This window comes from Brevundimonas sp. (genome assembly GCF_046299535.1).
In the GTDB taxonomy this organism is placed as follows: Bacteria; Pseudomonadota; Alphaproteobacteria; order Caulobacterales; family Caulobacteraceae; genus Brevundimonas.
On sequence record NZ_JBKBIB010000018.1, the window covers coordinates 1 to 42013 of the forward strand.

General features: G+C 67.4%; 39 protein-coding genes, 3 tRNA genes and 1 riboswitch. Of the genes, 17 read left to right on the forward strand and 25 right to left on the reverse strand.

Annotated elements, in window-relative coordinates; all coding sequences use genetic code 11:
• The coding region (locus ACK4FB_RS13415) for a transglycosylase domain-containing protein (protein WP_409753223.1) at nucleotides 1-1130 on the reverse strand (1130 nt) is incomplete at its 3' end.
• A 177-nt stretch (nucleotides 1131-1307) separates the two neighbouring features.
• Between ACK4FB_RS13415 and ACK4FB_RS13420 the strand changes: the two genes are divergently transcribed.
• The 3 genes from ACK4FB_RS13420 to ACK4FB_RS13430 all read left to right on the forward strand — a co-directional run bounded on the left by ACK4FB_RS13420 (nucleotide 1308) and on the right by ACK4FB_RS13430 (nucleotide 3238).
• The gene (locus ACK4FB_RS13420) at nucleotides 1308-2003 is read left to right on the forward strand and encodes a hypothetical protein (RefSeq protein ID WP_409753226.1); all 696 of its coding nucleotides are present in this window, start codon (nucleotides 1308-1310) and stop codon (nucleotides 2001-2003) included.
• A 170-nt stretch (nucleotides 2004-2173) separates the two neighbouring features.
• A complete protein-coding gene (locus ACK4FB_RS13425; protein ID WP_409753229.1) occupies nucleotides 2174-2593 on the forward strand; it encodes a hypothetical protein in 420 nt (139 codons plus the stop codon).
• A gap of 24 nt (nucleotides 2594-2617) precedes the next feature.
• Nucleotides 2618-3238: a hypothetical protein gene (locus tag ACK4FB_RS13430; protein WP_409753232.1), complete on the forward strand. Its 621-nt coding sequence runs from the start codon at nucleotides 2618-2620 to the stop codon at nucleotides 3236-3238.
• Here the strand turns inward: ACK4FB_RS13430 and ACK4FB_RS13435 are convergent.
• Nucleotides 3235-4473 carry an N-acetylmuramoyl-L-alanine amidase gene (locus ACK4FB_RS13435; RefSeq protein WP_409753234.1) on the reverse strand — a complete coding sequence of 413 codons (1239 nt, stop codon included), beginning with the start codon at nucleotides 4471-4473 and terminating at the stop codon, nucleotides 3235-3237. The genes ACK4FB_RS13430 and ACK4FB_RS13435 overlap by 4 nt on opposite strands.
• Before the next feature lie 442 nt (nucleotides 4474-4915).
• Here ACK4FB_RS13435 and ACK4FB_RS13440 point away from each other — a divergent pair, with 442 nt between their 5' ends.
• The 3 genes from ACK4FB_RS13440 to ACK4FB_RS13450 are packed head-to-tail and all read left to right on the forward strand — an operon-like array spanning nucleotide 4916 to nucleotide 9745.
• Nucleotides 4916-7426, forward strand: coding sequence for an Rne/Rng family ribonuclease (locus ACK4FB_RS13440; protein ID WP_409753237.1), 2511 nt, complete (start codon nucleotides 4916-4918; stop codon nucleotides 7424-7426).
• Nucleotides 7427-7481: 55 nt separating this feature from the next.
• A complete protein-coding gene (locus ACK4FB_RS13445) occupies nucleotides 7482-8930 on the forward strand; it encodes a M48 family metalloprotease (RefSeq protein WP_409753240.1) in 1449 nt (482 codons plus the stop codon).
• Nucleotides 8931-8947: 17 nt separating this feature from the next.
• Nucleotides 8948-9745 carry a thioredoxin domain-containing protein gene (locus tag ACK4FB_RS13450; protein WP_409753243.1) on the forward strand — a complete coding sequence of 266 codons (798 nt, stop codon included), beginning with the start codon at nucleotides 8948-8950 and terminating at the stop codon, nucleotides 9743-9745.
• A gap of 73 nt (nucleotides 9746-9818) precedes the next feature.
• Here ACK4FB_RS13450 and ACK4FB_RS13455 read toward each other — a convergent pair whose 3' ends face one another.
• From ACK4FB_RS13455 to petA, 3 genes are read right to left on the reverse strand one after another with little or no spacing between them, the layout of a single operon-like run.
• On the reverse strand, nucleotides 9819-10700 hold the full coding sequence (locus ACK4FB_RS13455) for a cytochrome c1 (protein ID WP_409753246.1): 882 nt from the start codon (nucleotides 10698-10700) through the stop codon (nucleotides 9819-9821).
• Nucleotides 10701-10705: 5 nt separating this feature from the next.
• The gene (locus ACK4FB_RS13460) at nucleotides 10706-12007 is read right to left on the reverse strand and encodes a cytochrome b (RefSeq protein ID WP_409753249.1); all 1302 of its coding nucleotides are present in this window, start codon (nucleotides 12005-12007) and stop codon (nucleotides 10706-10708) included.
• Between the two features lie 20 nt (nucleotides 12008-12027).
• Nucleotides 12028-12570 (reverse strand): ubiquinol-cytochrome c reductase iron-sulfur subunit, encoded by a 543-nt coding sequence (gene petA / locus ACK4FB_RS13465; RefSeq protein WP_409753252.1) that lies wholly within the window; start codon nucleotides 12568-12570, stop codon nucleotides 12028-12030.
• Nucleotides 12571-12764: 194 nt separating this feature from the next.
• Between petA and ACK4FB_RS13470 the strand changes: the two genes are divergently transcribed.
• Nucleotides 12765-13217 carry a tRNA (cytidine(34)-2'-O)-methyltransferase gene (locus ACK4FB_RS13470; protein ID WP_409753255.1) on the forward strand — a complete coding sequence of 151 codons (453 nt, stop codon included), beginning with the start codon at nucleotides 12765-12767 and terminating at the stop codon, nucleotides 13215-13217.
• Nucleotides 13218-13265: 48 nt separating this feature from the next.
• Here the strand turns inward: ACK4FB_RS13470 and ACK4FB_RS13475 are convergent, their stop codons facing one another.
• Complete coding sequence (locus tag ACK4FB_RS13475; protein ID WP_409753258.1) at nucleotides 13266-14561, reverse strand: class I SAM-dependent methyltransferase; 1296 nt, start codon at nucleotides 14559-14561, stop codon at nucleotides 13266-13268.
• Between the two features lie 229 nt (nucleotides 14562-14790).
• On the opposite strand from ACK4FB_RS13475, the gene ACK4FB_RS13480 reads away from it, so the two are divergent.
• From ACK4FB_RS13480 to sseA, 3 genes are read left to right on the forward strand one after another with little or no spacing between them, the layout of a single operon-like run.
• The gene (locus ACK4FB_RS13480) at nucleotides 14791-16245 is read left to right on the forward strand and encodes a cryptochrome/photolyase family protein (protein WP_409753261.1); all 1455 of its coding nucleotides are present in this window, start codon (nucleotides 14791-14793) and stop codon (nucleotides 16243-16245) included.
• A gap of 11 nt (nucleotides 16246-16256) precedes the next feature.
• Nucleotides 16257-17474 carry a class I SAM-dependent methyltransferase gene (locus tag ACK4FB_RS13485; protein ID WP_409753264.1) on the forward strand — a complete coding sequence of 406 codons (1218 nt, stop codon included), beginning with the start codon at nucleotides 16257-16259 and terminating at the stop codon, nucleotides 17472-17474.
• A gap of 4 nt (nucleotides 17475-17478) precedes the next feature.
• Entirely contained in the window at nucleotides 17479-18306 is an 828-nt protein-coding gene (sseA, locus tag ACK4FB_RS13490) for a 3-mercaptopyruvate sulfurtransferase (RefSeq protein ID WP_409753267.1), read from the forward strand.
• Nucleotides 18307-18325: 19 nt separating this feature from the next.
• Here sseA and ACK4FB_RS13495 read toward each other — a convergent pair whose 3' ends face one another.
• Nucleotides 18326-19378, reverse strand: coding sequence for an amino acid ABC transporter substrate-binding protein (locus ACK4FB_RS13495; RefSeq protein ID WP_409753270.1), 1053 nt, complete (start codon nucleotides 19376-19378; stop codon nucleotides 18326-18328).
• A 140-nt stretch (nucleotides 19379-19518) separates the two neighbouring features.
• Here ACK4FB_RS13495 and metC point away from each other — a divergent pair, with 140 nt between their 5' ends.
• The gene (metC, locus tag ACK4FB_RS13500) at nucleotides 19519-20700 is read left to right on the forward strand and encodes a cystathionine beta-lyase (RefSeq protein WP_409753273.1); all 1182 of its coding nucleotides are present in this window, start codon (nucleotides 19519-19521) and stop codon (nucleotides 20698-20700) included.
• Here the strand turns inward: metC and ACK4FB_RS13505 are convergent.
• Nucleotides 20681-21799: a hypothetical protein gene (locus ACK4FB_RS13505; protein WP_409753276.1), complete on the reverse strand. Its 1119-nt coding sequence runs from the start codon at nucleotides 21797-21799 to the stop codon at nucleotides 20681-20683. The two genes, metC and ACK4FB_RS13505, sit on opposite strands and share 20 nt — an antisense overlap.
• Nucleotides 21800-21942: 143 nt before the next feature.
• On the opposite strand from ACK4FB_RS13505, the gene ACK4FB_RS13510 reads away from it, so the two are divergent.
• The gene (locus tag ACK4FB_RS13510; RefSeq protein ID WP_409753279.1) at nucleotides 21943-22929 is read left to right on the forward strand and encodes a GSCFA domain-containing protein; all 987 of its coding nucleotides are present in this window, start codon (nucleotides 21943-21945) and stop codon (nucleotides 22927-22929) included.
• Nucleotides 22930-22937: 8 nt separating this feature from the next.
• Here ACK4FB_RS13510 and ACK4FB_RS13515 read toward each other — a convergent pair.
• From ACK4FB_RS13515 to ACK4FB_RS13525, 3 genes are all read right to left on the reverse strand, one after another.
• Nucleotides 22938-23014 (reverse strand) — tRNA-Arg (locus ACK4FB_RS13515).
• A 93-nt stretch (nucleotides 23015-23107) separates the two neighbouring features.
• Nucleotides 23108-23413: an ETC complex I subunit gene (locus ACK4FB_RS13520; RefSeq protein ID WP_409753282.1), complete on the reverse strand. Its 306-nt coding sequence runs from the start codon at nucleotides 23411-23413 to the stop codon at nucleotides 23108-23110.
• A 70-nt stretch (nucleotides 23414-23483) separates the two neighbouring features.
• Complete coding sequence (locus tag ACK4FB_RS13525; RefSeq protein ID WP_409753285.1) at nucleotides 23484-24689, reverse strand: potassium/proton antiporter; 1206 nt, start codon at nucleotides 24687-24689, stop codon at nucleotides 23484-23486.
• 99 nt (nucleotides 24690-24788) lie between these two features.
• A riboswitch (yybP-ykoY riboswitch) is annotated at nucleotides 24789-24950 on the forward strand.
• Between the two features lie 4 nt (nucleotides 24951-24954).
• Between ACK4FB_RS13525 and ACK4FB_RS13530 the strand changes: the two genes are divergently transcribed.
• Nucleotides 24955-25527: a manganese efflux pump MntP family protein gene (locus ACK4FB_RS13530; protein ID WP_409753288.1), complete on the forward strand. Its 573-nt coding sequence runs from the start codon at nucleotides 24955-24957 to the stop codon at nucleotides 25525-25527.
• Nucleotides 25528-25619: 92 nt separating this feature from the next.
• On the opposite strand, the gene ACK4FB_RS13535 is transcribed toward ACK4FB_RS13530, so the two are convergent.
• The 7 genes from ACK4FB_RS13535 to ACK4FB_RS13565 all read right to left on the reverse strand — a co-directional run bounded on the left by ACK4FB_RS13535 (nucleotide 25620) and on the right by ACK4FB_RS13565 (nucleotide 29873).
• The gene (locus tag ACK4FB_RS13535) at nucleotides 25620-25793 is read right to left on the reverse strand and encodes a hypothetical protein (protein WP_409753291.1); all 174 of its coding nucleotides are present in this window, start codon (nucleotides 25791-25793) and stop codon (nucleotides 25620-25622) included.
• A 132-nt stretch (nucleotides 25794-25925) separates the two neighbouring features.
• Nucleotides 25926-26002 (reverse strand) — tRNA-Pro (locus ACK4FB_RS13540).
• A 69-nt stretch (nucleotides 26003-26071) separates the two neighbouring features.
• Nucleotides 26072-26548: a DUF192 domain-containing protein gene (locus ACK4FB_RS13545; RefSeq protein ID WP_409753294.1), complete on the reverse strand. Its 477-nt coding sequence runs from the start codon at nucleotides 26546-26548 to the stop codon at nucleotides 26072-26074.
• A 78-nt stretch (nucleotides 26549-26626) separates the two neighbouring features.
• Nucleotides 26627-27208 (reverse strand): cold-shock protein, encoded by a 582-nt coding sequence (locus ACK4FB_RS13550; RefSeq protein ID WP_409753297.1) that lies wholly within the window; start codon nucleotides 27206-27208, stop codon nucleotides 26627-26629.
• Between the two features lie 172 nt (nucleotides 27209-27380).
• Nucleotides 27381-27455: transfer RNA gene (locus ACK4FB_RS13555), tRNA-Glu, on the reverse strand.
• 57 nt (nucleotides 27456-27512) lie between these two features.
• Nucleotides 27513-29336 carry a single-stranded-DNA-specific exonuclease RecJ gene (recJ, locus tag ACK4FB_RS13560; protein WP_409753300.1) on the reverse strand — a complete coding sequence of 608 codons (1824 nt, stop codon included), beginning with the start codon at nucleotides 29334-29336 and terminating at the stop codon, nucleotides 27513-27515.
• A gap of 75 nt (nucleotides 29337-29411) precedes the next feature.
• Complete coding sequence (locus ACK4FB_RS13565; RefSeq protein WP_409753303.1) at nucleotides 29412-29873, reverse strand: hypothetical protein; 462 nt, start codon at nucleotides 29871-29873, stop codon at nucleotides 29412-29414.
• Between the two features lie 63 nt (nucleotides 29874-29936).
• Between ACK4FB_RS13565 and phaC the strand changes: the two genes are divergently transcribed.
• Together phaC and ACK4FB_RS13575 are read left to right on the forward strand one after the other, a co-directional pair.
• A complete protein-coding gene (gene phaC / locus ACK4FB_RS13570) occupies nucleotides 29937-31886 on the forward strand; it encodes a class I poly(R)-hydroxyalkanoic acid synthase (protein WP_409753335.1) in 1950 nt (649 codons plus the stop codon).
• A complete protein-coding gene (locus tag ACK4FB_RS13575; protein WP_409753306.1) occupies nucleotides 31883-32272 on the forward strand; it encodes a hypothetical protein in 390 nt (129 codons plus the stop codon). Before phaC ends, ACK4FB_RS13575 begins: the two co-directional genes overlap by 4 nt.
• Here ACK4FB_RS13575 and ACK4FB_RS13580 read toward each other — a convergent pair.
• The gene (locus ACK4FB_RS13580; RefSeq protein ID WP_409753309.1) at nucleotides 32256-34319 is read right to left on the reverse strand and encodes a ComEC/Rec2 family competence protein; all 2064 of its coding nucleotides are present in this window, start codon (nucleotides 34317-34319) and stop codon (nucleotides 32256-32258) included. The two genes, ACK4FB_RS13575 and ACK4FB_RS13580, sit on opposite strands and share 17 nt — an antisense overlap.
• A gap of 91 nt (nucleotides 34320-34410) precedes the next feature.
• Here ACK4FB_RS13580 and gltX point away from each other — a divergent pair, with 91 nt between their 5' ends.
• Together gltX and gltA are read left to right on the forward strand one after the other, a co-directional pair.
• Nucleotides 34411-35823, forward strand: a complete 1413-nt coding sequence (gene gltX, locus ACK4FB_RS13585; protein ID WP_409753311.1) for a glutamate--tRNA ligase — start codon at nucleotides 34411-34413, stop codon at nucleotides 35821-35823.
• Between the two features lie 66 nt (nucleotides 35824-35889).
• Entirely contained in the window at nucleotides 35890-37191 is a 1302-nt protein-coding gene (gltA, locus tag ACK4FB_RS13590; protein WP_409753314.1) for a citrate synthase, read from the forward strand.
• A gap of 77 nt (nucleotides 37192-37268) precedes the next feature.
• Here the strand turns inward: gltA and ACK4FB_RS13595 are convergent, their stop codons facing one another.
• The 6 genes from ACK4FB_RS13595 to lpxD all read right to left on the reverse strand — a co-directional run.
• The gene (locus tag ACK4FB_RS13595; protein ID WP_409753317.1) at nucleotides 37269-37946 is read right to left on the reverse strand and encodes a basic secretory protein-like protein; all 678 of its coding nucleotides are present in this window, start codon (nucleotides 37944-37946) and stop codon (nucleotides 37269-37271) included.
• A 75-nt stretch (nucleotides 37947-38021) separates the two neighbouring features.
• Nucleotides 38022-39191, reverse strand: coding sequence for a lipid-A-disaccharide synthase (lpxB, locus tag ACK4FB_RS13600; protein ID WP_409753320.1), 1170 nt, complete (start codon nucleotides 39189-39191; stop codon nucleotides 38022-38024).
• On the reverse strand, nucleotides 39188-40021 hold the full coding sequence (gene lpxI, locus ACK4FB_RS13605; protein WP_409753323.1) for a UDP-2,3-diacylglucosamine diphosphatase: 834 nt from the start codon (nucleotides 40019-40021) through the stop codon (nucleotides 39188-39190). The genes lpxB and lpxI overlap by 4 nt, the downstream gene beginning before the upstream one ends.
• The gene (gene lpxA, locus ACK4FB_RS13610; RefSeq protein WP_409753326.1) at nucleotides 40018-40803 is read right to left on the reverse strand and encodes an acyl-ACP--UDP-N-acetylglucosamine O-acyltransferase; all 786 of its coding nucleotides are present in this window, start codon (nucleotides 40801-40803) and stop codon (nucleotides 40018-40020) included. Before lpxA ends, lpxI begins: the two co-directional genes overlap by 4 nt.
• Entirely contained in the window at nucleotides 40800-41279 is a 480-nt protein-coding gene (gene fabZ, locus ACK4FB_RS13615; protein WP_409753329.1) for a 3-hydroxyacyl-ACP dehydratase FabZ, read from the reverse strand. The genes lpxA and fabZ overlap by 4 nt, the downstream gene beginning before the upstream one ends.
• On the reverse strand, nucleotides 41272-42013 hold a 742-nt coding region (lpxD, locus tag ACK4FB_RS13620), incomplete at its 5' end, for a UDP-3-O-(3-hydroxymyristoyl)glucosamine N-acyltransferase (protein ID WP_409753332.1). The genes fabZ and lpxD, both read right to left, overlap by 8 nt.

The window sequence follows — 42013 nt, forward strand, 5'->3', positions numbered from 1 at the left end:
ACGCGCACCGTATTGCCGTTGACGCTTTCGATCACGGCGGCCCGCCATTCCCGGCGCTCGGGCGGAGCGGATCGCTCCTGGGCGCGGTCCTGCCAGCCCTCGGCGATATCCACATTGCCCCAGGCGCCGCGCCAGCCGTGGCGGCGATCGTAGTCTTCCAGTCCCTGCATCAGCGCGGTGCGGGCGGCGGACTGCAACGACGGATCCAGCGTGGTGCGCATGTAGTAGCCGCCGGCGTTGATGTCCTCGCCGAACATGCTCAGGGCCCGGCGGCGGGCTTCCTCGACGAAGAAGTCGGCGTCCTGGTACTGGGCGCGGCGGGGGGCGTCCTGGGTCACAAGGGGACGCTGGACGGCGGCCCGGTACTGCTCGTCGCTGATGAAGCGGTTCGAGCGCATGGCGCCCAGGACCCAGTTGCGGCGCGCCTGGGCGGCCTCGGGACGGCGCAGGGGGTGATAGTTGTTCGGCCCCTTGGGCAAGGCGGCCAGGAAGGCGGCTTCATCCACTGTCAGCTGGTCCAGCGACTTGCCGAAATAGTTGAACGCCGCCGAGGCCACGCCGTAGGAGCGATAGCCCAGGAAAATCTCGTTCAGATAGAGTTCGAGAATCTGTTCCTTGGACAGGGTCGCCTCGAGGCGGCTGGCCAGAATCGCTTCGCGCAGCTTGCGGCCGATGGTGCTCTCGTTGGTCAGCAGGACGTTCTTGGCCACCTGCTGGGTAATGGTCGAGCCGCCCTCGAGCCGGCGCCCCTGCACCGCGTTCAGCACATTCTTGAACATGGCGCGGCTGACGCCGCCCACATCAATGCCGCCGTGCTGGAAGAAGTTGGAGTCCTCGGCCGCCAGGAACGCCTGCACCACGGGGGCCGGAATCTGGTCGTAGGTCACATAGATCCGGCGTTCCTGGGAAAACTCCCCGATCAGGGTGCCGTCGCCCGCATAGACGCGCGTGGCCGTGGCCGGACGGTATTCCGCCAGATCGCCCGCGTCGGGCAGATCATGGAACAGCCATGCAGCATAAATGGCCAGCAGAACGCCCGCCAGGGCGATGGCGCCCAGCAGGCCGATGCCTGCCAGAACGAACCAGCGTTCGCCGATCGTCTTCACGCGGAACTCCGAAAATCGCCCCATGCGGCCGGTCTTAGCCCGCGTCCGCCGAGCGCGCCAGTGCCTGATGAAGCGCGATGAAAAACCGGGATCACCCACGTTCACAACTCGTCACCTGTTCGTGAGACGCCACAAGCGGGAATGATCTCGAGGTATTCTCCGGGCGTTCACCTGGTCGCAGAGGAAAGGAGAAGTGTTTCCTTGAGCGGTGACGTCACCGAGGTAGAGGGCATAACGATTGTCGGCCAGCGCCGGAGCGAGCCTGGCCAATCCTTCCCGTCGCAACCGCCGCCGTTTGTCCCGCCCATTTTCGACGAAATCGAACCCGTACCACCTGAAGATCCAGGCCCTTGCGACACTCCGGAAACACGAAGGGAATGGAACGCGGACGCGGCGGCGGCCAAGACGGCCAAGGAATTTGTTGATCACGCCGCAGCGAGAAATCCATCAGAAACTTTGAACCACAGAGAATGGGGCGCGGCTCTTTTTGAAATGCCCGATGGTACTATTGTGAGGGGTACGATTACCCACAGCCAGTACACATTCCAGAATCCAGGTCCCAGCGGCCGGGTCAGCGTGCCGATAGATTGGACTGCACCTGCGGGCGGCGTCCTGATCGGCATGATCCACAGTCATAATGCTGGGAGCCATTTGCCATCAGGCTCGTCTCCCGACGAGTTTGATCTGGCGAACTTGGCGTATATTCGCGATCTTCGGACCTTTCTGGGCCTAAACCCTGACGATGCGCGCATCTATATTGTCGCCCTGACGACAGGCCCGGCCGGACATGAGTCCTACGCAAAGATCACCGTCTATGATCACACCAATCAAGAAGCCGCGATACAAGATGAAGAGGGGCCGGAAGTGAATCCCGACGCTCAGCCATGCCCACTGTAGTCCTCGCTTTCTCGGTTGCGACTTTGGCGCTAACGGGTCAGTCTTCGAGCAGGAGTGCTGTGGATTCCTATCGCGAGGATATTCCAGAAAACGCCCGCGTCGCTGCGGTCTATTCGCTTTCGTGGCCTGTCCCGCGCTCTGACTCTGTTCCGCCTCCGGGCGACGCTCGGATGGTGTTCTTTTCCGTTCCAGATGCCACCGCAAACGCGGAGGATGGGACTCGCCAGCCTGTCCAGCAGAAATGGTATGCGTTCCTTGACAGTACAGAGGTCGATGGCGCGGTCACGCGCTCATGGCTGAGCGGCGATGAATGCCCCAACCTCTACGCCTCGCTGGACTGGCTTTCGGAAATCGTCATTCCCTCGATCCATACCGGGGTGCGAACCCTGCCAGCCCCCATCTGGACTCCGCGCACGCCGCCGCCCAGACCCACACATGGCCCCGTTCACAGGGTCGAGGGTCAGGGATGGGCGCCCGATTTCGACCTCGCCACGGTGAGCATGTCGAGCACGTCCGGCTTTCTGGCGCAGTGGGGCGAAGCCACGACAACAATGCTTGAGCACTGCTGGCGCGAAGACAGACCCTTCTGAAACCCGGCGCCGCAGCTCCAACTCATGACAACGGACGACGCCGGTGAGGTTCGAAGACATGACTTTGATCGCACAGCCCCCGGAATCCGGATCCTTGCCCTGATTGTTCTTGGTTCTATCGTTCTTACGCCGAGAACGGCCCAGTCTCAGGTTCCTGACCACATTCTGGATCACGCCAGAGCCGTCACCGTCAACGAGCGCATCCCGACAACCTTCTACGCCACAGAGCAGCGCGGCTCATGGACCCTCAACGCCATCTACCATCAACCGTCGGACCAGAGCGCGGCTGAAGACGCCTACTGGATCATCCGCCGAACGTCCGGGCGCGCCGATACGCCCTCGGATCATGTGACGTGGGCCGACAGTCGCTCCTGTCCGGCGCTCCACGGCGCCTTGTGGTGGATGTCACGGCTGGAGCCCCCCGCCGTGGACATCCTCGGCCTGACGCCCCGGCAACCCGCCGTCGGAGGGCCTCCGGCCATTATGCGCGCCGATGCGCCGATCTACACGATCTGGGGGCTGGGTCATCAGGCCGACAACAGTCCCGCCTGGGTGCGGATGCGGTCGAACAGCGGATTGCTGGGCGAATGGGGCGACGCGACCGAGAGCAACCTGCGGGAGTGCTGGAGCGAGGACGCGCCTTAGCGTGCCCCGCCCGCCTGTCCGCCGCTCGCCACCATCAGGCCGGCGTCCGGCTGGCTGAAATAGCGGTCGATGCCCTGGGCCGTGGCGCGCATAAGGCGGGTGCGGCCGCGTTCGTCGGTCAGCAGCTGCTCGTCGTCCGGGTTGGTCATGAAGCCCATCTCCAGCAGCAGGGCCGGTACGTCTGGCGCCAGCAGGACCTCGAAATTGGCGTCCCGGTGGCTGCGGTTCAGCATCGGGTGGCCCGAGGCCTCCAGATGGGTCAGCACAACCCGCGCCGCCTGGGCGGACCGGTTCTGGGTGGCGCGCTGGGTCATGTCCAGCAGGATGCGGTCCACGGTGGGGTCGCGGCCCGGCAGGTGAAGCTCCGCGTGCCAGCCGTCGCGGCTGGTGGCCTGACGCACGGCGCGCACAGCGCCCTGTTCGGACAGGGTGTACACGCTGGCGCCGCGCGTGGTGCGGTCATGCCCGGCGTCGGCGTGCAGGGAGATGAAAAGGTCGGCCCCGGCCTCGCGGGCCATGGCGACCCGGCGCGAGCGGGTTACATAGACGTCCGCATCGCGGGTCAGCAGGACCCGATAACCGCCGATGCGTTCCAGCTCGGTCTTGAGGGCCCGGGCGGCCTGAAGGGTCACGGCGCTCTCATTGACGCGCCCGCCCCGGGTGCCGGGGTCATGACCGCCATGACCCGCGTCGATGACGATGAGCGGGGGCTCGCGCCGCTGGGGGACGGATGCTGTCCGGGGCGGGTTGCGCTCCGGCCGGGCGGCCACGACGGCGTCGGTGGCCTTCAGGTCGATGACATAGCGATAGTGGGTCACCCCGTCGCCGGGCGGCAGCAGGAACCGGCGCTCCACCTCGGCGCCGCCGGCCAGATCCAGCCGCAGCTCTGCGCCGCCGCCCGAGCCCTGCATTTCATAGGCCCGCACCAGGCCGAGGCCGCGACCGCTGGCTCCCTGCCCGGCCGAGACGCCCGACAGGCTGAGCACCACGCGCCCCGCCTCGCCGCTTTCCCGGATGCTTCCGCGTGCGGTGCGATCCATATCCACCACGATGCGGGTCCGTTCCGCGTCGCCGCCGAAGCGCACCTGCAGCACATCGCCCTGGGCGTTCAGCGCCAGACCGGCGCCGGCGGCCAGGACAGCCGCTGCGAAAACGATCACGGCGGCCAGAATCAACAGGCCGCGCGGAGTCGCGCGGCGTTTGCCGTCATCAGGAAGCTGAACCGACCGCGACATGCGCGAAACACCCAACAGAACTGAACCAGTCTTCACCCTGCCACATCGTGGTGATCAACGGGTTAAGCACCGGACGCTTTTCATTCCGGCCGCCAGTCACTATGCTGTGTCGTGATCATCGGCCGCGAAGGCGCGCGGATGGTCGCCATTCCGCCTTATCCGACGGGTTTTCCGGACCAATCCGGCGACTCGCTCACCAGAGGCCCTCACGCGCAGATGATGCGCGTCATGGCCTCAGGAACCGATAACACCATGGGCTCAACGCCTTGCGCCTCCATCCAGCCTGAAGCCGCCGTCGACGCCCTGTGCGTCCGCGTTCGCTCGGCCCTCGCCACCGGCGAGCGGATGGGGTTCGGCGTGACGCCCCTCACAACATACCGGCGAGCCGCTCGCGCCTTCCTGATCGAAGGCAGAGGTCCGGCGCGCCCTGGAGAGACCCTTAATGTCGAAGACAATGCTGATCGATGCGGCGCACGCGGAAGAAACGCGCGTCGCCATCGTGGACGGCCGCCAGGTCGAGGAATTTGATTTTGAATCCAAGGCGCGGCGGCAGCTGCGCGGCAATATCTATCTGGCCAAGGTCACCCGCGTAGAGCCCAGCCTGCAGGCGGCCTTCGTGGAATACGGCGGCAATCGCCACGGCTTCCTAGCCTTCAACGAAATCCACCCGGATTATTACCAGATCCCGGTCGCCGACCGCGAAGCCATCATGGCCGAGACCGACGATGACGGCGACGAGCATCTGGAGCGTGAAAGCGCCGACGATGAATCCGAGGGCGGTCCCGCCGAGGAAGAGCGCCTGAAACGTCGCTTGATGCGGCGCTACAAGATCCAGGACGTGATCAAGCGCCGCCAGATCCTGCTGGTGCAGGTGGTCAAGGACGAGCGCGGGGCCAAGGGCGCGGCCCTGACCACATGGCTGTCGCTGGCCGGGCGCTACTGCGTGCTGATGCCCAACACGGGCAAGGGCGGCGGCATTTCCCGCAAGATCACCCAGGCCACGGACCGCAAGCGCCTGAAGGCGGCCGCGGCGGCCCTGGATGTGCCCAAGGGCATGGGCCTGATCATCCGCACGGCCGGCGCCAAGCGGACCAAGGCCGAGATCAAGCGGGACTACGAATATCTGCTGCGCCTGTGGGAGACGATCCGCGAGACGACGCTGAACTCCAACGCGCCGTCGCTGATCTATGAAGAAGAGAACCTGGTCCGCCGCGCGGTGCGCGACATGTTCGACAAGGATTTCGACGGCATCCAGGTCGAGGGCGAGGAAGGCTGGCGCGAGGCGCGGGACTTCATGCGCGTGCTGATGCCGTCCCAGGCCAGGAAGGTGCACCTGTACAAGGGCTCCAAACCCCTGTTCGCCGCCCACGGCATCGAGGACATCCTGCACCAGATCCACCAGCCGGTGGTGCCGCTGAAGTCCGGCGGCTATCTGGTCATCAACCAGACCGAGGCCCTGGTGGCCGTCGATGTCAACTCGGGGCGCGCCACCAAGGAGCGCAACGTCGAGCAGACCGCCTACAAGACCAACATGGAGGCGGCTGTCGAGACGGCGCGCCAGCTGCGTCTGCGCGACCTGGCCGGGCTGGTGGTCATCGACTTCATCGACATGGATGAGGCCAAGAACAATCGCGCGGTCGAGAAGGTCCTGAAAGACGCCCTGTCCACGGATCGCGCGCGCGTCCAGATGGGCAAGATTTCCGGCTTCGGCCTGATGGAGATCAGCCGCCAGCGTCGCCGCATCGGCGTGCTGGAAGGCGCGACCGAGGTCTGTCCGCACTGTCAGGGCGCCGGGCGCATCCGGTCGGTGGAATCCGCCGCGCTGATGGCCCTGCGTCTGGTGGACATCGAGGCGGGCAAGGGCGGCGCCGGGGCGATCAACCTGCGCCTGTGCACGGCCGTGGCGCTGTACGTTCTGAACCACAAGCGCGCCTATCTGAGCCGGCTGGAGGAACAGCGCGGCCTGTTCGTCAACGTCATCGTCGACGACAGCCTGGCCCAGAGCGAGCACGTCATCGAGCGTACCGAGACCAACGAGGACTTCGAGCCGCCGTTCCAGGACACGGCCCTGCCCGCGCCCCTGCATGACGACTTCGACGATTCGGCCTTCGACGACGAAGACGCCGACGACGATGAGGACGAAGACGAGGACGGGGACGACGCGGCGCAGCAGCCGCGCGACCGGTCCGAGCGCGAAGACGGGGAAACCGCCGAAGCCTCTGAAGGCGACGGGCGTGGCCGTCGTCGCCGGCGTCGCCGTCGCGGCGGTCGTGGCGAACAGGACGAGGCCCGCGACGAGGTTCGCGTCGAGGATGCCGACGATTCGACCGACGATGACGGCAGCCGCCGTCGCCGCAGGGGCCGTCGCGGCGGCCGGCGCGCCCGTGAGGACGGTGATCGCGACGCCTACACCTGGGTGCGGGGCCGGACCCCGTCGCTGCAGGATCCCTATGTCTGGTTCAACCCGCTGGACCTCATGGAGGGCGGGCGCCCCGAGCGCGCAGAACGCAGGCCCAAGCCGGATCAGGGCGAGCTGACCCACGACGTGAAGGTCCAGACCCGCGCCACCTCGGAAGGCATGACGCCGCCCGAAGTCGCGCTGGACACGCCTGTCACGCGCCCGGTCGCCGAAACGGTTGCGCCCGCACCCACCGAGCAGCCCAAACGCCGCCGCGTGCGACGCAAGCCCGCGGCCGATGTCGCGGCGGAACCGGTCGCTGAACAGCCTGCGGATCTTCCCGAGCCCGCCCCTGTTGAGCCGGAGGCCTCGTCCGGGCCCTCCCCTGCTCCGTCTCCCGAACAACTCGTCGAGACCGATACGCCCCAGCCGGCGCCGGTCGCATACGAGCCGGCGCCCAGGCCTGAAGTGGACATCGCCGCAGTGATCGAGGCGGATCCGGCGCAGATCGTCACGCCCCCAGCCAAGCCGAAACGTGGATGGTGGCGTCGGTGATCATCCGGCGCTAGATTGAAGGGACGGGGGTGGGCGTCAGTCGAGGAGTTCGAACATGGCCTGGCCCCGTCGCTTTCTTTCCGGCGTCGTCGCCGCGTCCGCATTGGCGACCACGATGCTGGCCGCCGCTGCGCCGGCCTCGGCCCAGTCCATTATTCGCGACACCGAGGTCGAGGCGATCATTCGCGAGTGGTCCGACCCGGTGCTGGACGCCATGGGTCTGCAGCCTGACGACGTCACCATCCTGCTGATCAACGACCCGACCCTGAACGCCTTCGCCACGCGCGGGCAGATCATGGGCTTTCACACCGGCCTGATCCTGGAGACCGACAATCCCGGACAGCTTCTGGGCGTGATCGCCCACGAGGCCGGCCACATCAAGAACCGCCACACCCTGCGGGACGGCGCTTCCGACGCCGGCATGCAGCCTTTCCTGGTGTCCATGGCCCTCGGGGCGCTGGCCATTGCGGCCGGTGCGCCGGATGCGGGGGCGGCCCTGCTGGGAAGCTCGGGCTATTTCGGCACCATCGGCGCCCTTCAGTACATGCAGAGCCAGGAGGGTGAAGCCGACCTGACGGGCGCGCAGGCGCTGGATCGCGCCGGGCTGTCCGCACGAGGTCTGGTGGAGTTTTTCGAGGAATTCCGCGCCCAGGAAGTGTTCTCGGACGCCCGCCGCTACCCCTATTTCCGCAGCCACCCGCTGTCATCGCGCCGGATCGAGAACCTGCGACGGCCAGTGGAGCGTCTGCGCAATTACGACACGCCGGATCCCGAACACTGGGCCGACCAGCACGCCCTGATGCTGGCCAAGATCGCCGCCTTCCTGAATTCGCCCACCCAGACGTTCCGGACCTATCGCGAAAGCGATACGTCCCTGCCCGCCCGATACGCCAGGGCCATCGCCTGGTATCGGCAGGGGGAAACCCGGCGTGCGGTGGACGCGGTCGACCTCCTCATCGAGGAAGACCCTGAAAACCCGTACTACTGGGAATTGAAGGGGCAGATCCTGTTCGAGGCGGGGTCGCCCGCCGACGCCGTGCCTGCTCATGAGCGGGCCGTGCAGCTGATGCCCGAGGACGCGCCCCTGCTGCGCATCAATCTGGCCCACGCTCTCATCGAGACCAATGACGAGACGGTTCTGGACCGGGCGATCCTGGAGTTGCGTCGCGCCACCGTGGATGAACCGAACAATCCGATGGCCTGGCGGCTCATGTCGCAGGCGTACGCCACGCTGGGCATGGAAGGCGAAGCACGGCTGGCCTCCGCCGAGTTTCACTATTCGGTCGGCCAGCGACGCCAGGCGACGCAGTTCGCCCTGCGGGCCCGTGACATGCTCGACCCCGGCTCGGTGGAATGGCGCAGGTCGGTGGACATCGTGCTCGCCTCCGGCGCCACGCCGGAAGATCTTGAAGACCTCGATCGCCGCCAGAGCGAGCGGCCAAGGTCCCTTTACGAAGAAGTGACGACGCGGCGCCTGTCGCACGCGCCCTCGCATCAGCACTGAGCTTTCCAGGAGACTTCATGACCGACAACGCCGACCGGCCGGCCGGGCGCCCCGCCAACCGTTCAACCTGGCTTCGCGACCCGCGACTGGGCGCCGTCGCCCTGGGCGTCTCGGTGCTGGCTCTGGGCGTCGCAGCGGCGCCCCTGCTGACCGGCGGCGATTTCGACGGGCGGGTGCGGGCCTATCTGCTCAATCATCCGGAAGTGCTGGAAGAGATGCTCCAGGCCCGTCAGATGCAGCAGCAGGCCGCCGGCACGGAGGCCATCAACGCGGCGGTCGCTGCGGACCCCGCGCTTCTGACTCACGACCCCCGCGACCCGGCGTTCGGGCCTGCGGCTGAGGCGGCGGCCGTGACGGTGATCCAGTATTTCGACTACCGCTGTCCCGGCTGCAAATCGGTGGCCCCGGGATTCCTGGCTGTGATGGAAGCCAACCCGGATGTCCGTTTCATTTTCAAGGAATGGCCCATTCTGGACCGCCCGGGGGACGAAACCTCCAACTACGCCGCGCGCGCCGCCCTCGCCGCCCACGCCCAGGGCCGCTACCTAGCGGTTCATCAGGCCCTCATGGCCGAGCCGGCGCTGGACCAGGCGGGCGTGGACGCTGTGCTGGAGATGGCCGGCGTAGACATGACCGCCGCGCGCGCAGCGATCGCGTCAGGCGCGACGGACCAGCACGTGGCCGATATCCATGACGCGGCCCGGCGCATCAACCTTCAGGGCACGCCCACCTTCCTCGTCAACGGACGCGCCACGGACAGCATCGATCCCCGCGCCGTTGCTGAAGCCATCGCAGCAGCTCGCCAACAAGGCTGAGCCGTTCCGCTCAGTAAAAAAAAAGGCCCGCGAAGCGATTCGCGGGCCTTTTGTCTGGATAATGCGCCTCGCCTCAGTGAGAGACGCCGCGCCAGATACGGCGATAGCTGGCGTAGGTCAGGCCCGCGAACAGCAGCAGGTAGATCATCACGGCCAGGCCGGTGCGCTTGCGCTCCACCGCACGGGGGTCGGACGCCCAGGCGATGAAGGCCGACACGTCCCGCGACATCTGGTCCACCGTGGCTTCGGTGCCGTCGTCGTAGGTCACCTGGCCGGCCCGCAGCGGATTGGGCATGGCGATAAAGCCGCCGTAGGGGACATGCTCAGGGTCGCCGTCCCAGAACGGCGTCATGTCGCCGGCCATATAGGGGTTGTAGTACTGGCCCGCCGCCATGCGCAGACCCTCGGGCGGATCCACATAGCCGGACAGCAGCGAATAGATGTAGTTCGCGCCGTCGTGACGGGCCTTGGCCATGACCGACAGGTCCGGCGGGAAGGCGCCGCCGTTGGCCGCGGCCGCGGCCGTGGCGTTCGGATAGGGCTCGGGGAACCGGTCCGCCGGCGTGCCCGGGCGGAAGAGTTCCTCACCGGTCTCCGAGTCGATGTCGGCGATCTCGAACTCTGCGGCGAGAGCCCGCACGAAGCGATTGTTGTTGGGGTTGCTCTCGTGCGGATCCCAGAACGGACCGCCCTCCTCCGCCAGATTGCGGAACGACAGCAGGTTCATGCCGTGGCAGGCGGCGCAGACCTCGCGGAACACCTTGTAGCCCCGCTGAAGCTGGCCCTGGTCGAACGTTCCGAAGGGCCCCTCGAAGCTGAAGTTTCCGGAGCGCGGGTGCTTGGCCTCACCCGCGGCGAGCGCGGGCGAAGCGGCGGTCAGGCCCAGGGCGGCGACGGCGGCCACGAGGGCGGCCTTCATGGCCAGACGGGGGGCTTTGGCGACAGGACGCGTCATCGCGCTCAACCCTTCTTCTCGATGGCGGCCTCGGGGGCCAGGACGGGTTCGGAAATGGAGCTGGGCACCGGCAGCGGCTTCTCTTTCAGCGCGACGAAGGGCATGGCGAGGAAGAAAGCGAAGTAATACAGGGTCGCGAAACGCCCCAGCCAGAGGAAGCTGTTCAGGTCGCCGTCATAGACGGTGAAGGTGGAGAAATTCCCGATCACATGGGCGTCCGGCAGTTCAGCGCCGCACCAGCCCAGGATGAACCCGTTCACGACGAACAGGACGAACATGACCTTCATGATCGGGCGATAGCGCATGGAGCGGATGCGGGACCGATCCAGCCACGGCAGGACGAACAGGATGCCGATGGAGCCGAACATGGCCACCACGCCGCCGAACTTGTCCGGGATGGCGCGCAGGATCGCGTAGAACGGCAGCAGATACCATTCCGGCACGATGTGGGTGGGGGTCACCAGCGGGTTGGCCGGGATGAAGTTGTCCGCGTGGCCCAGGGCGTTCGGATTGAAGAACACAAAATAGGCGAACAGCAGCAGGAACAGGATGATCGCGAAGCCGTCCTTCACCGTGTAGTACGGGTGGAAGGGCAAGGTGTCCTTGGCCTGGCGCTCCTTGGGGATCAGGATTCCCACCGGGTTGTTCTGCCCGGCGTGGTGCAGGGCCCACAGGTGCAGAACCACGCAGCCGGCGATCAGGAACGGCAGCAGATAGTGCAGCGAGAAGAAGCGGTTGAGCGTGGCGTTGTCGATGGCCGGGCCGCCTTGCAGCCAGGTCAGGATCGGACCGCCGACCACCGGGATCGAACCGATCAGATTGGTGATCACCACCGCGCCGTGGAACGACATCTGGCCCCAGGGCAGCACATAGCCCAGGAAGGCGGTGCCGATCAGCAGGAAGAAGATCAGACACCCGACGATCCAGATCATCTCGCGCGGCGCCTTGTACGAGCCGTAGTACAGGCCGCGCAGCATGTGGATGTAGGCCGCGATGAAGAACATCGAGGCGCCGTTGGCGTGCACATAGCGGATCAGCCAGCCGCCGTTCACGTCGCGCATGATGCGCTCGACGGACTCGAAGGCCATTTCGGTGTTGGGTACATAGTGCATGGCCAGCACCACGCCGGTGACGATCTGGATCCCCAGACACAGCATCAGGATGCCGCCGAAGGTCCACCAGTAGTTGAGGTTCCTGGGGGTCGGCAGGCTCATGTAGTCCGCGCCGAAACGGATGATCGGCAGACGGCTGTCCATCCAGCGCTCGAAAGCGGTCTTGGGGACGTAGGTGGATTCGTGGTCGCTCATGATCTCTCTTACGTCCGCGCTCAGCCGATCCGGATCCGGGTGTCGCTCAGATATTCATAATCCGGCACCACCAGATTGGCGGGGGCCGGTCCGCGGCGGATGCGGCCCGACGTGTCATAGTGCGACCCATGGCAGGGGCAGAACCAGCCGCCGTAGTCGCCGGTGCCGAAAGTGGGCACGCAGCCAAGGTGCGTGCAGGAGCCGACCAGCACCAGATACTGCTCGTGGCCTTCCACGACGCGCTCGGCGTCGGTCTGGGGGTCGGGCAGGCTGGCGCTGTCCTCGGCGCGGGCGCGCTGGACCTCGGCCGGCGTGCGGTACCGCACGAACACCGGCTTGCCCTGCCACTTGATGACCACCTGCTGGCCTTCCTGAACCTTGGTCAGGTCGAACTCGATGGACGCCAGGGCCAGGGTGTCGGCCGCCGGGTTCATCTGGTTGATCAAGGGCCAGACAGCGGCCACGCCGGCGCCGGCTGCAGCAGCCCCCGCGGCGATATGAATGAAATCACGACGAGTGGCGTCTTGCCCTTCGCCTTCAGGATGCACGACCGATTCGGCCAATGTCTCACCTCTGCAGAACCCAGCGCCGAACCGGAACGGAACGACAATGTGGTGCGTAACCCCAGCGGGACTGTTCAGTCCATGCCCCGGCCCGGGTTTGCGGCGGTTCGCCGCAAGTCGCTGACGCTTCCGTGCGAAGCATTCGCAATTCAGGCCGCGACAAGGCCCCGCCCCGCGCGTATGAGGGCCTTAGAATGCGTCTCGCCCTTTTTCAACCTGACATTCCCCAGAACGTGGGCGCCTGCATCCGATTGTCGGCCTGTTTCGGCGCGCCCCTGGATGTGATCCGCCCTACGGGCTTCGCTCTGGACGACAGATCCATGAAGCGGGCGGCTCTGGATTACGGGCCGCTGTCGCACATGACGGTGCATGACGATTGGGACGCCTACTGCGCAGCCGGTCACCCCGGCCGCCTGATTCTTTTCACGACGAGGGCGTCCGAGAGCCTCACCGGCTTCGCCTTCCGGCCCGATGACCGCCTGCTGTTCGGGCGTGAGACGGCGGGCGCGCCCGATCACGTGCATGAGGCTGCTGATGCGCGCCTTTTCATACCCATTCGCCCCGAGACCCGATCGCTGAACCTCGCAACCTCGGCCGCCATCGCCCTTTTCGAGGCCCTGAGACAGACGGGCGAACTTGAACCGTGACGCGGGAACAGGGGCTGCGCGCCCATGTTCCCGCGCCTGCCCCGACATCTAGGGCTTGCGGATAATCCAGGACGGATGCTGGAACAGCTTGTCCTCGGCCTTTTTCGGTCGGTGGACGTGCAGGTCCAGACCGTGCTGCTGCGCGAAGGCGTCGACCTCCTTGATGACCAGGGCGTAACGCTCACTGTAGTCATCACCAGAGAATATGCCGCCGCTTTTCAGCTTCGGCCACCAATCCTGAATCGTCTGGCCGCCATTTTGCCCGGTGTGGGCGTAGCCGTCGATGTAAATGAAGTCAAAATAGTCATCAGGGAAAAGATCCAGCGCCTCATCAAACTTCAATTTGATGATGCTGTTTTTCTCCTTGTAGGGCGCCAATCGCCGAAGGACGCCCTTGTACTGCTTGACGTCGTGACCGCGATCGCCGGCCCACATGTCAATGCTGTAGAAGTGTTCAAATCGACCGGTCGCCAGCAGACGCTGGGAGAACGACCCGGACGCCACACCCAGTTCCACGCCGATGGAGCCAGGCCGCGTGAAACGCGCCACGTCTTCCCGCCTGGTCAGGCCGGGGAGCTGGCTGAAATCCAGCACCTCGGCGCCGGAGGTGACCGAGGGGACGGCGGCGGCGGCGGCGGTGGAATTCCCCAGCGCCTTCGCGTCCTTGATGCGGATCATGGCTTCGTAGCCGCTGAAGGCTTCGAACTCGTAGGATTCCGGGGGCAGCTTTTCCGCAAGGGCGAGCGCCTCGCCCTGCTTCCACCCCGGGTACGACAGAAGCTCGTCAAACAGAATGACGCTTCCTTCCACCAGTCGAGGTTTGCACAGCTCCAGAATCGTGCGGCAGGGAGAAACCGTGTCCGTATCAATATTGATGAAGGCGATGGGGCCCGGATTCTGTTCAAGGAACTTGGGAAGCGTGTCGTCGATCCAGCCCTTGATCAGGCGCACATTCTCTCTCACTTCGGGCATGACGCCCTTCAGGGAAAAGGTGCCGGGGCGGCCCGAAGCGCCGACCCATCGTTCGGACAGACCCTCAAAGGAATCAAAACCGAACAGCAACCGGTCGTCTCCGGTCGTTTTCAGGATGTCGGCGAAAAGATTGATGCTCGTGCCGGAGCGAACCCCGAACTCCAGGATCATGCCTTCAGCGGGGATATTCTTGATGGAATAGCTGTGAAGAACGCTCTTGTTCCGAAAGAGCATCGCGGTGTGCAGATGGCTTTCGATAAAGTCGGCCGATGTCTGCCTGGCGCGCTCGTTCAGGAGATCCACCGTGGGATGCTTCTTGGCGGCGGCGATTTTCGCGGCCCTCTTGCGAGCCTCGGTCTTCAGGTCAGCCAAGTTCCACCTCTTCAATAAATCACGGCGCGCCCAGGCTGGCGTACGCCCTTTCCCGGATAAGCCGTCCAAACCCGGCCGGTCAAGGCCGTTGCGGGCCGTCGGGGCCGCTGCTGGAGGGCTCCACACCCCGGGCGCAAACGACTACTGAAGGTTGCGTCCGCCGGCGACGACTGACGTATCTGGGGACGCCTTCCCGCCGCACGTCCGACCACGAACCCTTCAGGTGAATATGAGTTCCTCCAGGTCCCGCCCCGTTATCGTCTGGTTCCGGCGTGATCTGAGGATCGCCGACAATCCAGCCCTGACCGAGGTGGCGGCGACCGGCGCGCCGGTGATCCCTCTCTATATCCACGACCCGGCGCTGGACGGCCGCCCCATGGGAGCGGCGTCCGGATGGTGGCTGGACAAGTCCCTGCGCGCCCTCGCGACCGAGCTTGAGGAACGTGGCGCGCCCTTGCTGCTGCGGTCCGGCGACCCGGAAGCCACGTTGCGGGTGGTGATCAATGAGACGGGCGCGGACGCCGTCCTGATGAACCGCATGTTCGAGCCGGCCGCCTGGGAACGGGACGCCGAAATCGCCCATGGCCTGAAGGCGGACGGCGTGGCCTGCCGGGGCTTCAACGGCACGATGCTCGCCCGGCCCGGTTCGGTCCGCACAGGTCAGGATGCGCCGTACAGGGTATTCACCCCATTCCTGAAGGCGCTGCTGGACAAGGCGGAGGAGCCCGCGCCCCGGGACGGACCGCGTACGCTGGACGGGGTCGCAGGGCTGACAGGCGAAGCTGTCGACGACTGGGGATTGCACCCCCTCCGGCCTGACTGGTCCACGGGATTCGACTGGACGCCGGGAGAGTCAGGCGCACGCGAAGCCCTGTCACGTTTTTTGGCCGGCCCCCTCACGGTCTATGGCGAGGGACGGGACATACCGGGAGAGGACGGAACCAGCCGTCTGTCCCCTCACCTGCATTTCGGGGAGATCAGTCCCTGGCGGGCCATACGCGCGGCGCGTCAGGCGGCGAAAGACGGCCGGGTCCCGGGAAAACAGGCCGAAAAGTTCGTCAGCGAAGTGGGCTGGCGCGAGTTCTCAACGCACCTGCTGCATCATTTCCCCTACATGGCCGAGCGCGCGTTCCGGCCCGAGTTCGAGGCCATGGCCTGGCGCGATGACGGCGAAGGTCTGGAGGCCTGGAAGCGCGGCATGACCGGCTACCCCGTCGTGGACGCCGGCATGCGTCAGCTGTGGGCCACGGGCTGGATGCACAACCGGGTGCGGATGATCGTCGCCTCGTTCCTCGTCAAGGATCTGCTGGTCGACTGGCGCGAGGGCGAGGCCTGGTTCTGGGACACCCTTGTGGACGCCGACATGGGCGCCAACATCCAGAACTGGCAATGGGTCGCCGGATCGGGTGCGGACGCCGCCCCGTATTTCCGCATCTTCAATCCCGTGACCCAGGGCGAGAAATTCGACGGGGAGGGAAAATATGTCCGACGTTGGGTTCCGGAACTGGCGGGTCTGTCGGACCGGTGGATCCACGCGCCCTGGACCGCGCCCACAGAGGTTCTGGCCGCCGCGGGAATCCGGCTGGGGCGTGACTATCCGGCCCCGATCGTGGACCATGCCATGGGGCGAAAACGCGCCCTGGATGCTCTGGAGCAGATCAAGTCCGCACGGGACAAGGACTGAGGGAGGTTCTCATGACCGCTGTGACGCCTGATATCGCCGCCATCGCCGCGCGCACGCCGACCGGTTTTGGCATTCTTCTGAGGGTGCTGGCCGCTAATTGGGCCATCGGGCGACTGACGGTCCGCCTCCCCAACGGCGCGGTCCATGAACTCAAGGGCAAGCAGACCGGGCCGGCTGCGACCCTGATCGTCAAGGACTACGGTTTCGCCAGGCGCGTTCTTGCTTCGGGCGACATCGGATTCGCCGAGGCCTATATGGCCGACGAATGGGACACGCCCCACCTGGCCGGCCTGCTTGAGGTGCTGGTGCGCAATTACGAGGGCATCCAGCGGCTGTTCGACGGCAATGTGATCATGCGGGGGCTTCACTGGGCGCGGCACAGGCTGAACCGAAACAGCCGCGAGGGGGCGCGCAAGAACATTCACGCCCACTATGACTTGGGCAATGCCTTCTACGAGACCTGGCTGGACCGGACCATGACCTACTCCTCGGCGGTCTTCGAGACGCCGGGCGAGGCGCTGGAGATCGCCCAGACCCGCAAGTACGCGCGCCTGGCGCAGGCCATGGACCTCAGGGCGGGCCACAAGGTTCTGGAGATCGGATGCGGCTGGGGCGGCTTCGCGGAATATGCGGCCCGCGAAGTGGGCGCCCATGTCACCGGCGTCACCATCTCCGCCGAACAGCACGCCTACGCCACGCGCCGGCTGGCCCAGGCCGGTCTGTCCGACCAGACCGACATCCAGATGATCGACTACCGCGATGTTCAGGGCCGGTTCGACCGGGTCGCGTCCATCGAGATGTTCGAGGCGGTGGGGCAGGAATACTGGCCGACCTATTTCGACAAGATCCATCAGGTGCTGACGCCCGGCGGCCGGGCCGCCCTGCAGATCATCACCATGGATGACGCCCTGTTCGGCGGCTACGACAAGCGCACGGATTTCATCCAGAAGTACATCTTCCCGGGCGGCATGCTGCCCAGCGAAGCGGTGTTGCAGCCGATCGTGGAGCGCGCGGGTCTGGCGTGGAACAGCGTCGAGCGGTTCGGACACTGCTACGCCGACACCCTGAAGCGCTGGGACGACCGGTTCATGAGCGCGTGGGACCAGATCCAGCGCATGGGCTTCGACGACCGGTTCCGTCGGCTCTGGCGCTTCTACCTGGCCTACTGCGAGGCCGGTTTCCGCGCCGACCGCATCAATGTGATCCAGTTGGCGCTGGCCCGAAGCTGACGTTATGACCGCTCCCCTTCTGGCGACGGCGGCGTTGGCCGCAATCCGGGATGCGCGCGACATACGGATCGTGGACGCCAGCTGGCGCATGGACGGGAGCCGGCCGGGCGAGGATGAACCGCGCATCCCCGGCGCGGTGCGATTCGACATCGACGCGGTGGCCGATCCGGCCAGCCCCCTGCCCCACATGCTGCCCACGCCCGAGGCGTTCGCGGCGGCGGTCGGCGCCATGGGAATCGGTCAGGACGACCACATCGTGGTCTATGACGAGCGCGGCCTGTTTTCTGCGGCGCGGGTCTGGTGGACGTTCCGGACAATGGGCGCGCGCCGGGTGCAGGTGCTGGACGGCGGGCTGCCGAAGTGGCTGGCCGAAGGTCGCCCGGTGCAGACCGGATCCGCCACTCCGTCGCCGCCCGCCGCTTTCCGGACGGACTTTCATGCCGGCAGGGTCGCCGACCTGATCCAGGTCCGCCGCGCCCTGGGCGACCCCGCTGCTCTCGTCATCGACGCCCGACCGGCCGAGCGCTTTTCCGGACGGGCGCCCGAACCCCGCGCGGGTCTTCGCAGCGGTCACATGCCCGGAGCGATCAATGTCCCCTTCAGCGACCTGTTGACCTCCAGCGGCGGCTTGCGGGGCCCGGAAGACCTGACCGCCCTCTTCGAGCGCGCCGGCATGACCCCGGCCCGGGACATCATCACCACGTGCGGGTCAGGTGTGACGGCCGCCATCCTCAGCCTCGCCCTCGCGGTGCTCGGCCGTGACAGCGCGGTCTATGACGGGTCGTGGGCGGAATGGGGCGCCCGTCCGGATATGCCTGTCGAAGGCGCATAGGGAGTCCGTCAGGGGCCGGTCAGCGCACCGGCAAACCGTACATCAGGCCGCGCGGATCGGCGTCCCAGCGCGCGTTCAGACCCCGCGCCAGATTCAGCGACGAGCGCGTTCCCAGATTACGCTCGAAAACCTCGCCATAGTTGCCGACGCCGTCCACCGCGTCGCGCGCCCAGGTGTCGGACAGCCCCATCATCGCACCGAACCCGCCCTCGACACCCAGCAGGCGACGCACCTGCGGATCGCTGGAGCTGGCCGCCATGTCGTCCACGTTTTCCTGGGTCACACCCAGTTCCTCGGCCAGAATCAGGGCGTTCAGGGTCCAGCGCACGATGTCGGACCACTGGTCATCGCCCCTGCGCACCACAGGTCCCAGCGGCTCCTTGGAAATCACATCGGGCAGGATCGCGTGGGCCTGGGGATTGCCCAGCATGGTGCGGGCGGCGGCCAGGGACGAGACATCGCCGGTGAAGGCGTCGCAATCCTCCCGGGCGTAGGCTTCGCGCGCCGCCTCCTCATTGTCGGCCATGACAGCCTCGTGGCGCAGGCCCCGCACCTGGAAATAATCCGCCAGGTTCAAGGCCGTCGTCGAATTGGACTGCACGCAGATACGCGCGCCGTCCAGCTCGGCCGCGCTCGTCAGGTTCAGCGAACGGCGGACAAGGAAACCCTGGCCGTCATAGTAGTTGATGCCGACGAACTCCAGGCGCTCTCCGGCGTCTCGGCCCATGGTCCATGAGGTGTTGCGCCACAGAACGTCGATGCGGCCTTCCGCAAGGGCTTCGAACCGGTCGCCGATGGCCAGCGGCACGAAGCGCACCGCATTCGGGTCACCCAGAACCGCCGCCGCCGTCGCCCGGCAGAAATCGACGTCAAAACCGCGCCATTGCCCGCGATTGTCTGTGTAGGCGAAGCCCACGAGCCCCTGATGAACGCCGCAGTTGAGCCGTCCCCGCGCGCGCACGGCCGCGAGGGTTTCACTGGGTTCGGCCGCGTCCTGCGCAATCAGGGGCTGGTCCGGCGCGTCGTCCGCGACCACGCGTCGGTCGTCGCCGCAGGCCGCCAGAAACAGCATCCCCGCCAACACCCCGGCACCGGCACAACCACGCGCGAACATTATCCTCGCCTTCATCGGAATCCCGCCTTTGGTGTTAGAAGCCTTTGGGTCGGCTCCGCAACCCGCCGACCTCGCTTTGATGGATTATCCTGCCCGCGATGCCCCAGCCGCCGTCCGACCGCACCCGCCTGATCCGTTCGGCCACCCGCAAGCCGACCGAGGGTCGCCGTCCGGTCAATCCTCCCATCGAGCGGGCGTCGACCCTGCTGAACGCCCGCGCCGCCAGTCTGCGCGACCCGTCGCTCGGACCCGTGTACGGCATCGACGGCATGACGGTTCAGCGAGAGCTGCGCGCGCTGCTCGCCGAGATGGAGGGCGGTGCGGACGCGTGGCTGACGCCCACCGGGCTGGCGGCCGTCACCATTCCCGTCCTGGCCCTGACCCGTCCGGGCGATACGGTGCTGGCCACAGACGCCGTCTACGGCCCCACGCGCCGGTTTCTGGATCGCCACATGGTGGCGCGGGGCGTCTCCATTCGCTATCACCCGGCCGACGCCCCCGCCGACCGGATCATCGCGGCCATGGACGGCGTCAGGCTGCTCGTGATGGAATCCCCCGCCTCGCTGACCTTCGAGATGGTCGACGTGGCCGCCGTCACCGCCGCCGCGCGGGACAAGGGCGTGCTGACCGTCATGGACAACACCTGGGCCGCTGGTCTGGCCTTCCGGCCGCTGGCGCACGGGGTGGACGTCAGCGTCCAGGCGATCAGCAAATATGCGGCCGGCCACTCCGACCTGCTGATGGGCGCAATCGCCGTCGCCGACGCGCAGGTCGGCAGGGCGATCTTCAACACCATCGAGGATCTGGGCTGGCACACGGCTCCGGACGAGGCGTGGCTGGCCCTGCGCGGCCTGCGCACCCTGCCCCTGCGCATGGCCGAGCACGCCCGTTCGGCCCTGCAGGTGGCCGAGTGGCTGCAATCGCGTCACGAGGTGGCCCGCGTTCTGTATCCGCCCCTGCCCGGCTCGGTCGGTCATGACCTCTGGGCCCGGGACTATGCGGGCGCGGCGGGTCTGATGGGCGTCGTGCTGAGGGGCGGAACGGAGGCGGAGGCCGAAGCCGTGCTGGACGCCCTCACCCTGTTCGGCCTGGGCTACTCCTGGGGCGGCTTCGAAAGCCTGGCGACCCACGAGACCGGCCAGATGGCGCTGCGGCGCCACCCGGCGACGCTTGAAGGCCCGCTGGTCCGCCTGCACATCGGCCTGGAGGACCCCGCCGATCTGATCGCCGATCTGGATCAGGCCCTGGCCACGTGGGGTGTCAGATCATCCCCTGCATGAACCGGACGCCGACCTTTTCTGCATAGGTTTTGACCAGCTCCGCGGCGGCCAGAACGTCGGGGTCATCCGACTTGCGCGCGGCGGTGAAGGGCCGCCCCGCATCAGCGATCGGATGGCCGAACAGAGAGTTGGCGTACTGCACCTGGGCCAGGACCCGATAGTTCTCCTCCGGGTGCACGCCCTTGTGCAGGGCGCTGGTGTCCACCAGGAACAGGGTGCCCGACGGGCCCGTGATGCGCTCTTCCTGATCCAGCAGGCCGTGTTCGGCCACCTTCTCGTCGGTGTGGCGACCGTCAGCCCACAGGGCGTCGGGGCGGTCGCGGTGGGTGCCCTGGATCATGGCGTGCGGGCCGTCGTTGGGGCCCACATCGGTCAGGTACATGAACAGCTTCACGAAGCCGAGGCGGTACATGTCGTGGTGATAAAGCTGCGCCGTGTCGGACAGGTCCTTCGCGCTGACCGGCACATTGGAGTTCACGAAGGCCACCGGCACGTCGAAGATCGGCGGCACGCCCATGTACTGATGCACGATGGTCAGCAGCAGCGGATCGGCCGCCACCTCGTACATCTCGCCGAAGCTGGTGACCCACGAGAAGTTGGACTTGATCTGGGGCGGCGCCTCGGGCGAGCCCTTCAGGATGTTGGTCAGCTTGTCGCCGTGGATCGCCTCCATCCGCGTCAGCACCTTGTTGCGAAGGCTCTCGACCAGCGCCGGCGGGAGGGAGAATTTCGCCTTCCACATGCCGGTCTTCTGCAGCGAGCGGACCGCGCCGCGAATGGTGTTGGGCTGGTCCGCCACGTCAAACATGCTGCGGGCCAGATTGTACTTCTCGGACGGCACGTGGTCGGCGATCACCGAACTGAACACCTGATGGCTCTTTGATCGGGTTTCGGTGAAGGTCTGGCGCAGCAGCAGGTATTCGTCGTTGGTGTTGGTGCGCTTGCGGGCATAGCCGGCATAGGCGTCGGCCATCTTGCGCACGGCATAGTTGGGGGGCAGGTACTCGCCCAGATTGCGGTTCAGCTCCGCTGCGGCCAGGCCCTCGACCTGAACCGAATAGTTGCGCGCCTGAACCAGAATCCTGTCGCCGAACGCCATGGGGTTTCCCTGCACTGAAAGATCAGCGGAAAGCTCTATGCCCAAGCCGATTAGCGGGCAAGGCGCGTGACTGTACAGACAAAGTCGCCTTGGCCTCATGTCGCCCCTGCATTACCCTCCATGCCTGACCTCAGGAGACAGATATGGCGGACGACAACAGCGGCGAGCTGATCCCGGCGGAGGCTCCCCTCCAGAAATATGTGGTGAAGGAGGCCGCCAATCCGCGCTGGAGCTCTCACTTCAAGAACAAGATGATCACCGTGGCCCGCAAGCCGCTGTTCGGGCCTGAGGACAAGATATTCACTATCGGCAGTTGCTTTGCCGAGCGCATCCGCTCGTTTCTCACCGCAGAAGGCTTCAAGGTCGGCCCGCCCACGGATCACATTGCGATGGCGCCGGACCGCTACAATATCGACCGGCTGCCGCGCTACCCGCATCTGGACTACTACAATACCTTCACCATCCGGCAGGAGTTCGAGCGCCACATCGGGGAGTGGGCCCAGGACCCCGACGACTACTGGACCATCAAGGATCCCCTGTGGGAGGGCGAGGTCGCCTATCAGGACCCCTATCGCCGAGCCACGTTCGGTCGCACGCCCGAGGACTTGCTCGAGGCGGTGCGCCATACGGACGACGCCATTGACCGGGGCATCCGCGAGGCGGACGTCTTCTTCATGACCATGGGCATGGCGGAGGTGTTTCGAAACAAGCAGAGCGGCAAGATCGCCTGCCAGAAGCCGGGCTACGCCAAGGGCGGCGGTGAGGAGCAGACCGAGTTCCACATGTCCTCATACGAGGAAAACTACGCCAACCTGCGGCGTATTGTGGAGATCATCACCCAGGTACGCCCGGAGGCGCGCATCGTCTTCACCGTCTCGCCTGTGCCGCTGGCCCGCACCTTCTCGGACAACGACATTGTCGCGGCCAACACCGAGGGGAAGAGCATCCTGCGCGCCGCCATCGGCGCCATCGCGCGGGACTTCGACGCCGTCACCTATTTCCCGTCCTATGAACTGGTCATGGCCAACTCGCCTTTCAGCTGGCGCGAGGACGACGGACGCCATGTGGACAACTGGATCGTCTCCAGGATCGTGAAGACCTTCAAGGCGGCCCACTGCACAACCGGGTAGTGATGGTCTGGCGCGCCCGGCAGGACTCGAACCTGCAACCGTCCGCTTAGAAGGCGGATGCTCTATCCGGTTGAGCTACGGGCGCCGTCAGGCAAGCGGCTCAAGTAGCGCGAAGCGCGATAGCCGCAACGAAAAATCTCGGCTCAAGTAGCGCGAAGCGCGGTAGCCGCAAACATAATCAGTGGGTCCAGGGCTGCCTGCGGCCCGGGGCGAAGTTATCGGCGTAGGCCTTCAGGATCACCGGGGCCGCCCGGGGCTCGTGCAGTCGGAACGGAATGCCGTGCCGCTCTGCGTAGGCCACCGCCTCCTCCGCCGTATCGAAAGTCAGGCGCACCTGGCCGTTCATGTCGGTGGACGAAGTCCAGCCCATCAGCGGGTCGTTGGTGCGCGCCGCCGCCGGCTCGAACTCCAGGATCCAGTCGCGGGTCCTGGCCTTGCCGGACTGCATGGCGGTCTTGGCGGGACGATAGATGCGCGCGAGCATGGCGGGCCCTGAAGAATCCAGTGTCAGAAGCGGCCCAGATAGCGCGCGTCGGCCCACGGGTCCAGCATGCTCAGGCCGGCAGGGGCTTCGCCGCGTTCACGCCCAGCTTGCGCGCCACCCAGCCCAGGGTCGGTCCCTGCACCAGGCTGGACACGATCACCACGAAGAAGACGATGTTGAAGATGGTCTGTGATCCGGGCACGCCCGCCACGATGGGAAAGGTCGCCAGCACGATGGGCACCGCGCCGCGCAGCCCGGCCCATGAGACGAACAGCTTGGCCCGCCAGTCGAACCGCCGGAACGGCGCCAGGCAGATGAACACGCTGATCGGGCGAGCCACCAGCATCAGAACCGCCGTGATGGCCAGGCCGGGCGCAGCCACTCCGCCCAGCTGGCTCGGGAACACCAGCAGCCCCAGGGTCAGGAACATAACCACCTGGGCCAGCCAGGCCAGGCCGTCCTGGAACACCCCGATGGTGCGCCGCGCCTGATACTCGCGATTCCCCGCCACGATCCCCGCGATATAGGCGGCCAGAAACCCGTTCCCGCCCAGCACGGCTGTGAGGCCGTAGCTCAGCAGCGCGGCGCCGATGGACACCACCAGCGACATGCCGCTGGTGCGCAGCCGCATACGCTTGATCAGCGACGGCAGCGCATAGCCGACCGTTACGCCCAGCACCGCGCCCAGGCCCATCTGGATCATGAACTGGGGCACGAAGGGCAACAGGGACGCATCGGGCGCCGCCACCAGAACCAGCGCCGCCCCCACCAGGAAGATCGCCATGGGATCGTTGGAGCCCGACTCCAGTTCGATCAGGCCCGTGAGGTCCTGTCGCAAATCGCCCCCGCCCTGTCCCCGCATGATGGCGAACACCGCCGCCGCGTCGGTGGACGCCACGACCGCGCCCAGCAGGAACCCCTGGGTCACCGTGAACCCCAACAGGAACACCGCCGCCAGGCTGACGATGCCCGCGCTGATCATCACCCCGATGGTGGACAGCATCAGCGCCGGTCCCGCCGACGGGCGCACCAGCTTCCAGCTGGTGTCCAGTCCGCCCGAGAACAGGATGAAGACCAGGCACGCCACCCCGATCACCTGGGCGAAGGCGTAATCCGAGAAAACGATTCCGAACGGTCCCTCCGAACCCGCGATCATGCCTAGGGCCAGGAATCCGATCATGGCCGGCAGTCCGAACCGGCTGGACAGGCTTCCGGCCAGCACCGTGGACAGCAACAGCACCGCGACCGCGAGGAAGGCGTAGTCGATGGGGTTCATGGGTGTCTTTAGGAGCCGAGGAATCGCCCAAAAGCAACACCGCCTGCGGTGCCCCGCCGCTTGAATGGCCGCTATTGAGCCTGTAGGCAGGCGCTCCCGTTGGGGAGTAGCCGCCGGCCGCCTTGAAGGCCGGGACCGCGTCAACACATTCGCGCTTCGGCGCGTGGCGCGGTCAGCGGATGTCATCCGCCTGGCGAGACCAGCGCGTCCCACCGTCTCGCCGGCGGCGTGGGATGCGCGTCTCGTCGTCCGGCGGAGTGAGCCCATGACCCCCGGCGCCATCGCCATCCTGTCGCTCAGCATGTCGACGGACGCCTTCGCCGCGGCCGTGGGGCGCGGCGCCGCGCACCGCCCATCGCTGGCCCCAGCGCTGCGGGACGGGCTGACTTTCTGGATCATCGAGGCCATGACCCCGGTGATCGGCTGGAGCCTTGGCCTGATCGCCGCAGAAGTCGTCCAGCAGTACGATCACTGGATCGCCTTCGTCCTGCTGGCCGGGGTCGGGGCGCACATGGCCTGGCATGGCCTCGCCAATCGTCATGCGGTTCAGCCGGCCGCGCCGGTGCGAAGGGGGCTGATCCCCCTGATCGCCGTGGCGCTGGGGACCAGCATCGACGCCGCGGCCGTGGGCGTGGGGCTGGCCTTTATCGGCGTGAACATCTGGGTCATCGCCCTTTGCATCGGCCTGACCACCTTCACCCTGACGACCCTGGGCATGCTCATCGGCGCCCGCGTCGGCGCCCGTTTCGGAAAATACGCCGAGATCCTGGGGGGTCTGGCCCTCATCGCCATCGGCACGCTGATCCTGGCTGAACACATGGGATGGATGGGGGGCTGAGGAACAATCGGAGCGGCGGGCCGGGTCAAGCTCCGCGAAAAAGCCCCGCCGGCCGAACCGGCGGGGCCTCATTAATTCACGACGCTGGAGATTTAGTCGGCCGTGCCGAACCCGTCGGGGCCGCCCGCACCCTGTGAGCCTTCGCCGCCCGTGGCGGGCGACCCGGGCTCCTGACCCGGCTGATCGTCGGCCGGACTCTGGCCGGGCGTGCCGCCCTGGCCCGGCTGGCTTTGGTCGTTGTCTTGTTCGATGGGTTGATCGGTCATGGTGTGCTCCACTTGTTGCCTCGACCAACCGTGGAGAGAGCCGCTTGTTCCCAGCGACCTCACCGGCAGAACACGATCCGACGACAACGGGCGGTAAACCAACCCGCAAGCCTTGCTCGAACGGGGAAACGCTGGTCGGAGCGGCAGGATTCGAACCTGCGACCCTCTGCTCCCAAAGCAGATGCGCTACCAGGCTGCGCTACGCTCCGATCAGGCGGGGCTTATAGGCATGGCCGGGGGCGGGCCGCAATCGCCCGTCTGCAATCCCGTGCGATCCGTCAGTCCGCGTTGTTGAAGAACGGATGGCGGACGACGTCGCCCGGTTCGGCGCCGATTTCCTGGGTGCGACCCGCCCGGACTTCCAGCACCCCCTTCGCGGCGCCGTAGGAGGGCACCACCTGGCGCGAGAAGGGCGTTGTGTGCCGCGCGATAGAGACGATGCGGCCCTGATCGTCGATGTAGACGATGTCCAGCGAACTGGGCGTGTTCTCCATCCAGAAGCCGCGCTCGGCCATGTCCGGAAACTGGAACAGCATGCCCCGGTCGTCGGCCAGCGGCTCGCGGAACATCAGGCCCCGGGCGCGCGTCTCGTCGGTATCGGCGATCTCGACCCAGAAGGCGTGCTCCCCGCTGTCCGTGATCACGGTCAGGGCCTCCAGCGGATTGCCCGCCTCGTCGCGCGGCACGGCCTGGGCGCAGGCGGTCGCCGACATGGCCAGCGCCAGGACGGCGGTCAGAAACAGGCGGCGGTGCATGGACGGTATCCCGGGGATGGCGCGATCGACGCCCGCATTACGCCTTAGCCGCGCGCGGAAATAAACCCGAAATGCGGCCTATTCGCCCTGTTCGATCTCGGCCACCACAAGCCCCTTGGGGCCCCGGGCGAAGCGCACACGCACCGTGTGCCCCGGCAGCAGGTCGTCGAGCCCGCACCGGCGCAGGGTTTCAATGTGGATGAAGATGTCGTCCTGGTCGCCCTCGCGCACCACGAAGCCGTAGCCCTTGGCGCGATTGAACCATTTGACCGTCGCCGGCTCCATGGGCCCGTCAGCCTGGATGGCGGGCCGCGGCGGGCGGCGGGCGAACGCTTCCAGATTGCTGGCGGAACGCCGCAGGGCGTCATAGCCCGGCGACTGCTCCGGATCCGGCTCGGCCAGATGGAATATCTGGGTGGCCTGCCAACCCTTGGGCCGTCGCACGGCGTCGCAGGTGATGGCGGCTCCCTCGGCGGCGTCATCGCAGCCATGGTCCCGCAGGCTGGAGACATGCAGGAGGACATCCTTCATGCCGGTGAGCGACGGGTCGTCAGGCACGATGAAGCCATATCCCTTCGCGGGGTCAAACCATTTGACATGACCGGACATGCGGACCGTTTCGGCCGACGTCAGATCCTCATCCACTTCGTACGCTGACATGCTCCCCCCGCCTGCGACCCTCACGTGCAGACCAGACATGCTTAACACGGTTCGATGAACGTGGGAGGGGCAGAAACGACAATTTCGCGCTCAAGGCGAGAAATGCCTGCAATACGCGTGCTGATTCGTCCCGAACGGGGTTTGTGGACCTACGATTTCGGGGGAGCCCGCGTGGCAGTCCCTAGGGGAATCGAACCCCTCTTTCTAGGTTGAAAACCTAGCGTCCTAACCGATAGACGAAGGGACCGCTGCGCGAGAGCCGGCGATATAGCGGCCCCTTCCCACCGTTGCAAGTCGCGTCCGACTAAAAATCGTCGGTCGTTTCGCGTCGTGGGTCGTGGGCGTCCTCAATCTCGAATTGGACCCCCCGGCGGCCGTTCCAGTCATCCGCCTTCAGACGACCGACCACGCTGATCCCCGTCGCGCCCGACAGCAACGCCCGGCCCAGCGGCAGGTCCGCACAACGCCAGGCGATGGCCTTGACCGAGGCGCCGTCCGCCGCCGTCAACCGGCACCGCACATGGCCGCCGTTCATGGCCACGGGCTCGCGTGCGGTCACCCGGTCCAGGGCGAACAGCGGCTCCGGGTTGGCGGGACCATAAGGCGCCAGACGCTCGAAATCCTCGAACAGGCTGCGGCTGGCCGCCCGGCAGTCGAGCAGCGCGTCCACATCCACCACGTCCAGAACCTCGGCCGCCGCCTGCTGGTCGGCCAGCGCCGCCTCCAGAAAGGCGCGTGCGTCCTCGATGCGGTCGCCCGCCACCGTCAGCCCGGCCGCCATGGCGTGCCCGCCGCCCGCCATCAGATGTCCGGCCTCCCAGGCCGCCTGCACGGCGCGGCCAAGGTTCACGCCCGGCTGCGACCGTCCCGAGCCCTTGCCAACGCCCGTGGCCGGATCGACCCCGATGACGACGACCGGCTTGCGCCAGCGTTCGCGCAGCCGCCCGGCCACGATGCCCACCACGCCCGGATGCCAGTCCTCGCCCTCCACCACGATGATGGCGCGATCCAGCGCGTCGGGGCCCCGGCTCTCCACCTTGCGCACCGCCGCCTCGGTCACCTCGCGCTCCACCTCGCGGCGGGACTGGTTCAGGGCGTCCAGCTCGGCGGCGATGCTCGCAGCCTCGGCCGGGTCGTCAGTGGACAGCAGCCGGGCGCCCAGATCGGCACGGCCGATGCGCCCGCCCGCATTGATTCGCGGTCCCAGAATGAAGCCCGCATGGCTGGCCTTGGCCGGGCCCGGCTCCATGCCCGCCACGGCCAGCAGCGCCGCCAGCCCGGGATTGCGCCACTCCGACATGACCTTCAGTCCCAGCGCCGCCAGCGCCCGGTTGAAGCCGGTCAGGGCCGTCACGTCGCAGATGGCCCCCAGCGCCGCCAGATCCAGCCACTGCCGCAGGTCCGGCTCGGCCCGTTCGGCGAACAGCCCCCGCGCCCGCGCCGCCCGGTTCAGGGCGGCCAGCAGCACGAACACCACCCCCGCCGCCGCCAGATTGCCCTGACCGGAATTGCAGCCCGGCCGGTTCGGATTGACCACCGCCTCGCACGCGGGCGGCTGCTCGCGCATCAGGTGGTGATCGACCACCACCACCTTCAGGCCGATGGACGCCGCGTGGGCCACGGCTTCCACCGCCGCCGCGCCGCAATCCACGGTGATAACCAGATCCGCCCCGCTCGCCTTGAGCGTCTCGAACGCCTTCGGGCTGGGGCCGTACCCCTCGGTCAGGCGGTCGGGCACATAGATGGGCAGGTCCGCGCCCATGGCCCGGAACCACCGCACCAGCAGCGCCGCGCTGGAGGCGCCGTCCACGTCATAGTCCGCGAACACATGGATGTTCCGCCCCGCTGTCAGGGCGTCCAGAATCACGCCGGCGGCGCGATCCATGTCCAGAAAGCTGGATGGATCAGGAAACAGGGCCCGCAATGTGGGAGCGAGAAAATTCTCGCTCTGGTCCGCCGTGACGCCGCGCGCCGCCAGCGCCCGGGCCAGCGGCTCGGCCAGTCCCAGCCCCTGCATATGGGCGCGCACGGTCGCCCCGTCGGCGGGCCGCTGACGCCACGCACGGCCGGACAGGGAGCGCGACACGCCCAGAAAGTTCACCGCCGTCGCCGCGCCGCCGTCAGCCATTGAGCATACGCCTCGTCATTTCCGTGCAGTCTGGACGACAGGGTCGCCGGATTCGGTCGCAGGCGCGAAATCGCCCTATCGGCGCGGATCGATGGGCGGCGGCGGTTCGGACCGCTCGCGCAGGGACCGGGCGAAGGCTTCCACCTCCGCGGCCGTCCGCGCCGCGCCCACGCTCATGCGCGCGCCCTCCACCCTGCGGCGGACCTCGACCGCATAAGCCTCCGGATCGTCGGTCAGGGTCCAGTCGATGGCCGCCACGGTGCTGCCCAGCGTCACGCCGGTCTGGTTCAGCCCGGCCACCCGCACGGCGATGTCCGCCGATCGCGGCACATCCGTGGGCGCGGCGGGAAAGTCGGCCCAGCGCGGATATTCGCTATTGGCGTCCACCAGCGCCTGGATGCGGTCCGACAGTGGCGATTGCGGATCGGTCCCCTTGTTGAACGGCGCGGCGCATGCGCCGGTCAGCAGCATTGCGCCCATCACCGCGGCCAGGGCCGCATTTTTCATCGCCGATGCGTTCATCTTGAGCCCGGTCATATGCCATCATGGGCCGACGAGGAAGGGCGACGCCGCCTTGTATCGATCCAGCAGGAGCCGTTCATGGCCACGCCGCCGAAAAAGCCCGCGACCCGCAGCACAAAAAAGGCTGCGCCGAAGAAGGCCGCACCGCGCGCTGCGGCCACACCGAAGGCTGAGAAGGCTGCGCCCGGGCCGACGCCGGAACGCGAGCCCGCCGCCCCCCCGCCTCCGTCCCAGCCGGACGCCTTCGACCCCTTCGCCATCGGCGCAGACCAGCGGCGCATGCTGGAAACCCTGTCCCTGAACATCGCCAGAGCGGCCATGACGGCGCAGACGGCCCTGGCCGAGGCGGCGCTCAGCAGGGCCGATCGCCCGGCGGCCCTGTCGGCCGATCCGCTCAATGTCGGCCCCGCCATGACCTCGGTCATGACCAGCCTGGCTTCCCGCCCCGAACGCCTCTTCCAGGCCCAGGCCGATCTGTTCGGCCGCTACATGACCCTTTGGACCGACACCGCCCGGCGCGCCGCCGGCGAGGATGTCCCCGTCACCGCCGCCCCCGACAAGCGGTTCAAGGACCCGGCCTGGGCCGAGAACCCGCTGTTCGACGTGATGCGCCAGTCCTATCTGGTCACCGCCGACTGGATGAACAGCCTCATCTCCAGCGCCGAGGACGTCGACCCCCGCACCCGGCGCCGCGCCGAGTTCTTCACCAAGCTGCTGACCGACGCCTTCTCCCCGTCCAACTTCCTGGCGTCCAACCCTGCCGCGCTGAAAGCCCTGGCCGAAACCAGCGGCGAGAGTCTGGTCAAGGGCATGCAGAACTTCGCCGCCGATCTGGAGCGCGGGCGCGGCAAGCTGGCCATCAGCCAGGCGGACTACGGCAAGTTCCGCGTGGGCGAGAACGTGGCCACCAGCCCCGGTCAGGTGGTCTGGCGCGACGAACTGTTCGAACTGATCCAGTACGACGCCGCGACGGACAAACAGCGCGCCATTCCCCTGCTGATCTTCCCGCCGTGGATCAACAAATTCTACATCCTGGACCTGCAGCCCGCGAATTCCATGATCCGCTGGCTGTCGGAACAGGGCTTCACCGTCTTCGTCTGCTCATGGGTCAATCCCGAGGCCGACAAGGCCGCCTTCGGCTTCGACGACTATCTGGAAAAGGGCATCTACCGCGCCACCTCGAAGGTGATGGAGCAGTGCGGCACGGATCGGCTGAACACCGTGGGCTACTGCATCGGCGGCACCCTCATGGGCGCGGCCATGGCGCACATGGCCGACAAGGGGGACGAGCGGGTGGGCGCCTGCACCTTCTTCGCCGCCCAGCATGATTTCGAGGAAGCCGGCGACCTCCTGCTGTTCACCGACGACCACTGGCTGGACGAGATCGAGGGCATGATGGACCAGGCCGGCGGGGTCCTGCCGGGCAGCGCCATGGCCGACACCTTCAACGCCCTGCGCGCCAATGACCTGATCTGGTCTTTCTTCGTCAGCAATTATCTGATGGGCAAGGACCCGCCGTCCTTCGACCTGCTGTTCTGGAACGCCGACCAGACCCGCATGCCCAAGGCGCTGCACATGGCCTATCTGCGCCAGATGTACGGCCAGAACGCCCTGGCCAGGGGCGAATTCGAGATCGGCGGCGTCCGCGTGGACCTGTCGAAGGTCAGGACGCCCATCTACGCCCAGGCCAGCCGCGAGGACCACATCGCGCCCATGAACTCGGTCTATCGCTCCACGAAGCTGTTCGGCGGGCCGGTGACCTATACGCTGGCGGGCTCGGGCCATATCGCGGGCGTGGTCAACCACCCCGCGGCGGCCAAGTACCAGCACTGGACCAACGACGCCCTGCCCGAAACGCTCGCCGAATGGCAGGCGGGCGCGCAGCAGCACCCCGGCTCATGGTGGCCGCACTGGGCCGCATGGTTGCATGCGCGGTCGGGCGACTGGATCGACGCCCGTGATCCGAAGAAAGGGGCGCTGAAGCCCGTCGAGCCGGCGCCCGGTTCCTATGTGAAGGTGAAGTCTTGAAGCGTATCGACCCCAACCTGCTGCTGGCTGTGACCACCCTGTTCGCCCTTGCCCTGCTGGTCATGAGCGCCACCCTTTTCGGCCCGGCCGATCCGCCGTGGCGCTATGTGGCCACCGCGGCCGTGGTGACCGTGGCCTTCCTGGCCCTGCAGCCGGTCGTTCCGCGCTTCATGAAGATGAAGAAGGGGCCCCTGGTCACCGCCGAGGCGCCCTCATCAGCGGTCTGGGCGGCCATCTATCCGGGCCTGATCATCCTGTCCGCGGCCCTGCCTCCGCTGTTTCCGGGCGTCAGCTTTGGCCTGGCCGTGGTCATCGCGGCGGTGTTCTTCGGCTCCACCGTCGAGTCCGCCATCATGAGCCTGCGGGGCGTCAAGGCCGGGGGCTGACCGGGGACCAGGGCCGGTCCCCGCGCTCGTCCAGCGTCCAGACGGCCCGCCAGCCGGACGGCGCATCCGGCGCCCGCCACAGCTCCGCCGCACCGCCCCGGGCGAAGTCCACGCCGTCCAGCACCAGCCGCCCGCCGCATCCTTCCGGCAACCGAACCACCTCGGCCCGCACCGCCACCACCTCCGCCGAGGCGCACAGCTGGTCCAGCTGATCCATGTCCGGCGCCCGCGTACCCCACCACAGGGCCAGCGGCCCCTGCGCCTCCGGCCGCCGGGAAGACCGGGTGGCGATCCAGCCCTCGTCCGGCGGAACCAGCGCCACGCCGCGCCGCTGGGACCACAGCTCGGCGGGGAACAGCCGCACCCCGGGGCGCAGCAACACCGCCTCGCCGCCCTGCCGCACCGCCGCGGTGGTCGCTGCGTCACCGATCCACAGATCCGGCGCCGGGGGCCGGGGCCAGATCAGCACAGCGGCGAAGAAGGGAACCCCCAACCACCGCCCATGCCCTTTCCACAGGCACAGCCACAACAGCCCCAGGAAGGCGATGGGCAGGGCGATGGTGGGCGCGCTCGGCACCGCCCGCACCGCGCCGGGCAAACCTGACGTCCAGCCCCCGATGGCCAGCATCACCTCGACCGCCCACCCCGCGACCCACAGGAACGGCGCGCCCAGGCCCAGCGGCTCCAGCGCCGCGCCCAGGGCCAGCATGGGCATCAGGATGAAGCCGGTGATCGGCGCCGTCGATACGTTGGCGATCAACCCGTAGATCGCCGTGCGGTTGAAATGCTGCATGGCGAACGGCCCGATGGCCATGCCCGCCACGATGCTGGCCGCGCAGACCGCCCCCACATAGCCGATGAATTTCTGAATGGTGACGATGATCCAGGGCGCCGCGATCTCCCGGATCCGTCCCCGCCAGCTTTCGGCCAGGGCCACCAGGGCGGCGGTGGCGGCGAAGGACATCTGGAATCCCGGCTGCACGATGGTCTCGGGCCTCAGGGTCAGCACCACGAAGGCCGCCACGGCCAGGGCGTTCATGCTGATCGCTCTTCGGTCCAGCAGGATGGCGATGAAGGCCACAGCCGCCGTGGTGAAGGCGCGCTCCGCCGGGGGAGGCCCGCCTGACACAAGCAGATAGGCGCCGCACGCGATCAGGCCGGCCACCGCCGCCACCTTCTTGCCGGACACCCTGAGCGCCAGCCACGGCCAGGCGGCGATCATCAGCCTCACGCCGAAAAAGACGAACCCGCCCACGATGGCCATGTGCATCCCGGAAATGGCCAGCACATGGGCCATGCCGGAATCGCGCATGGCCGACAGCTCGTCCTCGCTCAGCCATGTGCGGTGCCCCGTCACCATGGCCGCCGCCACCCCGCCGCGCCGCTCGCCCAGCCGCTCCACCAGCCGTGTGGCCAGTTCGAACCGCGCGCCGTTGAGCGCCATCTGCCGCTTCAGACCGACCGGCGGCTCGGGCAGCACCGCGGGCCGCGCGTCCCCCAGCCCGAACGCCACTCCGCCGATGCCGCGAAAGAACGACACCTTCCCGAAGTCGTACGAGCCGGGGCTGGCCGGCGGCGGCGGCGGATTGAGGATGGCGAACACCCTCAGGGGCGTTCCCGGCGCCGGCGGGGCGCCGCGCACCGTCACCCTCAACCTGAGAGGCGTGTCTTCGGGGGCCAGATCGCGGATTCGCACAGGGGCCAGGATCACCCGCGATCCCCGCGCCCCGGGGCTCTCCACATCCACCACCCACCCCTCGATCACGGTGGGTTCGGACAGGGCCGGGGCGATGGGCGCCGCCACCCGTTCGGTGCGCGCCTTGGCCGCCGTCAGCCCCAGCGCCAGACAGGCGATCAGCATCAGCGGCACGGTCAGACCCCTGCCCGCCCCCCGACGCCGCGCCACGATCCACGTCGCGGACGCCACGCCCGCGAACAGCGCCAGCGGCCATATCGGGGGCTCTGCGGGCAAGGCGAAATAAGCCGCGCATCCCCCGCCGAAGGCCACGGGCGCCCACAGCCGCCAGCGGTCCCGTTGGGCCTGCACCGCATCCGCGGTCCAATCAATGACGCGCGCGCGTATGGGCTTGGCCGCTTCCGGCGTTATAAGAGCGGCCCCATCAGACACCGCCCCGGACATGACTGAACCTTCCCCCGTCGTCACACGCTTCGCCCCCTCGCCTACAGGCTACCTCCATATCGGCGGGGCGAGAACAGCGTTATTCAATTGGCTGTTCGCCCGTCGTCACGGCGGCAAATTCCTCGTGCGTGTCGAGGACACCGACCGCGAGCGCTCCACCGACGATGCGGTGAAGGCCATCTTCGACGGCATGGCCTGGCTGGAGCTGTTCGCGGACGAGGAACCGGTGTTCCAGCACAGCCGCGCCGACCGGCACCGCGAGGTGGTCGACCAACTGCTGGAAAGCGGCCACGCCTACCGCGACTTTCTGACCGCCGAGGAAACCGGCGCCCTGCGCGATCAGGCCAAGGCCGAGGGCCGCACCTTCGAATCCCCCTGGCGCGACCGCGAACCGACCGTGGATGACCTGTCCAAACCCCACACCGTGCGCTTCCGCCGGCCGGGACAGATGGAAGTCATCGTGGAGGACGCGGTGCAGGGTCGCGTGCGCTGGGACTCGGCCTCGCTGGACGATCTGGTGCTGCTGCGCTCGGACGGCGCGCCCACCTACAATCTGGCCGTGGTGGCCGATGACCACGACATGGGCGTCACCCACGTCATCCGCGGCGACGACCACCTGAACAACGCCGCTCGTCAATCATTGATATATGACGCCCTCGGCTGGGACCGGCCTGTGTTCGCCCACATCCCGCTGATCCACGGCCCCGACGGCGCCAAGCTGTCCAAGCGCCACGGCGCCCAGGCTGTGCACGAATACGCCGAGATGGGCTATCTGCCTGAAGCCATGCGTAACTATCTGGCCCGGCTGGGCTGGAGCCACGGCGACGACGAGTTGTTCAGCGACGAACAGGCCGTCGCCTGGTTCGACCTGTCGGGCGTGGGCAAGGCGCCCGCCCGTCTGGACTTCGACAAGCTGGCCCACGTCAATTCCCACTGGATCCGTCTGGCCGACGATGAACGGCTGGCCAAGCTGGTGCTGGACCAGCACCTGAAGAACGGGCACCGCCTGGCCGAGGGCGACGAACAGCGTCTGCTTCAGGCCATGCCCTTCGTGAAGGACCGGGCGAAAACGGTCATCGAACTGGCCGCCCAGACGGCTTTCGTGCTCCAGCGCCGTCCGCTTCACCTGAACGACAAGATCAAGGCGTCCCTGATCGACGAGACCGGCGAGCGCATGGCCCGCCTGCTGGAGCGCCTGCGCCTGTTCCAGAGTTGGGACGTCTTCGCCCTGGAGGCCGAGCTCAAGGCTTTCGCGGAGGATGAGGGCGTGGGCTTCGGCAAGATCGGTCCGCCCCTGCGCGGGGCCCTTACCGCAGGGTCAAGTTCGCCCGATCTGGCCAGAACTTTGTCTTCACTTGGGCGAGAAGAAAGCCTCGGACGCTTGGAGGATGCCCTTTCAGTCGCTAAGTGAACGCCACAACAATGAACCCGCGCCGCCGCCTCCCCGCGTCGGCGTCCAGAAAAGAACGGGGTGCATATGACCGAACAAGCCAAACCCGCCGGCACGGCGACTGTGACCATCGGCGACAAATCCGTCGAACTGCCGGTTCTGGGCGGCTCCACCGGGCCGGATGTCGTCGATATCCGCAAGCTGTACGGCGCCACCGGCGCCTTCACCTACGATCCGGGTTTCACCTCCACGGCGTCCTGTGAATCCAGCCTGACCTACATCGACGGCGACGAAGGCGTGCTGCTGCACCGCGGCTATCCCATCGACCAGCTGGCGGAAAAGTCGAACTTCGTCGAGGTCTGCCACCTGCTGCTGCACGGCGAGCTCCCCACGGCGGCCCAGTACGAGTCGTTCGAAAACAGCGTCACCATGCACACCATGCTGCATTCGCAGTTCGACCGCTTCTTCGAGGGCTTCCGCCGCGACGCGCACCCCATGGCCATCATGGTCGGCACCGTCGGCGCCCTGTCGGCCTTCTATCACGACAGCCTGGACATCCATGATCCGGTCCAACGCAACATCTCGGCCATCCGCCTGATCGCCAAGATGCCGACCATCGCCGCGCGGGCCTACAAGTACCACATCGGCCAGCCCTTCGTGTCGCCGCGCAACGACCTCAGCTACGCCGAGAACTTCCTGCGCATGTGCTTCGCCGTGCCGGCCGAGGACTATCACGTGGACCCGGCGCTGGTGCGCGCCATGGACCGCATCTTCATCCTGCACGCCGACCACGAGCAGAACGCCTCCACCTCCACCGTCCGCCTGGCCGGCTCGTCGGGCGCCAACCCGTTCGCGTGCATCGCCGCGGGCATCGCCTGCCTCTGGGGCCCGTCGCACGGCGGCGCCAACGAGGAGGCGCTGAACATGCTCAAGGAGATCGGCACCCCGGACAAGATCCCGGAGTTCATCGCCGGCGTGAAGGACAAGAAGTACAAGCTGATGGGCTTCGGCCACCGCGTGTACAAGAACTACGACCCGCGCGCGAAGGTCATGCAGCAGTCGGCCTATGAAGTGCTGGCCGCCACCGGCCGCGAGAACGACCCGCTGTTCCAGGTGGCCAAGGAACTGGAGGCCGTCGCCCTCAAGGACGACTACTTCGCCGAGCGCAAGCTGTTCCCGAACGTGGACTTCTATTCCGGCATCACCCTGTCGGCCATGGGCTTCCCCACCACCATGTTCACCGTCCTGTTCGCCCTGGCCCGCACCGTCGGCTGGATCGCCCAGTGGCAGGAGATGATGGAGGATCCGTCGCAGAAGATCGGCCGTCCCCGTCAGCTCTACACCGGCCCCACCGAGCGGGACTACATCACCATCGACCAGCGCGGCTGATCGAACTCATATCGCCGAAACGCAAAACGCCGGGGCCCCGTGGCTCCGGCGTTTTTCATTGCGCGACCTCGCGAGCGTCACAACGCCGGATCGGCTGCATACGCCGCCCAAAGCTCCGGGAGGCCTCGTCCGGTGATGTCCCGCCAGTCGCTCTCCGAATAGGTCCCCGCCCTCAGACGGCTGTCGAGGGTGCGAACGATCCCCGCGTGCCCATGCGCCTCAAGCCACAGCAGGAACCGGGCGGCCCCGCGATAGCCGTCCTGCAGCGACTGGTCCGGGCTGAATGGCGGCAGCGCCCAGCCGCCCGCCGCGTTGTCTACCCCGTACACATGCCGAACATAGTCCGCGATGCCTTCGGTCAACCATCCCGGCGCCCCCCGGTCGCCATAGGCCTGGACCAGGTGCATGACCTCGTGGGTCACAACATCGGTGTCGTGGGGGTGCTCGGCGAAATGGGCTGAATTGTACATGACCACATCGCCCCCGGCGCCCGCCACGGCCGGCAGGTCGGGATCCATGATGAAGGTCACCCGCGTGGGCGCCTCGGGATTGAACGTCGCCACCAGTTGCGGATAGACGGCGAAGAAAGTCTCCACCATGCGGTCCGCCACCGCCTGATCGGTCGTGCCCGTGTCGTCGCGGAAATCCAGCGTGTAGCCGCCGCGTTCGTAGACCCTGCTCTCGGCCGCCGCCGCAGGTGCGGCGATCATGGCGGGGACCACGAGGGCGGCGATCATGGCGAAGGCGGTTTTCATCGCTGGGGCTCCGATATTTATGCGATCATTCGCACACAAGCTGGCGACCTGATCAACAGGGACGCCGCCTTCCGTTCAGCCGCCCGCCTTCTCCACGATCACCCTCAACACCGCGTCCGCCGCCAGCTGCGACGGGTCCGCGCCGCCGCGGCCCATCAGGTCCAGCGCCCCGGTCTGGCGGCGCGCCTGATCAGCTGCGGCCTCGCGGTCGATCAGGAGCCGCCCTGCCGCGGCGGCTAGCGTGTCCGGCGTCGCGTCGCCCTGAAGAAACTCCGGCGCGATGGCCTCATCCGCCGCCACATTGAACAGCGTGACGTATTTCGTGGTGGCGATGCGCTTGATCAGGGCCCAGGTGAGGCCGTCCATGCGATAGGCGATGACCATGGGCGCCCCCGCCAGCGCCAGTTCGGTGGACACCGTGCCGCTGGTGGCCAGGGCCGCGTCGGCGGCGACCATGGCGTCGTATTTCTCCGCCTCGTCCACCAGATGCGCGCGGAACGGCCAGGCCGCCACCCGCGACGTCACATCCGCCGCCACCGTGCCCGCCGCCGCCACGACCACCTCCAGCGCCGGGACCTCGCCCTTCAGCCGCTTCACCGCCGCCTCATAAACGGGCGTCATCCGCGCCACCTCGCCCGGCCGGCTGCCCGGCAGGATCAGCAACAGCGGCGCGTCCGGCGCAATGCCCCGCCGCGACCGGAACGCCGCCCCGTCGGCGCCCGCCATGTCCACATGCAGGGCCGATGAGCCCACCACCGTGACCGGCAGGCCTTCCTTCTCGAACCACGGCGCGTCGAAGCCGTACAGCGCCAGCAGATGATCCACCGCCCGCGCCAGCGTCTTCGCCCGCCCCGGCCGCGAGGCCCAGACCTGCGGTCCCACATATTTGATCAGGGGCGTAGCGGGCGACGCCGCCCGGATCGCCTTCGCCACCCGGATGGTGAAACCCCAGCTGTCGATCAGCACCACCGCGTCCGGCGTCTCCCGCGCCGCCAGCGCCGCCGTCTCCGCCACCCGCCGCTTGACCCGGCCGTAGGCGCGGATGCCCTCGATGAACCCCAGGATGGACAGCTCGCCGATGTCGAAGGGGCTCTCCACCCCCTCCGCCGCCATCCGCGGCCCGCCGACGCCCACGAAGGTCACGGCCTCGCCCAGCCGGTCCTTCAGCGCCCGCGCCAGACCGGCGCCCAGACCATCTCCCGACGCCTCGGCGGCCACCAGCATGATCTTCAGCGGTCGGCTCATCTGTGACCCTCGCCCCACACGAACAGCCCCAGCCGGTCGGCGGTTTCAATGATCGCCTCGCGGTCGATCAGGATCAGCTTGCCCGCCATCCCGGCGACGCCCGCCAGACCCGCCGCCGCCGCGCCCTCAATGGTGCGCACGCCGATCACCGGCATATCCACCCGCTCGTCCTGGATAGGCTTGGGCGCCTTGGCCAGCGCCCCGCGCCGCGCGCCTTCCCGCCCCCGGATCGTTTCAGGCAAACCAGCCACCCGCGCCAGCATGGCGTCAGTGCCCTCCTGCGCCTCCACCGCCAGCACCAGCCCGTCAACCACAACCGCGCCCTGGCCGATGTCCAGTTCGCCCGACGCCCGAGCCACCTCCAGCGCCTTGCGCAGATCCGCCAGCGCCGCCGCGTCCGGCGCATGGCGCCCCAGCGCGCCCACCGGCGCCGTCTCGCCGCCCAGCACCTGATCGGCGCCCTCGATGGCGAAACCCTCGGCCTCGAACACGCCCAGCACATAGCGCAACAGGGCGTCGTCGCCCTTCGTGGCCGCCGCGATCATGCCGGGCAGAACCGCCGCGCCCTTCAGGTCCGGCTTCATGTCGCGGAAGTCAGGGCGTTGCACGACGCCCGAAAAACACACGGCCTCACAGCCTGCGGCCTTCAACAGCTTGATGGTCCGCCCAAACTCCCCGAGGCGGGAGTCCGCGCCTTCATAGCGCGCCAGAGCATCATCAGCGAAGCCCTTGATACGAACGACAAAAAATGGACGACCCTCCGCGGCGCAGCGCCGCGCCACCGCCTGGGGCAGATCACCGCCGCCGGCCACGATGCCCAGCTTGCTCATCGTTCAGGCAGGCACAAAGGCCGCTTCGAATCCTCGCGGATGAAGGCGATGATCCGCATGATCTCGGGCAGGTCCGCGTATTCGCCCTCGGCCGCGTCCAGCCGGTCGGCGAAAGCCCCCTCGCCCTCGAACACCTCGCGATAGGCCGCCAGCAGACGCCGCAGGTCCGCCTTGCCGTAGCCGCGCCGCTTCAGCCCGACCAGATTAAGCCCGTGCAGCCGCGCATGGTTGCCCCACACCGAGCCGAACGGGATCACGTCCCGCGTCACCGCCGACAGACCGCCCACCATGGCGCCCTCGCCCACCCGGCCGTTCTGATGCACGGCGCACAGCCCGCCCAGAAAAACCTTGTCGCCCACCACCGCATGGCCGCCCAGCGTCGCATTGTTGGCCATGACCACATGGTCGCCGACCACGCAGTCGTGCCCCACATGGGCGCCGGTCATCAGCAGATTGTTCGAGCCGATGCGCGTCACGCCATGTCCCTGGGGCGTGCCCCGGTTCAGGGTCGCATGCTCGCGGATGACATTGTCTGCGCCGATCTCCAGACGCACGGTCTCGCCCTTGTAGCCCGTGTGCTGGGGATCGCCCCCCACCACGGCGAAGGGATGGATCACCGTGCGCGGGCCGACGAGGGTGTCCCGCTCCACCACCGCATGGCCGCGCAGCTCCACACCCTCGGCCAGGGCCACGCCCGGCCCCACCACGCACCACGGCCCAATGACCACGTCATCGGCCAGGGTCGCCGAAGCGTCGACCGAGGCGGTGGCGTGGATGCTCATGTCCCGGAGCCCTCGGGTTTCGGGTTGTCGACGACCATGGCCGCGAACTCGCACTCGGCCGCCATCTTGCCCTCCACGTAGGCCTCGCCCCGGAACTTGAACAGATCGCCCCGGTGCTTCGTCACATGCACATGCAGGCGCAGCACGTCGCCCGGCCGCACCGGGCGGCGGAACCGCGCCCCGTCCACGGCCATGAACATGATGGTCCTGTTCGACACATCGGCGTCCAGGGTCCTGGACATCAGCAGCGCGCCGGATTGCGCCAGCGCCTCGACGATCAGAACGCCCGGCATCACCGGATTGTTGGGGAAGTGCCCCTGAAAGAACGGCTCGTTGGCCGTCACGTTCTTGATCCCGACGATGGATTCATTGGCCCGGTAATCCTCGGCCCGGTCCACCAGCAGGAAGGGATAGCGATGGGGGATGCGCCGCAGAACCTCGGCATAATCGATCGAGACGCCCTCGGACTCACTCATCGCTCTTTCCCTTGCTGCGCGAAGCCGCCTGTTTGGCCAGCCAGACGCTCTCGCGCAAGAAACGCCGCAGCGGTCTGGCGGGATAACCCGACCATGTTTCGCCCGCCGGCACATCGGACAGCACGGCCGCCGCCCCGGCGATACGGGCTCCGGCGCCGATGGTGTGGTGATCGCCGATCCCGGCGCGTCCCCCGAACATGACCCCGTCGCCGACCGTCACAGAACCGGAAATCCCCACGTGGGCCGCGATCAGGCAGAACCGGCCTATGACCACGTTGTGGGCGATCTGAACCAGATTATCGATCTTGGTCCCCTCCCCGATCACCGTGTCATCGTATGCGCCGCGGTCGATACAGGTGCCGGCCCCAACAGAGACATCATCCTGAAGGATCACGCGGCCGAGCTGGGGAATATCCACGGGCCCCCTCGCCGACCCTGCGGCGCCGAAGCCCGCTTCCCCGATAACGGCGCCAGAGGCGATCCGCACCCGGTCGCCGATCAGGCTGAAACCGATGGAGACGTTGGCGCCGATACGGCTATCCCGGCCGATGGCGACGCCGGGCCCGATCACGGTGTTGGCGCCGATCGTGGCGCCCCGGCCGATCCGGGCGCCGGCGCCGATCACGACCCCCGCCCCGAGACGGACGTCGTCTTCCAGAACAGCTGACGGATCGACGCCCGGCGTCTCGCCCGCCTCGATGGGCGGATGCAGGCGCGCCGGGGCAAGGGGACAG

What these genes read in the sequence shown, in the direction of transcription:
- ACK4FB_RS13425 (WP_409753229.1), top strand. Translation starts at nt 2,174, where the DNA reads ATGGTGTTCTTTTCCGTTCCAGATGCCACCGCAAACGCGGAGGATGGG.
- ACK4FB_RS13430 (WP_409753232.1), top strand. Translation starts at nt 2,618, where the DNA reads ATGACAACGGACGACGCCGGTGAGGTTCGAAGACATGACTTTGATCGC.
- ACK4FB_RS13435 (WP_409753234.1), bottom strand. Translation starts at nt 4,473, where the DNA reads ATGTCGCGGTCGGTTCAGCTTCCTGATGACGGCAAACGCCGCGCGACT.
- ACK4FB_RS13440 (WP_409753237.1), top strand. Translation starts at nt 4,916, where the DNA reads ATGTCGAAGACAATGCTGATCGATGCGGCGCACGCGGAAGAAACGCGC.
- ACK4FB_RS13445 (WP_409753240.1), top strand. Translation starts at nt 7,482, where the DNA reads ATGGCCTGGCCCCGTCGCTTTCTTTCCGGCGTCGTCGCCGCGTCCGCA.
- ACK4FB_RS13450 (WP_409753243.1), top strand. Translation starts at nt 8,948, where the DNA reads ATGACCGACAACGCCGACCGGCCGGCCGGGCGCCCCGCCAACCGTTCA.
- ACK4FB_RS13455 (WP_409753246.1), bottom strand. Translation starts at nt 10,700, where the DNA reads ATGACGCGTCCTGTCGCCAAAGCCCCCCGTCTGGCCATGAAGGCCGCC.
- ACK4FB_RS13460 (WP_409753249.1), bottom strand. Translation starts at nt 12,007, where the DNA reads ATGAGCGACCACGAATCCACCTACGTCCCCAAGACCGCTTTCGAGCGC.
- ACK4FB_RS13470 (WP_409753255.1), top strand. Translation starts at nt 12,765, where the DNA reads ATGCGTCTCGCCCTTTTTCAACCTGACATTCCCCAGAACGTGGGCGCC.
- ACK4FB_RS13480 (WP_409753261.1), top strand. Translation starts at nt 14,791, where the DNA reads ATGAGTTCCTCCAGGTCCCGCCCCGTTATCGTCTGGTTCCGGCGTGAT.
- ACK4FB_RS13485 (WP_409753264.1), top strand. Translation starts at nt 16,257, where the DNA reads ATGACCGCTGTGACGCCTGATATCGCCGCCATCGCCGCGCGCACGCCG.
- sseA (WP_409753267.1), top strand. Translation starts at nt 17,479, where the DNA reads ATGACCGCTCCCCTTCTGGCGACGGCGGCGTTGGCCGCAATCCGGGAT.
- ACK4FB_RS13495 (WP_409753270.1), bottom strand. Translation starts at nt 19,378, where the DNA reads ATGCTGTTTCTGGCGGCCTGCGGCGACGACCGACGCGTGGTCGCGGAC.
- metC (WP_409753273.1), top strand. Translation starts at nt 19,519, where the DNA reads ATGCCCCAGCCGCCGTCCGACCGCACCCGCCTGATCCGTTCGGCCACC.
- ACK4FB_RS13505 (WP_409753276.1), bottom strand. Translation starts at nt 21,799, where the DNA reads ATGGCGTTCGGCGACAGGATTCTGGTTCAGGCGCGCAACTATTCGGTT.
- ACK4FB_RS13510 (WP_409753279.1), top strand. Translation starts at nt 21,943, where the DNA reads ATGGCGGACGACAACAGCGGCGAGCTGATCCCGGCGGAGGCTCCCCTC.
- ACK4FB_RS13520 (WP_409753282.1), bottom strand. Translation starts at nt 23,413, where the DNA reads ATGCTCGCGCGCATCTATCGTCCCGCCAAGACCGCCATGCAGTCCGGC.
- ACK4FB_RS13525 (WP_409753285.1), bottom strand. Translation starts at nt 24,689, where the DNA reads ATGAACCCCATCGACTACGCCTTCCTCGCGGTCGCGGTGCTGTTGCTG.
- ACK4FB_RS13530 (WP_409753288.1), top strand. Translation starts at nt 24,955, where the DNA reads ATGACCCCCGGCGCCATCGCCATCCTGTCGCTCAGCATGTCGACGGAC.
- ACK4FB_RS13535 (WP_409753291.1), bottom strand. Translation starts at nt 25,793, where the DNA reads ATGACCGATCAACCCATCGAACAAGACAACGACCAAAGCCAGCCGGGC.
- ACK4FB_RS13545 (WP_409753294.1), bottom strand. Translation starts at nt 26,548, where the DNA reads ATGCACCGCCGCCTGTTTCTGACCGCCGTCCTGGCGCTGGCCATGTCG.
- ACK4FB_RS13550 (WP_409753297.1), bottom strand. Translation starts at nt 27,208, where the DNA reads ATGTCAGCGTACGAAGTGGATGAGGATCTGACGTCGGCCGAAACGGTC.
- recJ (WP_409753300.1), bottom strand. Translation starts at nt 29,336, where the DNA reads ATGGCTGACGGCGGCGCGGCGACGGCGGTGAACTTTCTGGGCGTGTCG.
- ACK4FB_RS13565 (WP_409753303.1), bottom strand. Translation starts at nt 29,873, where the DNA reads ATGACCGGGCTCAAGATGAACGCATCGGCGATGAAAAATGCGGCCCTG.
- phaC (WP_409753335.1), top strand. Translation starts at nt 29,937, where the DNA reads ATGGCCACGCCGCCGAAAAAGCCCGCGACCCGCAGCACAAAAAAGGCT.
- gltX (WP_409753311.1), top strand. Translation starts at nt 34,411, where the DNA reads ATGACTGAACCTTCCCCCGTCGTCACACGCTTCGCCCCCTCGCCTACA.
- gltA (WP_409753314.1), top strand. Translation starts at nt 35,890, where the DNA reads ATGACCGAACAAGCCAAACCCGCCGGCACGGCGACTGTGACCATCGGC.
- ACK4FB_RS13595 (WP_409753317.1), bottom strand. Translation starts at nt 37,946, where the DNA reads ATGAAAACCGCCTTCGCCATGATCGCCGCCCTCGTGGTCCCCGCCATG.
- lpxB (WP_409753320.1), bottom strand. Translation starts at nt 39,191, where the DNA reads ATGAGCCGACCGCTGAAGATCATGCTGGTGGCCGCCGAGGCGTCGGGA.
- lpxI (WP_409753323.1), bottom strand. Translation starts at nt 40,021, where the DNA reads ATGAGCAAGCTGGGCATCGTGGCCGGCGGCGGTGATCTGCCCCAGGCG.
- lpxA (WP_409753326.1), bottom strand. Translation starts at nt 40,803, where the DNA reads ATGAGCATCCACGCCACCGCCTCGGTCGACGCTTCGGCGACCCTGGCC.
- fabZ (WP_409753329.1), bottom strand. Translation starts at nt 41,279, where the DNA reads ATGAGTGAGTCCGAGGGCGTCTCGATCGATTATGCCGAGGTTCTGCGG.